Genomic DNA, 57671 nt, shown 5'->3' with positions numbered 1-57671 from the left:
TGGCGAAGTACTCAGCCCGGAGCAACAACTCAATCTGCGACATTTTTCGCAAAAAATTGATGATTTAAGTGCTAAATTCATTAGCAAAGTCGCCAACCACTATAAAACAGCACAGCTTACCCCTAAAGTTGCACCTGATCCATTTATCGGTATGAGTACTGAAGATCGTTCACCAAAAATTTCTAAAGCAGAAAAACCTCAGGCCCCAGGAAAATCCAGTTCGTCTGCAAATGTGCTGACCTTAATTGTGATTACCGTGATTATCTGTCTGATTGGCTACTATTTCGGCCTTTAACATTTTACCAGAAAAGATTGAACATCCCGGGCAGAATTCAATGGAGATGTTGATACTCAGGAGCAGACATCAGCTTGAAGTAATACTGACGATTTTTGTGATGAGTTTTGATCATACAACCTATTATAAAATTGAGGTGAAGCATCTGCCTGAAAATTTCAGCATTGTTTGAATAAGCCAAAGCTGTTATTTGCTGATCGCCCGGAAATGCTCTCTTGATTGACCGATGGATATATTGAGATAAAAGGATAAATCTAGCCAGATCACGGTATCAATCTCCGCCCATTTGACCGGAATGCTACGCGTATAATTACCATCGATCACATAACTGGATTTCACCCTGCCCTATATTTTTGTCACTGATGTTAGCTCGAGCACTAAATTATTTTCCATGATCCGGATGGATTAAAAGTTAGAGATTCCATTGATAATATAAGTCTTTAAGATTTTCGCCCAGATCACTGGCATCTCCTTCACTGACAAAATAGGCGCCGGTCTTTTCATAAAAATAACGACTGGAATTCAGGTTCAATACGCTGCATTGCATATGCTGGTAGGATTTTTCTCGACTTAAGCCTAAACCCAATTGAACCAAATCACGTCCAATGCCGCGACCTTGAATATTTTGAAGCAAATAAAGTGCTCTCAATTCACTGGTTGGCGCATCTACCGGAAAATTGAAAGCAGCAAATCCGAGCACCTGAGCATCTTCTTCATAGACAAATACCCGTCGATTTTCCTGTTCAAGCACAGAACGCCACAAAGTGGCTCTTTGTTCTACACTCAACTCATCGAGAATTTCTGGTTTGATGATGTTTTTATAGCTTTCACGCCAGCTTTGTACGTGCACTTGGGCAATCGGCAGGACATCCTGTTGAGTGGCAAGTCGAATCATTATTTTTAAGCCTTATTTTTAATTATTCAATTTCACAATAACTAAAAAATATAAGATTTACAATACTGATTTTTAAATAATATTTAAAATGATTACTTTTATTTAAGCATAAAAAAAAGACCACCAAATGGCGGTCTTTTTTCAAGTCATAAAGACTTATGCAGCCAATGCATCTTTAGCTTTAGAAGCTAAAGCAGCAAACGCAACTGCGTCATGCATAGCGATGTCAGCAAGTACGCGACGGTCGATAATCACTTGAGCTTTTTTCAAGCCAGCGATCATACGGCTGTACGACAAACCATTTTGACGAGCACCAGCATTGATACGTGCAATCCACAAAGCGCGGAATTGACGTTTCTTCTGACGACGGTCACGGTAAGCATATTGACCAGCTTTGATTACCGCCTGGAACGCTACGCGGTAAACGCGTGAACGAGCACCATAGTAACCTTTAGCGCGAGCAAGAATTTTTTTGTGACGGCGATGAGCCTGTACACCACGTTTTACACGAGCCATTTATAATCTCCTTAGATGTACGGGCACATACGACGAACTGAAGCAACGTCACTTACGTGAACCATTACACAGCCGCGCAATTGACGAATACGCTTAGCAGATTTTTTGGTCAAAATGTGGCGTTTGAACGCTTGTTTACGCTTAAAACCGTTAGCAGTCGCTTTAAAGCGTTTAGCTGCACCACGGCGAGTTTTCATCTTAGGCATAACAACCTCTTTTGAACACCTGTTCGGCTCGTTTGCACCATTACAAAACGACCTGCAGGTAAGGGAGCGAGTATTCTAAAGCATCTTTGTTTAAAACAAAAGTATCTTCACCCAATAAGCGAATTTAAAGAATGATTTTAGGATTTCAGTCTGGAAAAATATCCAAGACTGAATCAGGAAAATTATTTTCAAGTTTAGAACATGGCAAAGGCCGCATAGACAAACAGATAACGTCCAATTTTAGCGATGCTGACCATCAGCAGAAAACGGACGAGGTTTTCTTTTAATAGTCCCGCAATCAGGGTAATCGGATCACCAATGATAGGCACCCAGCTCAGCAGTAAAGACCAGTAACCATATTTCTGATAGGTCTTTTGCGCCTTGAGCATCTTATCTGCTGAAACCGGGAACCACTTTTTATTTTTATAATGTTCAATCTTGAGACCCAGATACCAGTTCACACAAGACCCCAGAATATTGCCCAGACTGGCCACGGCAATTAACAGCACTGCATGCTGCTTGTTCTGCACTAAAAGCCCCAGCAAAACCGCTTCAGACTGTAAAGGTAGTAAGGTCGCTGCACCAAAGGCCGACAGAAACAGTAAAAATAGGCTCATTACAGCATTAATGGCTTAAGCCCATTTTTTTCTTGGCTTTACTGTATTCCCAACTGGACCAAACGACTGCCGTCACCATCGCCATGATCCGCGCCCACTTATACTGCTCATTGAGCGGTGCAATTGCAGCACGGAGAATCTGCTGATCTTTGGTATTTAGGGCAGCAATCACCTGATCGATATGCACAATTTCAGCAACATACAGCACTAAACATGCAGCAATGCCGAAAAGAATGCTCCAGTAAATTCGGGTATTACTTTCAACAATCTTGGTAAAGTTCAGAAGAAAATCGTTCATATATCCATCCAATAAAAAACCACCGTAAGGGTGGCTTTATTTGCTTAAGGCTATTTTAACATAAAGGCAGACGCTTAACTGACCTGTATTGCCAACGCTTTCTGAACCGCAGGACGAGCATTCAAACGATCGATATATTTGGAAACTTCAGGATAGTCTTCCAGAGTGATCTGCTGCCAGTCATGCCGTAATAACCAAGGGAAAATGGCCATATCTGCAATCGAGTATTCGCCAGCCACATACTCCTGCCCGACCAGCTGTTTATTCAACACCCCATATAAACGCTTGCTTTCATTGACATAGCGCTCTGTGGCATAAGCAATCCGCTCAGGTGCAAAACGGCTAAAGTGATGATTTTGCCCGAGCATCGGCCCCAAACCGCCCATTTGCCACATCAGCCACTGTTCGACCTGAATACGCTTCACTTCATCGGCTGGATAAAACAGACTTGTTTTGCGACCCAGATATTGCAAGATCGCACCTGACTCAAAAATTGAAATGGCGCGGCCATGTGGCCCATCCTGATCAACAATTGCCGGGATTTTATTATTGGGAGAAATAGCCAGAAAATCGGACTGGAACTGGTCATTTTCCAGAATATTGATGGGAATAATTTGATATTCCAGCCCCATTTCTTCTAGAGCAATACTAATTTTATGGCCGTTGGGGGTGCCCCAATAATATAAATCGATCATTTTCTTCTAATACTCCCTGCACTTTTACTATGCGACGATGTACTCAACATAGAGGATTTAGAAAGAAACAACAAGTCTGCATTTTAAAATTATTTTTCAATAAATATCAAAATCTTATTAAAAATTTATATATTTTTTTCTTTTTGATCTTGAAAATTTCAGCTCCAAACACATATTTATTTCTGCATAAGGATTGCGTCAATCTTATGCGCTGTTGATGTCTGACATGACAGATCTTATTTTCTTGTTTTTATAACTTTGCTTTAGTGAGAAGGTTCTAATCATGAGTAACTTAAATCTTCATCCATTATTTCGTCGTAGTATTGGCTTTGATCGCTTGAATGACTTTATTGACTATGCCATGCAAAGCGATGCACCGAATTACCCACCGTATAATATCGAAAAGCGTGGTGAGAATAATTACCGCATCGTGGTGGCAACTGCGGGTTTTCGTCAGGAAGAACTCGACATTCGTCTGGAAAATAAGTTGCTGACTATTTTAGGCAAGCCTGAAAACCAGAGCAATGACACTATCGAATTCCTGCATAAAGGCATTGCACGACGTGCATTTAAATTGTCTTTACGTCTGGATGAATATATTGAGGTACAGCAGGCAGACTATGAAAATGGTTTATTGATCATCGACTTGCAGCGCATTATTCCAGAAGAAAAATTGCCGCGTCAAATCCCGATTGGCAATAAACTGCTCATTGCAAACGATGAAAAATCAGTGGAATAAGCTTGATTAAGTACGCAAAGGAAGGTCCGAAAGGGCCTTTCTTTTTGGCTAGAGATTACCTAAGCTCATGGAGGCAATACGCTTTCTGATCATAAAAATAAACCATGAATGCGCCAGAAAATACCCTGTTTCATCAAGCTAGTCCGATCATGCGCACTACGGGATATTTGCTGTTTTGTTATCCGGTCGGAATATTCAGCATTTTTTATTTCAGCAGTGTGCGTAGCAATTCCAGTTTTTCCCAAGGACTATTATTTTTATGGCAGGAGTCTCCTGACTTTTATATTTATATTGGCGGCTTTCTTGGTCTTTCGCTGCTTATGCTGGGAACCAAACTCAAAATAACCTCACAAGCCATTTATTATACTTTGGCCGGTTTCCGCATCAGCCTGTGCTTAAAACGACATTCCGTACAGTATAGTTTTCTGAATCCGCGCTATGATTCTCTCAAAGCGCACCTCAAACGCTGGCTCTATAACATGCCAGCGCATGTGATTAGTCAACGTGATGGCACTTTGGATTTTAAATTGCATCAATCCGGTCTAATAAATCAAATTTGTCTTGGATTTTTCCGGATTCAGCTGTCGATGTTTTCCCGCCCGCAAGCTCAACAGATTATGCAGGCCATACAAAGTGCCTGGAACTTTAGAGCATAAAAAAAGCCCTGCATATGCAGGGCTTTTTTCGCTTAATGAGTGCTTACTTTTTCTTTTTAGGACCAAGTAGCATACCCATTTGACGGCCTTCCATTTTCGGCATCTGCTCAACAGTACCGAATTCAGCCACGTCAGCTTCAATTTTTTGCAATTGAGCTAGACCCAACTGTTGGTGCGCCATTTCACGACCACGGAAACGAAGCGTGATTTTCACCTTGTTACCTTCTTCAAGGAACTTGATGATTGCACGTAGTTTTACGTTGTAATCACCAACATCAGTACCCGGGCGTAGCTTGATTTCTTTCACCTGGACTTGATGTTGTTTTTTCTTCGCTTCTTTCTGCTTTTGCTTAAGATCAAACAAATGCTTGTTGAAGTCCATGATCTTACATACTGGTGGCTCAGCGTTTGCTACGATCTCAACAAGATCAAGTTCAACACTTTCTGCTGCGCGTAGGGCGTCAGCTAAGCTTACAATCCCTTTCTGCTCACCATTTTCGTCTACAAGACGGACTTCTTTCGCACGAATTTCATCATTCAAGGCAGGACGGTTTGATTTGTTACCGCCCTGTTGATTACGGTCAGGCTGTTTAATCGCTGTTACTCCACAATGTACCGGCCGCGTTCGGCTACGGCTGCTTTTACTAGGTCAACGAAAGCATCGATTGACATAGTACCCAAATTTGTTCCTGAGCGGGTACGCACGTTTACGGTACCTTCCTCTACTTCACGGTCCCCAAGTACCAGTAAGTAAGGAATACGCTCTAATGTACGTTCACGAATCTTAAAGCCGATTTTCTCATTTCTCAAGTCAGAAATTGCACGGATACCGTTTTCTTTAAGTTTTGCGACGACTGACTCACATGCCTCAGCTTGAGAATCGGTAATGTTCATTACACATGCTTGCATTGGTGCCAACCAAGGTGGCATGAAGCCTGCGTAGTGTTCGATCAGTATACCAATAAAACGCTCGAAACTGCCAAGAATTGCACGATGTAACATTACTGGCTGATCGCGGTCATTATCTTCAGTGACATAAGACGCATCTAAACGTTCTGGCAAGTTAAAGTCACACTGAATGGTACCACACTGCCAGACACGACCTAAGCAGTCTTTCAGAGAGAATTCAATCTTCGGACCGTAGAATGCGCCCTCACCTGGTTGAAGCTCCCACTCAAGACCCGCAGCATCTAAAGCATCTGCCAAAGATTTTTCTGCCATATCCCAAAGCTTGTCATCACCCACACGTTTTTCAGGACGCGTCGACAACTTCATTTGTACTTCTTCAAAGCCAAAATCTTTGTATACATCCAGTGTCAATTTGATAAAGTCTGCAACTTCAGGACCAATCTGCTCTTTGGTACAGAAAATATGCGCGTCATCTTGGGTAAAGCCACGTACACGCATAATGCCGTGTAAAGAACCTGATGGTTCGTTACGGTGACATGAACCGAATTCTGCTAAACGTACAGGAAGATCACGGTATGACTTCAAGCCTTGATTGAACACTTGTACGTGACAAGGACAGTTCATTGGCTTCACCGCATAGTTACGGTTTTCAGAATGCGTGGTGAACATATTGTCTGCATAGTTAGCAGCATGTCCTGATTTTTCCCAGAGCGTGAAATCAACCACTTGCGGTGTACGGATTTCTTCATAACCGTTGTCTTGCTGAACTTTACGCATGTACTGTTCAAGAACCTGGTAAATGGTCCAGCCGTTCGGATGCCAGAACACCATACCTGGTGCTTCTTCTTGCATATGGAACAAGTCTAGCGCTTTACCGATTTTACGGTGATCGCGTTTTTCAGCTTCTTCAATACGTTTTACATAGGCAGCAAGCTGTTTTTTGTCTGCCCACGCTGTACCGTAAATACGTTGTAGCTGTTCGTTTTTCGCGTCACCGCGCCAGTAAGCACCAGAGATTTTAGTCAACTTGAACGATTTGAGGAATTTGGTATTTGGTACATGCGGACCACGGCACATATCCAAATAATCCTGATGGTAGTACAAGCCCATTTGTGTTTCTTCAGGCATGTCTGCGATCAGGCGCAATTTGTATTCTTCGCCACGCGCAGTGAATTCAGCAATGACTTCATCACGCGGCGTCATTTTTTTCACAACATCATAGTCTTGATCGATGAGCTTTTTCATACGCTCTTCAATCGCTGCCATGTCGTCTAAGGTAAACGGACGTGGCATCCAGATGTCATAGTAGAAACCTTCCTCAATGACCGGACCAATGACCATCTTTGCTTCTGGGAACAGTTGCTTAACCGCATGACCGACCAAATGCGCACAAGAATGGCGAATGATCTCGACACCGGCTTCGTCTTTAGGCGTGATGATTTGTAGTGTTGCATCTTCAGTGATGAGATCAGACGCATCAACCAAACGATCGTTGACACGACCAGCAACTGTATTTTTTGCAAGACCAGGACCAATGCTAAGTGCAACGTCCATCACAGATACGGCGTGATCAAACTGTTTTTGATCGCCATTCGGCAAAGTGATAATTGGCATAAGAAATCCTTAAGGAGTGATGCCCCGTACCATGGAGCATATCACCGCGAGATTATGATCGAGGCACAGCCTCAAAAGATAAAAACGGTGGATAAATAAAATCGATTCGAATTTTACACGGCTTGGCCGCATGATTAAACCTTTTCCCAATAAAAATAAGATTTACCGCCAAATCTGTGCCTGATCGTTAAAGGCTTAGGCTCATTTTTCATTTCAGAATGTAGTTATTCCCGGAACGTCTGCCACTGGAGAAACTTTCCCTCTACATAAACATACAGCTGGTCGAATTGCGGGATCAGCGCTTCACTTTGTGTCGGTCTTAAAAACACATAATCATCGACATGAATATCGCACTGCATGGGCACCTGAAGCATTTCCTGATTACTGCTGCGGCCATACAACACATGCGGCCGGCTTTTTTCAGGATAAATATAATCCGCTCGCCAATAGCCGCCATAAATAAATACGGCTTTATATTGATGAGGAAGATAATTCAGCAGCTCCAGACCGGGAATCTGACTACAAGGCAACACTTTTAAAATGGGTGCGGCAATCCATAAAGCACAGCTTAAAGCGGACAAATTTTCCAGATCAAAATCACTCGGCTTAAGCAGCATCGAGCCAAAGGCCAGATCATTACAGACACTTTGCTGGCAATGCTGCATAAAGGTTGGACTTCCCCCACCGTTAAAACACAAACCTTCATGCCATAAATCCGGGAATTTTCGCTGAAGAATACTTTTGTATTGTTGATACATCTGCTGCGATTGCTGATAACTTTTGTCGGGACTTTTCAAAATTTTTGGCAGTTTGGCGACATGTGCATCATAGCCCATTAGACCCGAAAGTTTGAGATAAGCCGTGTTGTGCTGAATCAGCTTCATTAAGGCTATAAATTGCTGCTGCGTTTGTACGCCGCCACGATGCAGCCCTACATCAATTTCAATATTGACATTCAGGCAGGTATTCAAGCTTTGCGCGAGTTGCAGATATTGTTTTAATCGTTCCACATCATCAATTAGCCATTGAATAATTACTTGATCATTGGCTTTATTTTGATCAGACAAAGTTTGATAAAAATGTTTGACTGCCTGAATCGGCATCGGTTTACCCAACAAGATATCGGCTTGCTGAAATGTCCCTATAATCTCCAGCAGATGCGGCAGATGAAAGACAATAAAGCGCTGGGTATTTAGTTTTTCACTGGCCAGTTTGAGTAGCTGAATGCTGGCTAAAGACTTCACTACCAGACGTGGTTTTAACTTCGCAGGCAATTTTGACTGTACATAGTCCAAATTACGTTGATAGGTTTTTAAATCTAAAATCAGTTGCGGTGTGACAGTGCCCTGCCGTTTTAATTCCTGCGTCAGTTGCTGAAAATAATTTGATTGCATCGCCCTCTCCTCATTTCCCAGATAAAAACAATTCTTTTAAATATGGATTCAGCCATTTTTGCTGTGGATCCAATTGCTGACGTAGCACCATGAAATTATCCCATTTCGGGTAGAGTTCGCGCAGCGAGGCTGCGCTCATACTATGTAACTTGCCCCAATGCGGTCGTCCCTGATATTTCTGTAAAATCGGCTCGACCAGATCAAAGATCGCGTGGTAATCCTGTTTATAAAATTGATGAATCGAAATGGAGACCAAATCACGCTGATAAAAAGGACTTAGCCAGATCTCATCGCCTTTGACATAACGAAACTCGATCGGGAAAAACATCGGCACCTGATGTTTACGTAAAATATGCAGAATCTCGTCCAGACACTGCAAGCCTGAATCAACCGGAATCTGATATTCCATTTCATTAAATTTGGTCTGGCGCGGGGTCGGAAAAATCCGGGATGACCAATCTACATAGCAAGTCGATTTAACAAACACACTCAGCAGTTTTTGCAGATAGGGATTTGTCTTTGGGAAAAGTCGCGTCAATTCCGAACATACGGTTAATAAAGTATCTTCCGAAGGCCAGCTTTCCTGTCTCGGCTGAATGTCATCCTCCGTGTCATCCAGGGTTTTCAGTATCACCTGATCGGCATGCAGAAAAGCCCAAAACTCAATATGTCGGTGCTGATGTTTCCATTGACCAATATGGGTAAATATGTCTTTTAATGAACAGAGCTGGATCTGTTCTTTTAGTTTATATCGTGGTCGATTTTGCAGGGTGATTTGGGTCAATATGCCTAAGCTGCCCAATGCCACCCGTCCAGCCTGAAATATCTCAGCATTCTGCTCACGATGACATTGCAACAGCTCTCCATCCGCGGTCAGTAATTCAAAGCCTTCCACGAAAGCAGAGATGCAAGGTAAATCGATGCCCGTGCCATGCGTTCCGGTAGAAATCGCTCCGGCCAGACTTTGCTGGTCTATATCGCCCTGATTGATTAAGGCCTGATTGATCGGTACCAGATCTTTCCCCAAATCATATAAACGCGTCCCGGCCTGCACGGTGCATTGTGTTTTCTCTTGATTAAAAGCAACGATACCTTTGAACTGATCGAGATTAAGCAAGATTTTATCCGTTTTAGCGAGTGGACTGAAGGAATGTCCTGCACCCACTGCACGAATGTTTGCCTGCGACTTCAACAGATCTTGTAATTCATTGATATGTCTTGGTTTAAATATCTGAGCTGCACTGGACTGGCTGCCTGACCAGTTTCGCCAGATCTCATCCGCCTGTTGTATTTTCATTATTCTTCCTTGGCTGATATTATTTTAATCGCTCAATTAGAGTAAAATACCTAAAAAATCAAATATGGGAACCCATGCGTTCAAAACATTTAAGTGTCGTTAAATATTTTCATTAATATTCAATCACTTAAAATTTGTAAAATCGTACTCGACTAAAGCATAAATGCAACACTCATGAGAAATACATATCTTTTCAACAGGATATGAAAATAAATATAGAATGGAGTTTTCCAATGGTTAGCGCATATGATGAATTACCGCGTACCTCTGCAAATTTTGTAGCCTTATCACCTTTACGCTATCTTGATCGTGCAGCTTATATCTATCCCAATCAGAATGCGATTATTCACGGTAAACGCCGGATCACCTGGCGTGAGAAATACAATCGTTGTCGTCAGTTTGCCAACCAACTCCAAAAACTAGGTATCGGTAAAAATGATACCGTGTCTGTCCTGCTGCCTAACGTCCCTGCCATGATCGAAGCACATTTTGCTGTACCGATGGCAGGTGCAGTCCTGAATACTTTAAATACCCGTCTCGATGCCAAAACACTGGCTTTTATGCTGGAACACGCTGAAAGCAAAGTGCTCTTGGTCGATCCTGAATTTACCGCACTTGCGACTGAAGCACTTGCCTTGGTGTCACAGGATATTTATGTCATTGATGTGGCCGATGCAGAGTTTGAAGGTGAAGATAAGCGTATTGGTCAAATCGAATATGAAGACTGGATTGCGCAAGGCGACGCAAACTTTGAATGGCATTTGCCTCAAGATGAATGGGATGCTATCAGCTTAAGTTATACCTCCGGTACCACCGGCAATCCGAAAGGCGTGGTCTATCATCATCGCGGTGCCTACATTAACGCAGCCAGTAATATTATCGCCTGTGGCATGACACCACGCGCTACCTATTTATGGACACTTCCGCTGTTCCACTGTAATGGCTGGTGCTTTGCCTGGACCATGGCGGCCAACGGTGGAACCAACGTTTGCTTGCGTAAAGTTGATGCTGAACTGATCTTTAAACTGATTGCCGAACATAAAGTCGATTACTTCTGCGGTGCACCAATTGTCTTGTCAATGCTGATTAACGCACCTGAAGAGAAAAAGACCAAAATTGATCATCGTGTCGAAGTGATGGTGGCGGGTGCCGCACCTCCAGCAGCAATTATTGAAGGCATGCGCAATATCGGTATTAACGTAACGCATGTTTACGGCCTGACAGAAACCTACGGTCCTTCTGCACTGTGCGCATCCCAAGCCGGGTGGAGTGATTTATCTATTCAGGAACAAGCACAGTTGCACTCCCGCCAAGGCGTACCTTATCCATTGCAAGATGGCATGAAAGTGCTTGATCCGGATACCATGCAGGAAGTGCCACATGATGGTCAGACCATGGGTGAAATCATGTTCCGTGGCAATATCGTGATGAAAGGTTATCTGAAAAATCCTGAGGCGACCGCTGAAGCCTTTGCCGGTGGCTGGTTCCATACAGGAGATCTGGCAGTTTGCCAACCGGATGGCTATGCCAAAATTACCGACCGCTCTAAAGACGTGATTATTTCCGGCGGAGAAAATATTTCTTCACTTGAAGTGGAGGAAGTGCTGTATCAGCATCCGGCGGTGCTGACTGCGGCGGTAGTCGCCAAGCCTGATCCACGCTGGCAGGAAGTTCCTTGTGCCTTTATCGAACTCAAAGAAGGAATAACAGCTTCGGAAGAAGAAATTATGGAATTCTGCCGTGAGCATCTGGCCCGTTTTAAAGTGCCTAAGGATGTGGTGATTACCGAAATTCCAAAAACTTCGACCGGAAAATTGCAGAAATTTGTTTTACGTGAGTGGGCCAAAGAGCGTGCGCAAGGTGAGTTCTCTTAACGCCATCCAGGCATATTTTTTCAAAATCTACTCAATAAAAAATCGTGCTAAGAAAACTTAGCACGATTTTTTAACTTACCCTCTCCCAAACCCTCTCCTATAAGGAGAGGACTTTAAGGAACTTACATCTCAACCATTTCTACGCCATCAATGCGTGCCACAGTCATCAAATCTTTATCACCACGACCTGAAACCGTCGCAATAATAATTTGATCTTTATCCATGGTCGGTGCAAGTTTAGTGACATAAGCCATAGCATGTGCGCTTTCTAACGCCGGAATAATGCCTTCAATCTTGGTCAAGTCGCGGAAACCCTGTAAAGCTTCCTGGTCATTGATCGGTACGTATTTCACGCGATACATATCTTTCAGGAAACTATGTTCCGGACCCACACCCGGATAATCCAGACCTGCAGAAATTGAATGCGTTTCGATGATCTGGCCTTGTGCATCCGACATCAGGTAAGTTCGGTTACCATGCAGGACACCGACATGACCGGCATTCAACGGCGCAGAGTGCTTGCCTGATTCAATCCCATGACCTGCTGCTTCAACGCCGTACATTTTCACGTCTTGATCGTTCAGGAATGGATAGAACAAGCCCATTGCATTGGATCCACCACCGACACATGCTACCAGTGCATCTGGCAGACGGCCAGCCTGTTCCAGAATCTGACGGCGTGCTTCACGACCAATGATCGACTGGAAATCACGAACCAACTGTGGATATGGGTGTGGACCTGCCACAGTACCAATCACATAATAGGTTGAATCAACATTGGTCACCCAATCACGCATGGCTTCATTCATGGCATCTTTTAAGGTTTTAGAGCCACTTTCTACCGGCACAACCGTCGCACCTAATAAACGCATACGGTAGACGTTCATCGCCTGACGTTTTACATCGTCTGCGCCCATAAATACTACGCATTCAAGACCTAAACGTGCTGCAATCGTTGCCGTTGCTACACCGTGCTGGCCTGCCCCTGTTTCGGCAATAATACGTTTCTTGCCGGAAAGCTTCGCCAGCAAAGCCTGACCGATTGTATTATTTACTTTGTGCGAACCGGTATGGTTCAGGTCTTCACGTTTCAGGTAAATCTGTGCGCCACCCAACTCTTTCGACCATCGTTCAGCATGATATAAAGGACTCGGACGACCGACGTAAAACGCCATGTCACGGTCAAATTCTGCCAAAAACTGCGCATCATCTTTCATACGGAAATAGAGCTTTTCCAAGTCTTCTAAAGCCGCCATGAGTGTTTCTGACACAAAACGTCCGCCATGAATACCGAAATGCCCGCGTTCATCCGGGAATTGGGTATAGTCAACTGCCTGACTGTTCTGGCTAGTACTTTGCTGATCCACGATGGACTCCTTGCATAAAGCGTTCTATGAGTTGTTGGTCTTTAATACCTTTTGCGGACTCGACACCGCCACTCACATCGACGGCATACGCCTGTGTGGTGAGAATTGCCTGTTCAATATTGTCAGGATTTAAACCGCCTGCCAAGATCAAGGGAATATTGAGTTTGGGAAATGTGTCCCAATCGAAGCTGTGCCCTGTGCCACCTTTCAGATCAGGATGCCATGCATCTAATAGCACTGCGCTTGCGCCTGCATCTTGATAACCTTGAATTTCTGCGACTGCATCCAGATCAGGTTTTACCTGAATGGCTTTATACCAACGGCGTCCGACCTGCTGGGCGATAGCCTGACACTGTTCAGGTGTTTCATCGCCATGAAATTGTAAAATATCCAGCGGTATTTTATTTAAAATCGCCTGGATTTCATCTGCGTGACTATTCACAAATAAACCCACCGCCTGTACATAAGCTGGAACCGACTGAATCAGGATTTCAGCCTGCTCTAAAGTGACATGCCGCGGACTCGGTGGATAAAATACAAATCCTATCGCGTCACAGCCAGCATTGGCTACGGCATGTACATCTTCAACTCGGGTGATTCCACAAATTTTGGCACGGGTTCGCATATTATGTTGGCTCTAGATCTACCAATGTATTGAACAATCTGTAAGATTGGGGCAAATCATTGTAATGCAATTTTTCTGACTTGCGTAAAAGTTCATCCGGATTATTCTCTATGCAGATTGTATATAACTCATACTGACTTTATACTGCGCTCACTTTGCAGCAAGTCCAAGCCTTCAGGCTTTAGGGAAGCTGGTGTAAATCCAGCACTGCCCCCGCAACGGTAAAAAATGAAACGTCTATCAATTTAAACTCTTCGGTTTACACCACTGCATCTTGATGTGGGAAGGTGGATATACAGCAAAGTCGCTGCTTTGCACATTTAAGTCCGGAAACCTGCTTGTTGTGTTCTATAACTCAATCATTCACGGGGAAGTGAATGTAGGGAGCTTTAACATGTCACTTCATTGTCAACCTACTGCCTTGGTAGGTGCGATCGCACTTGCGTTGGGTACCACTTCATCTGTTTTTGCTAACGAGCAAGAAGTTGCGAAAGCATCTTTAGATACCATTGTGGTCACGGCATCACGCAGCGAACAAAATATTGAAAATGTGCCGATGCGTCTAAATGTGCTTGATGAAAAAACGATTCAACAATCTCCTATTGCTGACTTACCTTCTTTATTAACGAAAGAAGCAGCGCTATCAGTCAAACAAGTGGGTGGCTATGGTCAACCAGCTTCAATTTTCTTACGTGGCAGCAATGCCGCACATACCTTAATTTTACAAGATGGTATGCGCTCCAATACCGCAACTGTTGCAGGTACAAATTTACATTTAATTGATACGACAGACATTAAGCAAATTGAAATTCTAAAAGGCCCTGCATCGGTACAATACGGTACTGATGCAATTGGAGGTGTAATTCAACTCATTTCCAAAACACCGACAGAAAATAGTGCGTTTACAACGGTCGAAGTCGGTGAAAAAAATACCTACAAATCACTTGTCGGTATTGATGCTGCTGAAAATGGCTATTACGCCCAAATTCGTGGGCAACGCCTAGAAACAGATGGTGACCAAATTATTAGCAATCAATCTAAAAAAGCAGGTTTCGATCAAAAAGGCTATTCAGCGAAATTAGGCGTTGATCAAGACAACTTTGGATTGTCAGCGGAATTTAAAGAAAATGAAGGTCACGGCGACTACTTCTCTTATGGTGCACCAGAAGCTTATGATTTCACCAATCGCCTTTATAATATTAAAGGTTATTTTAAGCTTAATCCAAATTTAGTGTGGGAAACTCGCCTATCAGAATTTGAAGATGAATACGTAATTGTACAAAGCGCTTATCCATCGACTGTAATCACTGAACAACAAGAAATAGATTCCAATATTCAATGGCAAATCAACGCCGAGCATAAACTTCTTGCGGGTGTACATTACAATAAGACAGAAGCTGAAAGTTTAAACACCTTTAAAGATGAAAATGATAGCACTGGCTATTATTTACAGCACCAATATCAAAATGATGTCATCAGCACCCAAGCGGGTATTCGAGTTGAAGACAATCAGCAATTTGGTACACATAGTGTAGGACAACTCGCTGTTCGACATACCCTAAGCCATACATCAAGTATTTATGCCAATGTCGGAACAGCATTTCGTGCCCCAGTTGTCGGGCAAATTATTAGTGAACCCGCTTGGTGGGGCGGTAATCCTGACCTACAACCAGAAGAAAGTGTATCTTATGAAATTGGTTTTGATCATCTAATCACCCCATCAATGACATTATACGGTTCTGCTTTTCAAACCCAAGTCGACAATATTATGGTCTCTAACGGAGATACCAACTGGGTATTTGAAAATATGGACAGCGCCACCTTTAATGGTGCTGAATTGGGTTTAAAATTGACACAAGATGACTTCTATGCCAATGCTGAATATGCGTATATTCAAGCTAAGAACGATGATAAAGATAAAGATTTGCCAAATCGCCCACGCCAAAACTTCAACCTAACCTTGGGTTGGGATAATGGTCAGTATGGTGCGTCCACGTCTTTAGTAGCTAAAGGTAAATCTAAGGAGGATAAAGGCCTTATTCCAGGCTATGCAGTCATTGATATGAATGCCTATTGGCAAGTGAATCCTCACTTAAAAACCTTTGTGAATATTCGTAACCTAGGTGATACCAATTACAAAACAGCATTTAATGATGCCACATCTTATTACATTGCCAGTGACCGCCTCGCTTCTATTGGAATCACTTTTAAATACTAAGCTCTAAACAGCAAAAAACTTTAAAACAGCGCAGTTTATGGATAATGTTATGACCGACATTATCCTTTTTTATTATCTTCATTAAAAATTCAAGGAACACATATGGGCCACCGTTTAAGTAAAATCTACACGCGCACAGGCGATTCGGGTACTACAGGGCTTGGTGATGGCTCACGCGTTGCCAAAGATGACTTGCGTATTACCGCGCTGGGTGATGTCGATGAACTGAATGCCGTGATTGGCGTATTACGTGCACAAATTTCAGCAAGTAACATTGAAGATCAAGCCGCTTGGGATAAATCTTTAAGCCTGATCCAACACTGGTTATTCGATCTTGGTGGTGAAGTCTGTATTCCAGGTTTTAATCTGGTGCAACCGGTATCAATTGAGTTTTTAGAAAATGATATCGACCGCATGAATGAAGCGTTGCCGATGTTAAAAGACTTTATTCTGCCTGCCGGAACGCTGGTGTGCAGCTTTGCCCATCAGGCGCGTGCAGTCTGCCGTCGTGCAGAACGCAGCGTAATGTCGGTACATCACCGTGACCAAAATATTCAGGCAGCGTCACTGCAACTACTTAACCGTTTATCGGACTGGTTATTTGTAGCATCACGCACCCTGCAACGCGCTGAAAGCGGTTCCGAAGTGCTGTGGCAAAAAAATATCAATGACAGCATCGAAAAGTAAAATTATGTTTCAAGTTAGCATCTAAAAATACACGTCAGATGTCTCTTGATTTTACAGAGCATCTGACGAAAATAGAAAGTGTCATCCTTCTGTCACGTAGCCCTCGCAAAATGAACTTAACTTTCCCACTCATGAGCATCTTATGCGCATAATTGGTCATCGTGGTGCACGTGGTGAAGCCCCTGAAAATACCTTGGGCGGTTTTCAATATATTCAGGAGATCGGCATTCGCGCCGTTGAGTTTGATGTTCGTCAGCTCAAAGACAATGCCTTAATCATCATGCATGATGATGACTTTGTGCGTACCACCGGTTTGCAGAAGCATCTATACGAGTGTAACCGTCAAGATCTTACCCAATATAATCACGCAGTGGCCTGGTCAGAATGGAATAAAATCGAAGCGACCCCACTGCTCGATCAAACCTTAAATGTCATTCGAAATTTCGAGCATATTGAAGTCGAAATTAAAAGCGTAACATCTGAAGCAGCAGCTGAGAAAATCGCGTTTGAAGTCGAACAGCAATTACAAGGCTATGAGCAGGCAGCCATTATTACCAGCTTTGATGCCAAAATTCTGGATGCATTTAAACAGCAAAACTCACGTTTAAAACGCGGTTTATTGATTGAAACCGATGTCAAACATCAGGCCATTGATCAGGCGCTGGAACTTGGATGCTGTCATATTGGCTGGATGGATGAACTGGCCAGTAAAGACCTGATTCAGGCCACTCAGGCTGCCGAGTTGAATATCAGTGTCTGGACGGTCAATGATGTCACCCGTGCCAAACAACTGCGAGACTGGGGGTTCAGGGGCTGATTACCGATTATCCAAAATTGATGCTACAACAACTCTAAATAATCTCTCTTAGCCTTGATTGATCTAGGTATTTCTTGATCCAGTTCATTTCGATAATGCAATAATGAAAGTGTGAATCTTCCTTAATCAGATTTTATTTGAAAGTGAAATGAAGTTGTCCAACCTCTATATTCTGCAAATTCCCTAATCATATTGTAGAAATTATGAACAACGATTTTCATCTGATTCATTCGGTTTCCATTTTCTGAAAGAGTGATAATCCTCAGTCACTTAGTCGGAAATCAGAACCCGTCTACGCTCGCAAAATGGTCACTTCTGCCCTACTTATTCTGTTACCGACAAGTACAATACAACCGTACAATAATGCTAGTGATGCCTTAGGGCACATGCTAATATGGACAAGATAGGCTGCTGTTAAAACCAACAGTAGTTTCTGCTTTTTGTTATACCTTCCGAGGTTCTAGGAGTGCTGTTGGAGATGAATGCTCCCTTACCCAAAGCCCCCATCAACTGGATTGCTGTGTTTGCATTGGTATTTTTACCGATTGTAGCCCTGATCGCGATTCCGTTGTATGCGTATCACCATGATTTTAGCGCTGCCGCTTGGATCAGTATGTTTGTTTTACTGGGCGTAAGCAGCCTCGGCATTACAGCAGGATACCATCGCCTGTGGGCACATCGTGCTTATGAAGCCACTTTACCATTGAAAATCATCTTGATGATTATGGGTACATTTGCTGTACAGAATAGTATTTTATTCTGGGCATCTGGTCACCGTACCCATCACCGTCATGTCGATGATGTTGATCAAGATCCGTACTCGATCAATAGAGGTTTCTGGTATGCACATATTGGCTGGATGTTACGTGATTATCCATCAGGTGCAGCCAACTATAAAAATGCGCCAGATCTGTTAAAAGACAAAGTGGTGATGTTTCAGGACAAATACTACGTTCCTTTAGTGATTGCTGTTCATGCCACGATTTTATTGCCAATTGGCTGGGCAGTCGGCGATGTCTGGGGCGTATTGCTGTTGGGTGGATTAATGCGTTTAATCCTGAGCCATCATGTGACCTTCTTCATTAACTCATTGTGCCACATGTGGGGAAATCGTCCTTATACCGACGAAAATACTGCACGTGACAACTTCGTACTCGCGGTTGCAACTTGGGGTGAGGGTTATCATAACTATCACCACATTTTCCAATACGATTACCGTAACGGCGTGAAATGGTGGCAATACGATCCAACCAAATGGTTGATCTGGACTTGTTCTAAGCTTGGTTTAGCTAAAAACTTGCGCCGTATTCCTAGCTTTAATATCAAAAAAGCGGAATTGGCAATGAAGTTTAAATATGCTGAGCAGGATCTTGCGGTGTATGGTCATGATGTTTCTGAAGACATCTCGGCGGTAAAAACCAAGATTGCACAGGAATATGATGCATTTACCCAAACTTTAAATGACTGGGCAAAGCTGAAAGAACAGGAAATTCAGGTCAAGAAAGCATCGATGGCTGAAAAAATCCATCAGATGGATGACAAGCTGAAAGTTGAATTCCAGCTGGTTGAACAGCGTCTTTCCCATCATCGTCAAACCTTGAATCTACTGGTTCGTAATCTGAAAAAATCTGCAGTTTCTCAATAAAAGCTGTTGAACATTAAAGCTCCGATTGGGGCTTTTTTTATGCCCGAAAGATAACGTGAACTCTCGCTTATACAACAGTTTTATACATCTATCTTTGTTATAGTTCATGTATTCCAATCCTGTACCGATGCCATGTATTTTAACTCTCGCTATCAAACACTACCTGCTCGCCTCTATCACCATCAAATTCCGCTTCCATTAAAAGGTGCAAAAGCCGGACATTTTAATGCAGCATTGGCAGAACAGCTGCAATGGTCGGACGAAGACAAGGCGCAATGGGTCGAGATTTGTAGCGGTCAGAAAGTCTTTGCTGAGTTTGAACCTTTAGCTATGGCCTATGCAGGTCATCAGTTTGGGCAATGGGCAGGACAATTGGGAGATGGTCGCGGGTTATTGATTGCACAGATTCTAAATCAGGATCAGCAGACCATTGACCTGCATTTAAAAGGTGCTGGTTCAACGCCTTATTCACGCATGGGCGATGGTCGTGCCGTACTGCGTTCAGTTATTCGTGAGTATCTGGCGGGCCATGCCTTAAATGCCTTGGGTGTGGCATCCAGTAATGCAGTCGGTTTTACTTCATCAATGCAAGGTATTCAGCGTGAGAAGCTAGAGCCGGGCGCGATGATGCTGCGTACTTCTGACTGTCATATCCGTTTCGGGCATTTTGAATGGATCAATCAGTATCAGCCAGATCTGCTGGCTGAATTTACCCAGAAATGTATCGAATGGCATTATCCGGAATGTCTGCAAGCCGAACAGCCGATTCTGAGCTTTGCCACCAAAGTTATTCAGCGCACTGCGGTGATGATTGCCAAATGGCAACTGGTCGGTTTTGCACATGGCGTGATGAATACCGACAACCTGAATATTACCGGTTCAACTTTGGACTTTGGTCCTTATGGCTTTATGGAGCGCTTCCGTCCGAATTGGATCAATAACCACTCGGATTATCAAGGTCGTTATACCTATCAGCAGCAGCCGAGTATTGGGCATTGGAATTTGTGGCAATGGTTAAACAATCTGGTCCCGCTCTGCCCTACAGATTATGACAAAGAACAATGGAAACAGGATTTAGCTGCATGTCTGGAGCATTATGAACCAACATTCTTGGAACATTATAAACATGGTTTAAACCAGAAAATGGGCTTGCCAAGTTTCCATAAAGACAGTTTTGACTGCGCTATGGCCTTTCTGCGAATTTTGCAAAGTGAGCAACTAGACTATACCCAGAGTTTTATCGGGTTGCAAAATAAAGACTATGAAGCCCTTAAAGATGATTGTCTGGACCGACGCCAGTTTGAAGCATTCCTGGCGCAATATGGATCTATCCGTGAACACCAGGATATAGAAGAATTGGATGCCGCCATGCAACTGGCCAATCCGCATTATATTCTGCGGAATCATATGGCACAGAAAGCCATTGAACTGGCAGAGCGGGATGATTTTTCTGAAGTAGACCGTCTGTTTAAATTACTCAGTCAGCCTTACCTGAAACAGCCCGATTTGGAACAGCCTGAAGATTTAGCGCCATTGCCAAGTGATGTGCCTGAAGTGATGGTGAGTTGTTCGTCTTAATAAATAGACTCAAAAAACATGCAAAAAATTGATCAAACTAAATTGACACATGAAATTATTGAAACAGCATATAAGCTGCTTACTCACAAACTCGCATTTGGAGGATTAATTACACATAACGAAAGTGCTTTCCAATTAGAATTAGGACATATTTTAAAAACACTTGGGCAGTTGTATGAGTTTAGGTTAAGCGACAAATTCCATTTAGAGTTTGAAACATTTTTACCTTTAAAAACAACGAGTATTAAGAGTCAATCTGAGCGAGCAAGAATTGATATTTTAATTCGTTATCAAGATGGTGATCATCAAACTTGTGCTGCTATAGAACTAAAATTCTTTAAGAAAAGTAACCATCGGGAACCTAACAACCGTTACGATGTCTTTAAAGATCTTTCAAATTTAGAACTTTACAAGAGAAATGGAATCGACATTTGTTATTTCATTCTCGCAACTGATCATGCCCACTATTGCAACCAAATAAAATATTCGGATGATACCCGTGATTTTGATTTCAGGCATAAAAGTACGTACAAAGAAGGAACGTTATTAAGTTATAGAACTCCTAAGCCTTACGGAAACGATATTACACTCATGCAAGACTATGAGTTTTTATGGGACCAGATTAACGATTTATATTTTCTGAAAGTACAAGTTTAAATAAATGTGGATGGTTAATAATAACATCCACATTTATTTTTTAATCAATCTTCAGGATATTCAAAACGGTAGCCCACACCATACACCGCCTGAATCCACTCATGACGGTTACCGGTTTCAGCCGCATCTGAAATCTTACGGCGTAAATTCTTGATATGACTGTCAATGACACGGTCAGCCACATCAAAACTGTCCGGATTAATATGATCCAGCAATTGCGCACGTGAATATACCTGTCCGACATGTTCCAGGAATAACTCCAGTAAACGGAATTCGGTCGGCGTTAAATTCAAGGCTTTTTGTTGATACCAGATGCGCTGTTGTGATTTGTCCATACGGAATAAATCATTGCTTTCCGGTTCTGATTTACGATCCAGACGACGTAACACGGCCTGTACACGCGCGACCAGTTCTTTCGGACTAAATGGTTTACAGAGATAATCATCTGCACCCATATTCAGACCCAACACACGGTCAATTTCTTCAGTACGTGCAGTCACCATAATAATCGGTAAATCTGACTGTTCACGTACCTTACGGCAAATGGTCAGGCCGTCCATACGCGGCACCATCAAGTCCAGAATCATCAGACTCGGTTTACGCTGGGTAAAACTGTTATATGCTTCCTGCCCATCATGAAACATACTGACCTCAAAACCAGCAGCTTCCAGATAGTCTCGCACCAACTGTGCAAGTTCGATTTCATCTTCAACCAGCATGACATGTTTCATCAATCTATTCCCTTCATGGTTTCATTTGTTTAGGAAAGCTCAGCTTGCATCGTAAACCACCCAGTGGTGAATGTGCAAAGCTTAAGCTGCCGCCCAGCGCCTGCGTAATTTTACATGATAATGCCAAACCCAGTCCGGTTCCGCCAGTCGCTCGGGTACGCGAATCATCGACACGGTAGAAACGCTCACCAATACGCGCCAGTTGTTCATCAGTCAGACCAAACGGACTATCATCGATATATAAGGTCCATTCTTTATCATCTTGTGTCGTATGAATATGCACCTGCCCGCCTGCTTCAGTATAGCGAATACTGTTACTGAGCAAGTTCGCCACAATCTGTTTAAAACGATCCAGATCCAGATTTAACTCAGTCCCCTCACCGTCTGCATTGACCGTCAATTCAGCCTGCTCAAAATTCGGCTGGAAGTTGATGAGTTCCTGCTGCACCACCTCCCACGGATTCACCGTCGAAAAATAGAATTGTAATTGCTGGGCATCGACCTGTGCCAGCGCGGCCAGATCTTGGGTCAGTTTTTTCAGGCTATTCACCTGAGCCAACATGGAAGCAAAATGTTCAGGCGTTGGTTTACGGATTCCGTCCTGCATCGCTTCAATCTGTGCTTGCAACACTGCCAATGGGGTTTTTAACTCATGCGAAGTATCTGCCACCCACTGACGGCGTGAGGTTTCATGCTGATCCAGAATCACCGCCAATGCATTTAATTCATTGGATAAATCACCTAATTCATCATTCCGGTTCACTTTAACCTGATATTGATAATTTCCTTGGGTCAAGGCACGTGTGCCATTGAGCAGCCGTTGAATCGGCTTTTTGAAATAAGTCGCCAATAACAGGGACGCAATCAGACTCGCCAAAATACTGAGTGCATAAACCAGAAATAAATAACGCTTCTGGTTACTAAAGAAATTGATACTTAAGGCATCATCCTGATCCAGAACCGGTTTTAAGCCCAAATAGCCGACAATCTGGTTATTCACCATAATTGGGCGATAAGAGACCTGCTCATCCGAAGCCTCACCGACCACAAAACGACGCTTGGCATCATATAGAGAAAGACGTGAACTGAGACCAAGACGGTCCGGCATCTGGATAAACTGTTTTTTGCCAGTCGGTTGCTGTGCTGGCTGTTCACCATTCTTGCGATCGGTTCTGAACAGATTCTGATTGGAACTGAGCGGGAATTTTAAGCCTTCAAAGGGCTGAAACTGGGACGGCAAATTAGATGCCAGCACCCGTAACTCTTCTTCATTGACCTGACGTTGTGGTAACTCTGGATCCACCATACTCGGTGCCACTTGAGCCAGGGTCTGTTCCTGAAAATAACGCTGCTGCAAGGCAATATCATACTGACGGCGCAGCCACCAGCGTGATAATCGGTCATAATCATCTGGTGCGGCTTCACCTTCCATCTGGAGAATCTGTGCCTGAATCGCGTTGCCCCAGTCCTGATAGACCGCATAGACATCTGCCAGATTTTCAATCACATAATCCAGCTTCTGCATTTCGACATCGGCGACATAACGGGCGAAATTACGCTGCATATTCAGATGCAATACACCCAGGCTCACTGTGGTAATGACCAACGTGGTCAACAGCACGGTCAAAAATAGACGTAATGCAATGGGAATACGGCGAATGTTCAAAACTAAAATCTCAATTTTTCTTCTATATTCATTATTGTAGCGAACACCGCAGCAAAAAACTCTTCATTGTTTCTTCATCTTTATTGTTTAATCTTTATCTGACATAGAATCAGCTTCTTGACGGGGATAAATACAATGCAAACCATGACAAAAATAGCTTTAATCAGTGCAAGTGTTTTATCAATGGGTGCGTTGACTGCCTGTCAATCCACCAGCAATGTGCCAAGCAATGATCATCCCCACATGATGAAACATCATGAAGGCAAAAAACAGCATCTAACTCCCGAACAGCGTGAGCAGTTTAAGGCAAAGCGTGCAGAACGCATGCAGTTTGCCAAACAGCTTCAACAGGCCTGCGACAATAAAGCTGTGGGCTCGGCCGTTCAAATCAAGACTGGCGATAAAACCATAGACGGCACCTGCAAGATGGTCTTTAAAGCAGATCGTAAAGAGATGAAAAGCCATCGCGACATGAAAGCTGAGCATCGTCCAATGCGTGCTGATATGCGTAGAGGCATGATGCACGGTGAAGTCTTGACGGATGCCAAACGTGCAGAATTGACTAAACAGTTTGATCAGCGCCTCGCTCAACATCAGGCACATCAACGAGCCATGCTGCAAGCCTGTCAAGGCAAAAAAGACGGGACTGCTGCACAGATCAAGATGAGCGAACAAACTATCAATGGCAAATGTCATGTCCGTTTCCAGCCCACAGCCTCTACCTATTAATGCATAGGAATCAAGGCTTCACGACTAGCACCTTCGGGTGCTTTTTTATTGCGTGCTCTTTCATGCATACAGTTGACTATTCGTTTCCTGCAGAATATGGCTAAAGTCTTTATACTCAAGACCTTTAATGCGTCATGCAGATTAATCTTTGACTTTACAGTCACCAAGAAAACACCCCGAAAAGCTTGTACCGCAGGGGAAGTTGTTGCACGATTAGATCATTCCAAACCGTGTCAGTGAAGACAGGTTTTAGTTCATCTAAGATTATAACGCTGGTTCAACCAGTATTGAGGAAACCGATATGCCACAATACAAAGCGCCTTTACGTGATATGCAATTTGTGTTGCATGAATTATTAAATGCTGAACAACACTATGCAAATCTCCCTGCATTCCAAGAAAACGTAAGCCGTGAGCTGGTAGATCAGTACTTAGAAGCTGCGGCTGACTTCTGTGAAAACGAATTGTCTCCGATCAACCAGACCGGTGACCGTGAAGGCTGTACCTGGAATGACGGCGTTGTTACGACTCCGACTGGCTTTAAAGAAGCGTACCAAAAATACATCGAGCTTGGCTTCCCTTCTCTTTCTGCTGAAGAACAATACGGCGGTCAAGGCTTACCGAACTCTTTAGGTATCGCGATTTCTGAAATGGTGGGTACTGCGAACTGGGCATGGGGCATGTACCCTGGCCTGTCTCACGGTGCGGTTCGTACTTTAGAACATCATGGTTCAGCTGAACAAAAAGACGCTTACCTGCCTAAACTGGTTTCAGGTGAATGGACGGGTACCATGTGCTTAACTGAATCTCATGCGGGTTCTGACTTGGGTATTATCCGTACTAAAGCTGAACCACAAGCGGACGGTAGCTACGCAATCTCTGGCGAGAAGATCTTTATCTCTGCTGGTGAACACGACATGGCAGAGAACATTATCCATATCGTACTTGCTCGTCTGCCAGGTGCACCGAAAGGTACCAAAGGTATCTCATTATTCATCGTGCCAAAATTCAACCTGAATGCTGACGGTTCTATTGGCGAGCGTAACGGCGTACGTTGTGGTTCGATCGAACACAAGATGGGTATCCATGGTAACGCGACTTGTGTCATCAACTTTGACAATGCTAAAGGCTTCCTGATTGGACCTGAAAACCGCGGCTTGAACTGCATGTTCACGTTCATGAACACAGCACGTATCGGTACAGCAGTTCAAGGTCTTGCAGCATCTGAAGGTTCATTCCAAGGCGCGCTTGCATACGCAAAAGATCGTCTGGCAATGCGCTCTCTTTCTGGTCCTAAAGCACCTGAAAAAGAAGCAGATCCAATCATTGTGCATCCTGCGGTACGTAACATGCTTTTAACTCAAAAAGCATATGCAGAAGGTGGTCGTGCACTGGTTTACCTGTTAGCACAATATGCTGACGTGGTTGAACATGCTGCAGAAGAAGCAGACCGTAAATTTGCAGACAACATCCTGTCATTGCTAACACCAATCGCAAAAGCATTCCTGACTGAAACCGGTTCTGAAGCTGCGAAACACGGTGTTCAGGTATTCGGTGGTCATGGCTTTATTTCTGAGCACGGTATGGAGCAGATCGTACGTGATACACGTATTGCTTGCCTGTACGAAGGTACCACTGAAATTCAGGCACTAGACTTGTTAGGCCGTAAAGTATTGGGTACGCAAGGTGCAATGTTGAAAGACTTCACCAAGATCATCCATAAATTTGCTGAAGCGCACAAAGACAATGCTGCAATGAAAGAATTCGTTGAACCATTGGCTGCCTTGAACAAAGAATGGGGCGATCTGACCATGCAGATTGGTATGCGCGCGATGCAAAACCCTGAAGAAGTGGGTGCGGCTGCAGTCGATTACCTCTACTTCTCTGGTTATGTCACTCTAGCTTACCTATGGGCACGTATGGCATTGGTTGCTCAGGAGCAACTGGCTGCGGGCACCACTGAGGTTGATTTCTACAATGCCAAAGTGACGACAGCACGCTTCTACTTCAAGAAAATCCTGCCACGCGTTCGTTCACACGTTGAAGTGATTGCGACAGGTGTAGAGCCATTGATGAACCTGGATGCGGAACACTTTGCATTCTAAGTTAGTCTGAGACTAGCTACATTTCAGAAAAAGGACGGTCAATCAACAGGCAGTCCTTTTTCTTTATAAAGAGTTACAGAATTAACCTTTAGTCGTCTAACATTCAGATTTTGAGTGTTTTAGACTGATTAAAACTCATTTAATCAAACAATAAACAGGTGACACACCATGCCAATTTATAACGCGCCACTTGCCGATATGAAATTCATCCTGAACGATGTCTTCAATGCAGAACAATTCTGGCAGGCCAATGAAAATCTAGCGCATCTGGATGCTGCGACAGCAGAAGCGATTCTTGAAGAAATGGCAAAATTTTCGCAAAACGTCATGCTTCCACTGAACCGTACAGGTGATGAAGAAGGCGCAAAAATTGAAAATGGCAATGTGACCACACCTGCTGGCTTTAAAGAAGCGTTCAAACAATATGCAGAAGGCGGCTGGATTGGTTTGGGCGCAGATATGGAATGGGGCGGCCAGGAAATGCCGAAAATGCTAACGGTACTTTCTGATGAAATGCTGTTTGCGACCAACCCGTCTTTCATGCTGTATCCACTGCTTTCTGTTGGTGCGGGCATGGCGCTGAACAGCTACGCTTCACAAGCACAAAAAGAAACCTATTTACCTAAAATTTATTCGGGCGAATGGTCAGGCACCATGTGCTTAACTGAACCACACGCCGGTACTGATCTGGGTATTATCAAGACCAAAGCTGAACGTAATGAAGACGGCACTTATAGCATCAGCGGCACCAAGATTTTCATCACGGGTGGTGATCATGATCTGGCTGAAAACATTATTCACCTCGTTCTAGCGAAAACCCCAGATGCGCCTGCTGGCTCTCGTGGTATTTCCCTATTCATCGTACCTAAATTCCTGGTCAATGAAGATGGCTCTATCGGCGAACGCAATCCGGTCGGCCCAGGTTCAATCGAACACAAGATGGGCATCAAGGCATCTGCGACTTGTGTGATGAACTTTGACGGTGCGAAAGGTTATCTGGTTGGTAAAGAAAACGAGGGTCTGGCTGCGATGTTCGTGATGATGAACTACGAACGTCTATCGATGGGTATTCAAGGCCTAGGCGCTTCTGAGTTTGCTTACCAAAATGCTGCGCAATATGCGACAGACCGTTTACAGGGTCGTAGTGCGGCTGGCGTTCAATCACCAAACAAACCTGCAGACAGTATTCTGGTACATGGTGATGTACGCCGTATGCTGCTGAATGTGCGTGCCAACAATGAAGCTTCGCGTGCCTTTGCAGTTTATGTAGGTCAGCAACTGGATATCACCAAATTCTCTACTGATCCTGAAGCGGTGAAAAAAGCCAATGACCGCGTTGCGCTATTAACACCAATCGCGAAAGCGTATCTGACCGATACCGCATTCCAGGCAACCTTAGATGCACAAATGGTCTTCGGTGGTCATGGCTATATCCGTGAATGGGGCTTGGAGCAATGTATCCGTGACCTGCGTATTTCCCAGATCTATGAAGGCACCAACGGCGTACAGTCACAAGATTTGATCGGCCGTAAAACCATTAAATGTGGCGGCGAATATATCTCTGAATATATCTCTGAAATCCGTGACTTTGCCAATAGTCTGGATGCAGACCTGAACTTCATTAAAGATGCCACACTGGATGCAGCGACTGAAGTTGAATCAGTGACTCAGTATATTCTGGAAGCAGCAAGAGAAAGTCATGACTTTTCGAATGCGACCGCAGTCGACTATCTGCACGCTGTAGGTCTGTTGAGTTTCTCTTATATGTTTGCGCGCATTGCCAATGCAGCGAAAAATAAAGAAGGTGAGTTCTATCAAAATAAACTCGCTCTGGCACGTTATTTTGTACAACGCATTCTGCCTGAACTGGCATTACGCATTACTAAAGTGAAATCAGGTTCTGACGTCATCATGAACTTCTCTGAAGATTATTTCACGACTCAAGCTTAAGCTGAAAATCTGCAATAAAAAACGCCTGCATCAGCAGGCGTTTATTTATGAAAATGCAACAATTAAACTTTTTGAATCAGTAAGGTATCCGGCTGATTATTGCTCTTCGGATTCAGATGTTTATTCACAATTTTGATATTCCCCTCTGACTCTAAAGACTCGCAGAGTTCCACCACCTTTTGCATATCTTCAGCCTTAATACCTACGCCGAGGATTAATTTTTTTCCGGCTTCTAATTGGCTAATTTTTGTTTGAATTTTATCTAACACTTTTTTCTCCTATTTATTCAATGTTACCACCCATACAATATAGCAATTTAGTCTAAAAAAAGCGCAAAAGTTCAAATAATTTAATCTTTATTTTTCATTCAATCATTCTGTGCATGATCTTTGCACGTTATTCTGCAACTATCTTTATTTCACATGAAAAATCAGGAGGATAATATGTCTAAATCACGTCCGAAAATTGAAAAATTTGAAGCCCTCCTCGACCGTCTTGGCAATCTTGCTGTAGAAAGCTTTCATTATATTGCGCTGTTTATTATTGGCTGTATGGTGATCTGGTCCGCTGGCCATACCGTCATTGACATTCTGACCGTCAAACAGTTCGCCACCATTGACGACATTCTTCTGTTGTTTATTTATCTGGAACTTGGTGCCATGGTCGGCATCTATTTCAAAACCAACCATATGCCAGTACGTTTCCTGATTTATATTGCCATTACTGCACTGACCCGTTTGCTGATTGCAGATATTCAACACACGCATAAAGCCAGCATGGATCTGGTGATTATTACCGGTTCGATTCTGATTCTGGCCTTTGCGATATTAGTGGTGCGCTATGCCTCATGGACTTATCCATCCGTGATTCGTGACAAACATAGTGAAAAGCCATTACCCCTTGGCAAAACACCGCGTCCAGAAGATGATGAATTGGCATAGTCTTTTAAGCCCTCTTTTTTTTGCACTTCAGCTTAAAGTAATACTTAAGCCTCGTTTAGGGTTTTGGGAGATTTATTTCAAAACCTGATTGACTACCAAGACGGTATCTCATCTCCTCACAGGAGAGGGAACTATTTTGGTCTTTTTGAGTTATTGACGTTTATAACTGAATTATCCGTTCAGAGTTTAGAGCAGTTTAACGATTCGGCACCAGCACATAGCGTCCGTTTTCATAAATCCAGTAGCTGCCACGCGGTGGTGCTGGTAACCCTAAACGCTGCCAATCGGTAATTACCGTATATCTCGAACTTTCAATCCGGGCAACATTCGGATCACCATTGACCCAGCTATAACTATTCGAATTTTGATAAATAGTGGTCGGTGCCTGATACTGAATGTTTAATCCACTTTGACTCTGTGCAGGTGGATAGCCCCAATATGGTGGTCGTTGCGGGTAATGTGGTCTTGGTGGCAGCGGACGTTGCGGATAATGCTGCCGTGGTGGATCATAAGATCGTGGAGCGCTGCGATAATTCGGTGTGGATCGATCTACACCACCATAACCCACCCAAGCATTGCCAGCCATACTTTGTGCAGAAGCTCCTAATAGCAATGCAGCCAATATTGCACTCGATAGTACGATTCTCATTTGAGCTTCCTCCGAATAATCTGCTTATATTTTAAACAAAATAGATGCAGAAAATATGGATAAGCTCGCTGGAGCTGCAATTTTTTGTAATGCGCTCGCCTATTTTCAATCTGACAGGCGCGTCGGCAGGCTGCTGCTTTATGCTAAAATTGCTTTTTTAATGTTTCGAGTTGAATACTGTGTCTGATTTAAATTTCGATCGTTTACATGAATATTTTTCTAAAGTGCCGAGTGTTCAGAAAGAACGGATTGATAGCTATGGTTCAGATGGCAAACAGGCATGGTGGTTTAAGTTTCAGATCAATGTAGATCATCCGCTGGCTTGGCAAACTGTGCAAGAACTAGGTCATGTCCTGAACTATATTTCTAAAAATGAACGTCTTCCAACTCAGTTCCTTCCAGTTTCTCCACCGCCATATATGAATGGTATAGCCAAAGATTTCCTGTCTTGGGTGATCCAGTGTAATCACGCAGATTTCCCGCCAGATGTGGTTTGTGACTGGTTAGAAGCGCGTTTGCCAAATCCGGTCGATGATGAAGCGCAATGGAAAATTAAAACCGATATTTCTGAGCTGGATCAATTAACGGATAAAGAGCTGGATCAGCTGGTTCCGCCAAATCCAGAATCAAAAAGCTGATAATAAAAAATCTCCCTAAATCCCTCTTTTTCAAAGAGGGACTTTCCTCCCTTTTAAAAAAGGGAGGTCAGGAGGGATTTAAAATCAAAACGTCGACCAGCCGCTCCATTCCATAAAACGATACAGCCAATATTTAAAGAACGAGTTTTCTGCATATTGCGTGTAGTCCACACTCATAGAGCGGCCATTTAGATTTGACCATGCACCCTCAAAATATTGCTGGGCATCCCGGAAGACTTCGGCCTGAGGCTGGCCTAGTACACGCATATTGGTTTCCAGATTATAGTTTTTCAAATTGCGCACCGTAAAATTAGCCGAACCTAAAATCATTTCAGCTTGCTGAGTATTGCGCTTCATTAGTATTTTGCTATGACATTGCTCACCCTGAGTATGACACCAACGTACATTTATACCCGCCTCGTACAATTCTGAAGCCACCTGCCGGTTTGGAATTCCATTCTTTTCACGGCCAAAGGCATCTTTATTTGGGTCGAGTAAAATCCGGACTTTGACACCGCGTTCATGGGCTGCAATTAGACTTTTGATAATCTTGCGCTCAGACAGATAAAACATTGCCAGATCAATCTGCTCATTGGCTTTCGCCGTCTGAATCAGATTCAGAATTGCATCATAAATGGCTTTTTCAGTCAGCACCTGAGCTTGTGGCTGTCTGCTGTCTGCCTGAAAATCCCCAGCGACAATGGCTGGCATATTCGCTTGTGACATCATGCCCACAGACAGTTCTGTTTTCAGAATATCCACAGCTGTACTGCCCCAAACCAATAAGCCAATATTGGAATGCCGCGAACTGCCATCATGCGGGTTCATGGACGTGACCAGTGCTTTCCAGCCTTGATCGGTATCCACCACCATGGTTTTGCGATGATTGGCTTTAAAGTTAAACAAATCAAAATAACTACGCAGGGTAATTTTTTCTGGGCCAAACGGATTCGGCAACCAGCCTGTTTCCGGATTATTGCCAATGCCCTGGCAACAGATATACCAGAAGCCGGACCAGCTTGGATTGGAGGCTCGCAATGGCGTCAGATTGGTTTCAATCACATCAATGCCATGCTGACGTAATGCCCGATACTGCTCGGATCTAATCCCGCCATAAACTGAATTGATCGGATCGGTAATAAACTTGATTTCCACCTCAGGCTGCAGCAGGCGCTTACTGATTAAAGCATCACTCAGCTGTTGACTCAGTGCCTGATGCTGCTGCATAGATGCACCGGTTTGCTGATTAAATAAAAACATATCCAGCACAATCAGCGATTTGGCCTCTTCAATCATTTTCAGCATTTCATTAAAAATGCGATGATCTAAATGCTGTTTTCCTTCTGCATCCAGATAAGTCTGATCGGCCAGAAATTTGACTTCGGCATGACGCAGTTTGCCTGTGTAATTCAGACCTTCCGGCAAAGGCTTATACGTGTGGTAGATCGCCGAAGCCAGATAACCCACGGCCAGCATACTAATGATCAAAGCCACATAATGGCGATTCGACCAGTTTAATTTATTGTGAATTTGTTGAAAGATACGCATAAGAAAAAACCTAACCCAATATACTCAGGCTAGGTTTTATCTTATGATTTTTCAAGTAGCTTTCAGTGAGATCTAGATGATTTAGTCGATTATTTCAGTAGACCTGTTAGAAATCATACTGTACGCCGACGGTAAAGTTGCGACCCACCTGCGGAATATTCGACAGGAAGGAAGTATGTGAATACACCTGATCATCAAGCAGGTTATTGGCCTTGAAATAAACCCGATAAGCATTGTTATCTGCAAGGCTATTGGCATAGCTTAAGCCAACATTCACCATATTGTAGCCTTGGGTTTCATCTTCATAGCTGGCGATCTTGTCCTGATTAAAGACATGATAATACTCAGCCAAACCTGACCAGCCATCGGCAAAGTCTGCTTCTACTTTGGTGCCTAAGCGACCTGCAGGTACACGTGGTGCATTCTCAGCTTCAATCTTGCCACGCACATAGTCCCCAAAGACGCTGACTTTATACATATCATTGATCTGATAACCGGCTTGTGCTTCTGTACCATAAAATCTAGCTTTGTCTTGGGTATATTGCACGCCACGTAAATTACCTTTCTGCGCTACCGTTTCGCCATAGATATAATCATCAAACCAGTTGTGATAGACATGCACATGGTAATCCAGTTTATCCCCTTCATAATGCAGACCTAATTCGAGATTATTTGAGGTTTCTTTATCGAGATCAGGATTACCGAGTTCATAGGTATTGGTCGCAAAATGCAAACCATCAGCATACAGCTCTTGCGCTAGAGGCAAACGCTGTTGATGTGATCCGACTACAGACAGTTTGTAACTCGGTGCAAACTCCCAATTCGCAGCCGCAGATGCGGAAAGACCCGTACCGGAATAATCTTTCTGTTCCGAGTCTACTGTTACTTTTTGATGATCGACACGTGCTCCAAGTTCCACATGTACATCACCGATCTGTTTATGTTCCAAAGCAAATAAGCTGTATTTCTGGGTTTTGGTGTCTGCCATCAGCACATCATGATTATGACTCGCATGCTCACCATGATCATGCTCATGTCCTTCATGATCGTGCTCTGCATGACCATGTGCTTCTGGAGCGGATAAATTAATTTTTTGCTGTGAAAGCTGGGTTCCAATCACCCCCTCCCAACCTGCGACAGGAACATGCACCAGTTCTAAACGTGCATCATAGCCCTTGCTTTTAAAGTTACTGATGACTGCATTTTCTTCCAGTTCATCATGTTCATAATCGGTAAAGCTGGCATGCGCACGTAACTTTTCAAAACCGGCAAAAGGCTGTTCAAGTTCGGTACGGACATCATAACGCTCAGACTTTAAATCTACCCAAGGACCCGCGGTTTCTTCATGATCGTGCTCATCTTCACCCGGTTTTGGACAGTGAAAATGATCGCCATGAATTTCACAGCCATGATATTCATGACTATGACCTGGCAAACCATACTGATCCTGACGGTTACTATAAGACAAACCAACAAAACCACGATCATGAATCCATGATCCGCCAATATTGACCGTTTGCCCTTCAGCAAAAGTATTGCCCACACGACGTTCTTTTTCTAATTCGTCATCATGCTCATGAAAATAATCAGGTGCAATATAATCATTGGCGTTACGCTTTGAGCCTTCTACACGCAAAGCAAAGTTTTCACCAATACCTGCTGTTACACCAGCACTTGCCAGTTTTTCATCACTGCCGCTGTTATAACGCAGGCCGACTGTACCTTCCAAACCATCTTCAGGCATTTGAGTTGGGATTTTTTGATCAGTGACATTCACCAACCCACCAACTGTACCGGCACCATAAAGCAAGGTCGATGGACCGCGAATCACTTCGACCTGTTTCGCCAGAATCGGATCAACGGTGACAGCATGGTCAGGAGACAAAGTGGACACATCCGCTGTTTCAGACGCATGCTGCAACACTTTCACACGTGGACCATCTTGACCCCGAATCACCGGACGGCTTGAGCCTGAACCATATTGATTAGAATAAACACCAAGCTCATCTGCCAAGGCATCACCAATGGTGGGGGCGCGTTCAGACAGTGCTTTCTGATCCACGAAATGATCTGCAACTGCAAAATCTGCTGCAGTCTGCACCAATGGATGAGCTTGCACCTGAATCGTGTCCATGGTCTGAACAGGGATAGAAGATGGGGATTGCTCTGCAAATACTGTAGGCGCAACTACAGCAAAAATTGACAATGTTATTAGATTCTTAGGGGAGGACATGACCGAAGCTCAAATTCAGTAATCTGGATGAATGTTATAATATAACATTTCATTATTTTTGCAATCCTTTACGATACTCAGTGCTATATTTTATTAGAATGTTCTTTGAATATTTTTGATTACATTAAAACATTATCTTTATGCCCTTTACCTTATCGCATGCTGTGCTTGCTCCACCTATTTCATATTTAACTGGGCATAGACTCCCTGTTGCTGCGCTAGCCATTGGCAGCATGGTTCCCGATCTGTATCGTCTTTTTACCCACAAAAATTCTAATATTACCCATTTATGGTCTTCGCTGATTCATCCGGATCTCTGGATTGGTCTGGCTTTTTGCGCCGTCTGGTACCTGATTTACCGGCCCGTGATTTACCGTTTCATCGGTATTCAGCATGATTTAAAGATTCACAATATCCTTTCAGCACTAAAATTCATCCTGATGATGTGTCTGGCACTCATCATTGGTACAGCCACCCATTTAATCTGGGATGGACTAACCCACGTCGATTTTCGAACTTTTGCCTTTCATGAAGTCTTAGCCCAACATTTTCAGTTGTTTGGACAAAGTTATCCGCTGCACCGGATTTTACAGATTGGCACCTCAGTGATTGTCTTGCCTCTTATCCTGTGGATGAGCCTGCATTACTATAAAACTCATCAGCAATATCTTGCAGTCAGTGTGAAAATCAAATCCTTTGCCTGGGGCTTATTGCTCTTTTCTATATTTACCGGCCTATTTTCGGTCTGGGATTATGCACGCTATATCTCTACAGAAGTCTGGCAATCGGACCTCTATTATTTTACTGGTCGCTCTATTAATGAATTTAGCCAAGGCTTTCTGATCACCTTTAGTCTGGGCTGTTTATTGTTTTTATTTTTAGATAGATATCGCAGGATGGGTTAAACAAAGCACTGGCTTTGCCCCTATTCACTTTAAAATGATATTGTTTTTGACCCAAGTTCTTGTGACAACATGCCCAAAGAGGCATAATCCTACCTTTACTCAAAGCGGTACGCTGTTTACGTATTCGCTGACCTTAACCCATATAGTTGGATTTCTAACGCTATGATGCGAACTCATTACTGCGGTTCTTTAACCGAAGCTCAAATTGACCAAACCGTAACATTATGCGGTTGGGTACACCGTCGCCGTGACCACGGGGGTGTAATCTTCCTTGACATGCGTGACCGTGATGGTCTTGTTCAAGTGGTTATTGACCCAGATACTCCTGAAGCATTCGCAACTGCTGATAAAGTACGTTCAGAATTTGTATTAAAAATTACAGGCCGTGTGCGTCGCCGTTATGAAGGCACAGAAAATGCCAATATGGTGAGCGGTCAAATCGAAGTTCTTGGTAAAGAAATTGAAGTTCTTGCTCAGTCTGAAACTCCGCCATTCCCTTTAAATGACGAAAACACCAATATTTCTGAAGAAATTCGTTTGAAATATCGTTTCCTGGACATCCGTCGTCCAGAAATGCTAGATCGTTTACGTTTCCGTTCTAAATTGACCAACCTGATTCGTAACTACTTCGAAGACAATGGTTTCCTAGACGTTGAAACACCAATTTTGACACGTGCAACACCTGAAGGCGCGCGTGACTATTTAGTGCCTAGCCGTGTATCTAACGGTAGCTTCTACGCACTTCCACAGTCTCCACAGCTGTTCAAACAGTTGTTGATGGTGGGTGGTATCGATCGTTACTACCAAATCGCGAAATGTTTCCGTGATGAAGACTTGCGTGCGGATCGTCAGCCAGAATTCACCCAAATCGACGTTGAAACATCGTTCATGAGTGACGATGACATCATGGATTTAATGGAAACTTTAACCGTGAAGATGTTCAAAGAACTTCTAAACGTAGAGTTTGATAAATTCCCACGCATGACATACAACGATGCAATGCGTGACTATGCGTCTGACAAACCAGATATGCGTATTCCGTTGAAACTGGTTGACGTTGCAGACTTGATGCAAGACGTTGAGTTCAAAGTATTCGCAGGTCCTGCAAAAGATCCTAAAGGCCGTATCGTTGCGCTTCGCGTACCGGGTGCGGGTTCACTTCCACGTAGCGCGATTGATGAATACACCAAATTTGTAGGCATCTACGGTGCACGCGGTTTGGCTTACATCAAAGTCAACGAACTTGAAAAAGGTATCGAAGGTCTTCAATCTCCAATCGTGAAATTCATCGAGCCAATCGTGCTTGATCTATTGAAACGTGTTGGCGCTGAAAATGGCGACATCGTATTCTTCGGTGCAGACAAAGCGAAAGTTGTTAACGATGCCATGGGCGCGCTTCGTGTGAAGATCGGTCATGACCTTAAATTATCAACTTGTGAGTGGGCGCCACTTTGGGTTGTTGATTTCCCAATGTTCGAAGAAACTGATGATGGCAAATGGACCTCTGTTCACCACCCATTCACGCTACCAAAATCAAGCGTTGAAGAAGTGAAGAACAACCCAGGTGCAGCATTATCTGTTGCTTACGATATGGTATTGAACGGTACTGAAATCGGTGGTGGTTCACTGCGTATTCATAACCTTGAAATGCAAAAAGCGATCTTTGAAGCATTAGGTATTGGCGAAGAAGAAGCAGAAGAGAAATTCAGCTTCTTATTAAATGCATTACGTTACGGTGCTCCTCCGCATGGTGGTTTGGCATTTGGTCTTGACCGTCTGGTGATGCTCATGACTGGTGGTGCTTCTATTCGTGACGTCATTGCATTCCCGAAAACCAAGACTGCTGAATGTCCATTAACGCAAGCACCTGCTCCAGTTGAATCAAATCAACTGCGTGACCTTGGTATTCGCTTACGTGAAAAACCAAAAGCTGAATCTCAAGAATAATTCTTGAAGTATTAAGTGAAAAAGCTCTGCCTCGTGCGGGGCTTTTTTTGTAAGATTGAGTCGTATCTGGAACAGTGGCATAATAGCCACAGTTTTTAATCTAAGGTAATTAGCAATGGCTATGCGTCCTGCAGTTCGTAATCGCAGCATTATGCTTATTGTATTTTCAGTGGTTCAATGGCTGTTCATGCGCTATATCCTTGCCAACAATCTGTTCAACCTCGATACCAATGATCGTATTGTGTATTTTTGCCTGAGCAGTATTTTAGGTGCCCTGCTGATTTTTGTAGGTTTGATTTATATGGTGCTGAAGGGCAATCCGGACAAAGACCTATAATCTGACCATCTGGATACCATGTACACCCTACTCAAAAATTTCTCCAAGCTTCCACTAAGATTCATTCAAAATCTTGCGCAACTGGCTGGATCTCTTTTGTATCTCAGCCATTCTTCTGCACGCCGAGTGACCGAGATTAACTTGGCCTCTGCCTATCCTGAACTTTCGGAAGCTGAACGGGCTGATTTGACCAAAAGCAGCCTGAAAAGTCAGTGCATGACGTATGCAGAATCAGTCAAGATTTGGGGATCATCACCAGACTATGCGCTGTCTTTGATTCAAGATGTGCAGGGCGAAGATATTTTCCTGAAAGCTTTGCAAAATCCTCATGGCTGCTTGGCAGTGGTGCCTCATTTTGGTACGTGGGAGCTTTTAAATGTCTGGGTAAATCAGCACACCTCCCCTGTAATTATGTACAAGCCCAGTAAGAATCAGGATATTGACCGTTTTATGCTTGAAGCTCGGCAACGCCTGAATGCCACACTGGTTCCTACAGATGATTCTGGTGTACGTGCTTTATTTAAGCATTTAAAACAGGGTGGTTTTTCTGCAATATTGCCGGATCATGTACCTAAAGAAAGTGGTGGTATCTACTCACTTTTCTACAATCAAAATGCGCTATCTTCTACCTTACTTTCCAAACTGGCAGCCAAAACACAATGTTCAGTAGTTGGGCTTAGTTGTTTAAGACGTGAAGATTTTTCCGGCTATGATATTTACGTGACTAAATTATCAAATGATATTTTATCTAAAGATTTACAATTGTCGGTTGATACCTTAAATAAAGAAATGGAGCGCATGATTAATGTCGCTCCGGAACAGTATTTGTGGGGGTATAAAAGGTTTAGGAAAATAATTGATGAAAGTAATATTTATCAATAAATTTTAATTATTCAATTAAATCACTTAAAGTTAACTTAATATCAATTCCTAACTTTGTTGTTCGTGCATTAACTTCATTATGTCGTTTAACAATCTTTTTAGTACTTTTTGACAGTAGAGAAGAACGCATTATCCATTGATAAATTGAATTTCTTTGCTCATATTTCTGTATCCAACGCTTATCTCTACTTGCTTGTAATTGTTCAATACTAGGTTGAATCTTATCCCCATATAAATTACGAGATGTATCAAAAATAAATGTATAGTTTGGTGGTAGCTTTTTTAATGTAATAAGGCCTGCATCATGCCACTCATCAACCAAGTTTTGTAAAATAATCTGATCCCAAATAGTTGGATTTTGCAACATACGCTTCTCCCATTCATCCATCAGAGAATGTGCATTTTTAGTGTCATTTATAAAAATAGTACTACTAATTAAACGCTTATTATCTATGTAATGTACTGCAATATCTTCTTCAATTGCATTGAAGTATGGCCGGATATCCTCAAGAATTATAGCATCAGCATCAACAAATAAAAGTGGGCCATGAGTTTCACGACGCATTTGCGAAATAAACACAGGCTTAAATGCAATAATGGTTTGCCAGTCATCTTTTGAAAATTGCTTTAATAGAATATGAATATTAAATTTTTTTGCTGATTCAGCTAAAATTTGAGCATGCTTCGTATATAGTTTATCATCTGTATGAAAACCAAAAACTGTCAACATTAAGAATCCTTTTAATTTTCTACCAATTTAAGTTTAAAATCATAGATAAAAGTGTGATAAAAAACTATAATTTTAAATTTTTTCGTAATTATATAACAATATAATACACATAAGTTATTGTAATTTATTTAAAAACCAAAGAAGTCATTGAAATAAATTCGATTATTTTATTTAAGTTTTAATTATAATAGAATAAATAAAAAAACATAGTAAATCTTATGTAGTCTTTGTTTTTATATAGTCTTTGTTTTAATATACATTATCATATCACAAAATAATTGATAAAAATGAGTCTCAAAACAATCAAAATTTTTATAGGCTGTGACCCAAACAACTGTGATTTAGAACAAATGATGGTTTTAGACTACAGCATTAAAAAACATACCCAGCAGCCTGTAGAAATTATTTGGATGCAACTTTCGCGTGATCCTTCTAGCTATTGGTATTCTGATCCGAAATCGAATCAAGGATGGAGAACAGAAAACTGGGCGACACCTTTTTCCGGATTTCGGTGGGCTATTCCAGAGTATTGTCAATTTCAAGGTAAAGCCATTTACATGGATACAGATGTCATTGTACTCGATGATCTTGCACTACTCTGGGAACATCCTATTGAAGCCAATGCTATTGTGGCAGCCAAGGGGGGGGAAGCTCAGCCCGTTTATGCACTTGTGTCTGGGATTGTGAAAAGGCCAAACATTTTCTTCCTAGAATTGAGGAATTAAAAAGTAACCCTGCCAGTCATCAAAGTCTGATGAGACAAATTCAAAAAGAACCGTCATTGGTTCAAGCTTATAATGATCATTTTAATTGCATCGATGGTGAAAATCTAAGTATCAACGAGATTAAAATTTTGCATTATTCCGATATGGGCACCCAGTTTAGTCACAAATATTCAATTCCTCGTCTTCAACACAATAATTCAACACATTGGTTTGATGGCGAAATTATTCCTCACCCCCGAGCGGACCTGACAACACTTTTTGACCAATACTATCACGAAGCCCTTTCTGCCGGATACCAACTTGAGGACTATACAATTACACCCTACGGAAAATTTCACAAAGCATCTCAAAAAAAATACTCGGGCAATAACATTACTCGGTCAGAAACATCCCAGCCTTGGTTTAAGAGGCTCCTGAGCAAGTTTAAAACCAAGCGTGATTCATTTAATTTAGATCATTAACCCTCTAAGCAACTGAATCATCTTATCAATTAGATTATTCTCAAATAAACTTGATATAACTCATAGAAATAAGCTATGAAAGAGACAAGAATATGTGTGGTTTAATTTTCAACCATTTCGTTCGAAATTTGACAAAATATACCTATAAACTTTTAAAACCGAGTACTTACAAACACAACAGACGCTATTGGCCTTTTTACCGTGTGGTTCGTAATGCATCGGGTCAAATTGATCAAGTTTTTTTTAGGAATACCTTAATTGCAGACCATACGCTTAACTTAAAGAATAAACATTCAAAATGTATGCTGATCGCAACAGGACCATCGATTAAAAAGATTCCTGATAAATTTTTTAAATATGAGAAACTGGACTATATTGGCGTCAATGGAGCAATCGCTTTGAATGAGGTCACTTTTCAACACTATGTCATTATTGATCATGATTTTGTACAAAATCGTTTTGATCTCGTTGAGCGGGTTTTAGACACAGCATGCAATTTTTTCACCACCGCACGTTGCTTAGACTATATTCTAAGAAAAGTAAAAATCGAACAGATTCGTTGCCAATTTAAAATTATTGAAATCACGAGTAACTGTAAAAATGAACTTTTTATGGGAAACACTATTCATGTTGATGAAAAAGTTAAGAGTAATTACTTCTACAATGGTTTTGGCTTTTCTACACACATGTATGACACAGTATTTGACTACTATACCGTGGCTTATACCGCATTACAGATTATGTCAGGATTAAATTACCAACATATCTATATTGCAGGTGTGGATATGAATAACTTCGACCTACCACGATTTTATGAAACTTTAGATGCAAAACAACCTACCTTATTAAACCAGCACACCCAATCAATCATAGCGGCATTTGAAACAGCAGCCTATTTCTTTGAAAGTCAAAAAGTGTCTGTTTATAATCTTTCACCCCATAGTCTTATCAAATCATTTAATAAATTAACGCTCGAACAAGACACCATCCTCTAAGTGGTTCAGATCATCCAACCTGATAGAGCGTTAAGATAAGGTTTTACTCTGATCATCATGGAAATCTAGCAGTGAATCTTGAAAATACATTCCTTTTTCATAAAATTCGCCTATATGTTTACGCTCTTTACCGGCAAATTTAATCAATTTAGGGTATTCACCTGAATGATGATTGATTGCCATTTCAATTAATGTTTTTTCTTTGACCCATTTATTTTTACCTGATAGTAAAAGGCATTTTGATCACAATCAATTAAAGTAATACTAGGCAATGCTTTCAGCATAATCACCTGACACACCACATAGGAAATCAGGTACTCTAAATTACTAATCTTTTGAAATATTCTCTCATAATTTGGCACAGTACGTTTAATTTCATTGATATATGTTTTAGGGCCAACCTGCATGGCGTTCACCAACTCATCAAACCAATCTTTAAAAAACCTATTGTTAGGAGCCGTTGCTAAAAGCCAATTCTCGATGACTGGAGAATCAATATTGGTAGTGTTTTTTTTACGATAATAGGCAAAACTTTCGGTCTGATTTTGAGAAACCAACTCTTGAATCCAATCTAAATTTCATAAACGATAATACTTGCATCTAACCAGATTCCTCCATAAACATAAAGTAATTTAAATCTGATTAAATCAGCTTTATGCTGAGGTAGATGAATATTTAAAGAATCAAAATCTATCTGTATAAATTGATCAACAGTTGTTGGTGTTAAAAAATGAACCTCATAATTTGCATTTATTAGCTTTATATTTTCTATGCATTTTTCCACAAATAATGGTACATCCCCCTCCCAATACAGCCAAATCAGCTTAGGTATTTTAACTTCTTCTGGCTTTGGATTAAGCGTAATCATATTTGCGTAATTATGAATTTTTAAATTCGTGCCTCTAATCTTGTAAAAATACATGATATAAAACTTAAGCATATAATAAGTTTTTTAAATATTTTCATCTAAATTATTTCCAACATGCTCATTGATTTATTCCTTTAATGATAAATATTCAATTATTAAGATATTCGATGAATTTTAAGAATTTAGCAGATATTTTAGTGCATGATAACGATCACGCCACATACGCTTCTGCTTTTTAAAGCCATAGGAGCTGCTTCTATTTTCAAGTGCTTTACGAGAAATCCCCTGAGTAGCAACCGTTCCCAAAATATCACTATCGACCCCTGCTGGCTTCACTAGTGGTGGCCAAATCCCTAAACCTTTGCCATTTTGACTTAACCAAGACTGGAAGAAGATATCAACCGGCATATTTATAGTTTTGCCTACCTCAACAAAAGACTGTGCTCCCTGCCGCGACCAGATTAACCCTAAGCCACGAATTGGGAAATAAAAAGCATGCCATAGACTTATATCCCCTATTTGCGTAATATCTTTTGCTAGTTTTTTCTTTTTTGCAGCAATATTAATAAGATACCAGTTTAAATCTTGATGTTGGTGCAAATATTCAATGATGCTGTCAATTTTAATCTTAAAGTCACTATTAATTTTAAGGTCATCTTCCAGAACCACTAAATAATCTGCATCAGTGGCTAAAAATTTTTCAGCGCATCCATAATGACTTAAATAACAACCTAACTCGGAATTCATTAAACTACGACCTAATACCTTATTAGTTTGATCGTCATTATAATTTATGAATTCAGAGAGTGCTTTACCCCGACCATCATAAGCAGCAAAACGTTCAAACCTCCAGCTCACACTATTAAGCTGCTGAGTTGCTGCAGCTAGACGCTCATCACTTCCGTCTAAATTAATTAAATAAGTTACAACTTTCATGATTAACTCTTAATGCTGAATAGATAGAGGTAAATAGTTTTTAAATTTAGCAATTAAAGCAAAAGATACCTTTTCTGCTTCTTTTGGATCAAATTGATCCAAACTTTGAATACAACCAAATTTAATAGTGGTATTATTTAAGTTTTCTAAAAATAAAGATAGCAATGCTTCATTTTTTAAATAAGCAATATTAATATCATCGTATAGAACTGCTTCATTAGCCTGAATTTTTAAATGATTATTAAGTCCTACGGGTAAAAACTGAAAAGCACTTCTAAAACGATGCCTAATCTGTTGAGCTAATGTTGTAGGGTATTTTTGAAAATAATTTTGTAGTACATCACGATCCAATATATGGGGACGATGATGAATTTCATAATATTTATTAAATCCACATAATTCAGCACTAAGCATTTGAGCAATTGTATATTTAGGCTGTAAAGGTTTACCAAAATATTTATTAAGACCTTTACGTAGATTAAATTTTGCTTTAATTAAGGAGTTATTTTCCCAATGTCCATAGACTTTTATCTGGTCACCAACTAAAAAATCATCTAATTCAGATGAGGCATTAAAGAAGAAATCATCATTCAAATAAATAAAATACTTTGATAACCCTGGAATATTCCAAAGCATAGTTTCAATACTTAAAGAATTAAATGTAGGCAAGTATTGCTCATGACCAGCAAATATTGTTCTATGATCAATTATTTTTATCTGCTCAGGAGCACATAATCCCTGTTCGAAAAAATCATGAATATGTGCAGGCTGCTGTTCATCCGTAATAATATAAATTGTTCCAAAATAGGGAACATATTTAAGAATTGAAGCAATTGAAAAATAGATTTCATCATTACTAGCAAATCGAGTTTCTTCTGCTGAACCTTTTACGATATTAGTAGATTGAAACTGTTGCCTTTTAAGTCGATGCTTTACATCATTGCCATCGACCCACGCAATAACAAAATCTATTTTTTCCATAATACTTCTAATCAACAATTAGCTTGAATAAACTCTATAACTTACTGCCAAGCGTCCTTAATCCACTGCGATGGCAACACATAACGATACCATTTACCACCACCACCATTCACTGCATCTGGCGGATTAATCTCGCCATGAAAAACAATGATTTTGGCACCTTCAGGCTTCACAGGCGGCTTAAAATAAGCCATCGGAATTTTTTGCAGGCAGTGATATTTATAGCTCTTGCACCAGCTTTCTGGCCAATACGTCTGTTTACCTTCACGGTCTACATACCAAGACAAATAGGCTTGCTCATTACGGAATTTTTGACGAATTTCATCAAAATGTTCACGGAAATAAGGTAACAGACCTGGGAAAGCACCCAGTTTAAACCGATAAACCGAACTGTTACCGGTAATACGCCAAGGACGTTTCCAGTCATGAATAATCAGGAAGTCACCCGGATAGGTAAAGAACTCATCGATATTATCGACAATCACCACGTCAAGATCGAGGAAGAGTGCATTGCCTTCCAAACCATACAGATCAGGCTCAAAAGTGGACAGCTTGTTCCAGCCACGCTCAGGCGCACCTTCAGGCAATGCCAGAGGTGGAATAGGGAAACATTGTACTGCAGGATCAATGCCTTCAGTACGATCCGTCAGACAGACCATTTTAAAGTCGACTGTCGTATGTCGTTTAACCATATTGTATAAACGATTGACGTATTCCGAACCGTATTTGGTTCCCCATTTCATACAAATAACGATGTTACTCATTGCGTATGCCTAAGCTCATCTTAAAATCTTCTTGATGGTGAATATGATGACATAAGTTCGGCAGAATAAGTACATCAGTTAAAAAAAACCTCTCAAATGAGAGGTTTTTTCAATCAGTAAATTCTTAATTACTTCACATACGTTAACCAGTGTGCATATTTCGGGTCTTTGCCCTGAACTGCATCAAAATATGCTTTCTGGATTTGAGTGGTGATTGGACCACGTACACCCTCACCAATCTGACGATCATCGTATTCACGGATTGGTGTTACTTCTGCAGCAGTGCCGGTAAAGAATGCTTCATCTGCGATGTAGAACTCATCACGGGTAATACGGCGTTCAATTACGTCATAACCCAAGTCTTTAGCAATCGTAATAATCGTTTGACGGGTAATACCATCCAGCGCACCACCTGCGATATCAGGCGTATGAATCACGCCATCACGCACCAGGAATACGTTTTCGCCTGAACCTTGGCATACATAGCCTTGTGGGTCGAGCAGCATTGCTTCATCATAACCTGAATGCGCCACTTCCTGATGCGCAAGAATCGACAAGGTGTAGTTACCTGATGCTTTAGCCTTACACATGGTCACGTTCGGATGATGGTGGGTAAATGAAGACGTTTTTACGCGAATTCCCTTCGCCATCGCCTCTTCACCGAGGTAAGCACCCCAGCTCCATGCCGCAACTACGGCATGAATGGTATTGTCAGTTGCAGCGATACCGAGTTTTTCAGAACCAATAAAAATAATTGGACGTAAATAGCAAGACGCTAATTTGTTTTCACGAACAACATCAATTTGAGCCTGTTCTAATGCTGCTTGATCAAATGGAACTTTCATTTGATAAATTTTTGCAGAATTCAACAAGCGCTTCGTATGTTCTTTAAGACGGAAAATAGCCGTTCCATTCGGGGTTTCATAAGCTCGGACGCCTTCAAACACACCCATGCTGTAATGCAAAGTATGTGTTAATACGTGAGTTTTTGCCTCACGCCAGTCAACTAGTTGTCCATCTTGCCAAATGAAACCATCACGATCAGCCAAATTCATGCCACAAACTCCAATTTCTCACAATTATTCACTATCCAGTGCAAAGTCTGCACTTGGATCAATCAGTCTTTGCCATAACTTGCAAACGGTCATTCGGGTATCGTGCCAGTCGCTTGCAGACACTTGCATGGATTGATTTGCAAGGGCTAAGCGATGGCTCTCGGCGCGTTCACGGAGATAAGCTTGAATCAGAGCAGTCGCATCGTCGCTGGATAAGCAACCTGATTTTGCGGCATCCTCAAGAATTCGTACATTGTCGGAGAAATGGGCGAGATCTTTATTCGTCCCACTCCAAGCCAACACCGCATACTGTGCCATAAATTCGATGTCTACGATACCACCTGCATCTTGTTTTAAATGAAAAATACCATCTTTTTTTTGATCGGCGGAAGAACCGAGATGCTCCTTCATTTTCTGACGCATTTTCAGTACTTCTGCCCGTACATAATTTTCATCACGGGGCTGAATCAAAATATCCCGGCGCAAGACTTCAAACTTTTTCCGTAAGCTCATTTCACCCGCAATCGGGCGGGCTCGTACCAAGGCCTGATGCTCCCATAGCCAGGCACTCTTGAACTGATACTGTTCAAAGGCTTTTAAACTGGTGACCAAAAGCCCAGCTTCGCCCGATGGACGCAATCGGGTATCGACTTCATATACACGTCCATCCAAGGTTTGCGTGGTCATGAGGGACATAAACTTTTGTGCAACCCGCATGGCAAATTCAAAGCCACTGATCGGCTTAAGTCCATCGGTATCGGCCTGTTCACCCATATAGTGAATAAACACCAGATCCAGATCCGAGCCATAACCCAATTCAATTCCACCGACTTTACCATAACCAATGACTGCAAAAGCCGTATGCTCGACTGAACAGCGCTGCCCTTCTGCATCCAGTGGAAAACCATGCTTTTTTGCCACAATCTGATAGGCCAGATGCAGCGCTGCATTCACCGATACTTCAGCAATATCGGTCAAGGCATCGGAAACTTTCATTAAAGGACTTTCAGCCAGCACATCACTGGCGGCAACGGCCAGAACATTAGATTTTTTAAACAGGCGCAAGACCCGCATCTGGTCTTCGACCTGATCAATTTCAATCCGTAAAAGTTGCTGACGTAAAGAGTCTTCCAGATCCTGACGTTTTGGCAATTCAAAATCCATCGACAGGAATTCATCCAGTAGCACCGGATAATGGGTCAGTTCTTCACAAATCCAGGGGCTGACCGTGGCCATCTTCACCAGTCGCTGCAACGCCCCTTTACTCTCGATTAACATCACCAGATATACCGTACGGCGCATCACTGATTCGACTAAGGGCATCAAGCGCACCAATGCCACCTGAGGATCATCTGACTGTAAAACGGCTTCAATTAAATGCGGCCAGAAGGTTTTTAAACGTTGTACCGCCTTTGCCGGTAATTTTTTTAAGGCATGCCCATTCCAAAACTCATAGACAAGATTCTTTGCATTATCATCCAACACTTCTTTGAGTTTCTTTTCCAACTGGGAAAAACTTTCAACCAAGGTGTCAGGGCCATTTTCCTTGATTAGATGATCAAACTGATACATCACTTTGTCACGCTTTTCATTGAGATATGCCATAAAGCTGTCCCAATCCGCAAAACCAAGTGTGTCCGTTATACGCGCCCTTAACTCTGGCTCTGTCGGTAGTGATTGCGTTTGCTGATCATTCAGTGCCTGAATCGCGTGCTCAACCCGGCGCAGGAATAAATAGGCATTTTCCAGATCCTGCACCGCCTGTTCATCCAGCAACTCGGCATCATCCAGATGATTTAGATTCACCAGACACTGCCGATCCTGCAATTCAAGTTTGGCCCCGCCATAAATCAGCTGAAACACCTGCACGATAAATTCGACTTCGCGAATGCCACCGGCTCCGAGCTTGATATCATCTTCAATATTACGGCGCTGTACTTCGCGCTCGATCATGGCTTTCATTTCGCGCATGGCTTCAAAAGCGCTGTAATCGACGTACTTGCGAAATACAAATGGACGGGTCATCTCCAGCAGCTCGTCGCCTTCTGGACTTGGATTGACAATACGCGCTTTAATCCAGGCATAACGCTCCCATTCACGCCCATGCTGGCTCAGATATTTTTCCAAGGCTGCATGACTAATGGCTAGTGCTGAACCATCGCCCCAGGGACGCAGGCGCATGTCGACGCGGAATACAAAGCCATCCGCCGTGATCTGATCCAGCAAATGAATGAGTTTTTGTCCCCACAGGATGCAAAACTGCTGCACATCAATACATTTACGCCCATCAGTTTCACCCTGCTCATCGAAGGCAAAAATCAGGTCGATATCACTGGAAAGATTGAGTTCTTGGGCGCCGAGTTTCCCCATGGCAATGACAATCAGATCTTGGACTTTTCCGTTATAGCCGATTGGCTGGCCATACTTGGCAACGACCGGAATACGGGCAAAATCTTTCGCCGCACAGATGCACGCATCGGCAAAATCGGAGAGTTCTTGGGTGAGGGTAATGACATCGGTGAGTTGATTGGCATCCTGCCAGATCCAACGAAACATCAATCGAGCCCGCAAAATACGCATTGCGCGCATCCACGTTGCTTCATCGCTTATATTTAGGATGCAGTGCTGCACCAGCTGATCAATATATTCCCGACTGAGTGAGCCTTGAAACTGATCAATTGCATAATCCTGTTCCAGTAAACTCTGGTGATTGGCCAATACCTGTTCGGTATATTGGCTAGCTCTTAAGGTTTTCTGCAATTGTGCCGCATTCATCACTCAACTCTTCCCCTGAAACATTCTGCTTAGTTTTGACATACTCCCACCACTTTCACGATGTTCAAGTGGGGGATTCTAAAAGTAAAAGCTCTTAGGTGACTTCCTCACGGATTTCACTTGCTTTCTGCTTCGCAAGGCGACCTTTACCGCATCCACCCTCCACAGACAAAACGGTATGTCCTACCGCCAAAATATTGCGAGAAGCATTAATATCTGCATTCTCGCCAAAGCTACACTCGACACAACTAAAGTTTGCTTGAGTAAGCCTATTTTCTTTTGCAACGTGACCACATGAACTACAAGTCTGACTTGTATATTTAGGGTCAACTTTAACGAGTAAACCACCTCGCCATTGCTGTTTGTACACCAACATATTAACAAGCATTGACCAACCTTGATCCAGGATTGATTTATTTAAGCCGGACTTGGCTTTAACATTCTTTCCTTTTTTCTCGATTGAGCCTTTCGCTGACTTCGACATATTGGCTACTTTTAAGTCCTCAACTACGATCATTGCGTGGTTTTTGCTGAGCGTTGTGGTGACTTTGTGCAAGTAGTCATGCCGAATATTGGCAATATGATGGTGTAATGTATTGATCTTGAGATTCAGCTTTTTCCAATTTTGACTGAACTTGTTTTTCTTTCTCAGCTTGCGCTGAAGCCTAGCCAACTTTACTTGATTGGCCTTGAAACTATTGATCGGGTCGAATACTTGACCACTAGACGTTGTAATTAACTTTTTAACACCTAAATCAATGCCAACGGCTGATTTTGATGGGTGGACTGGTGCTTCTACTGTGTTTTCAGCACCAAATGACACATACCATTTCCCGACATGCTTTGAGATTGTGACGTTCTTAATCTCACCCACAATATTTTGTGATTTTCTGAATTTCACAACGCCAATGTCATTAGGTAACTTAACTTGGTTGCCTTTAACCCAACAATATCTGCCAAATTGAACAATACGAATGGAATCATAACCATCAGATTTCTTTTTGAATCGTGGCATAAGTGGTCTAAGTTGAACTTCACCACCATCGGATAATTTAAAAAATCGTGGCTTCTTAGCTCTAAATGGTTTTTGCTTTAACTTAGCTTGTTCCTTTTTGTTAAAAAACTTCCCCCAAGCATCACCAAGATCACGAACTTTTTGTTGGAGTGAAACGCCATTTGAGCTGTTTTCTAGAAAAGCACATTCAGGTTTTTTGCGTAATTCAGGAATTTTATTGACTAAATTAACTTTGTTGATTCGCTCATTATTAGCAAGCATCTCGAACGAAACAGCTAAAATTTGATTCCAAACAAAACGTGCAGAGCCAAGCAACTTGTTTAAAACAAGCTCCTGTTCCGCATTAGACTCAAGCCTAAATTTGTACGCTTTGTTGATCTTCATTTCGCCTTAAATCTATTTAGATACAGAAACTTAATGCAAATTATTCTATCATATTGCACTAAAAAAAGTCGTGAAATTCACCTCCACCCTAATGTTGGGTGGAGTCCTCTTTCACACTAAAGATAGCAGGAGTTTTGTCTCAGTGGGAATGTTTTAGTTTGAAATTTACCTTTTAAGATTGCTCGGCATGTACATCTTCAAGCACTAGCGCCTGATGATCATTGGTAACCATCGGCAAATGCACAGTAAAGGTCGTACCACGGCCCTCTTTGGAATCTACAGCAATTTGACCATGGTTCAGGTCAATAAAGCGCTTGCAGAGTACCAGACCCAAACCTACCCCTTTCTCTTCAGCTGTGCCTCTGACACTCACACCCAAAGTCGGTTTAAACAGATTCTGCATCTGTTCTTCGGTCATGCCCAGGCCAGTATCCTGAATCGTAATCTTGACCTGCTCGCCTTCCATCTCTACAGCTAAAATCACTTTACCGCCTTGATTCACCGGGGTAAATTTAAGCGCATTCGACACCAGGTTTTGCAAGACAGAGGTAATCATGTTGATATCCGCATGTACCTTGATGTCTTCAGGAATATTATCGACCAGTTCGATCTTTTTATTTAAGGCCAAACTTTTCAGAACACCACATACAATCTTGCTGGACTGTTTCAATTCATAATTGATCGGATGATAAACAAAGCGCCCACCCTCTGCCATCGCCCAAGTCAGCAGGCTTTCCAGCAGGTTATAGGTCGATTGTGCATTATCATATAAATAATCCGCAATACTCTGAATACTGGATTCATCCAGTGTGTCACGTTCCTGTGCCAGTACTTCGGAAAAGCCGAGCAAGCCGTGAAACGGTGCACGCAGATCATGCGCAATAATCTGGAAAAATTTAGTTTTACTGAAATTTTGTGCGCATTGCTGCTCGTATAATTCTTTCAACTCAGTATGTTCTTGATTGAGCTGAATTCGAATCACTAAACTTTCAGCAAATTGTTTGATGGTGGCAATATCGTCCTGATCGAACAGTTCAGTCTGATCATCAAAGAAAATGACCTGTCCAAAAGACACACCGCTACTTGATTTTAAATTAAAGGCGACTAATCTCTGATGCGCTACACCGAGATCTTTCACATAATTTGACAATTCTGTATAAGCAGGATGCGTCTGGTCAATGACATCTGACTGTTGCAGATACGCAGGCAGATTCACTTCCTGTGGGGCGTGCAAGGCCCGAAAACCGCGCGGACAGCTGTACCAGATATAGGGTTCCGTGTGGAAGCCGATAATACTGGTTTTAACGTTTAAAACTTTACGGGCGATCTTACAAAAGGTGTCTAATAGGTTGTTGGAGGTATAGACACCTAAAATGAGAGATATACGGCACGAGCTTAATTGCTCCGTATTCTGACCGACCTCTAGCAGTTTTAGTTCCATGTCTGCCTCTCTGAATGTTTATGGAATATAGAAAACACTGCCGACCAAATTCATACAATCAATAACAAAGATTCTATATTTACTCAACGATGAAAACTCACCTATAGGTTAAAGGATTTGTTAACCTGTTTCTATCCAGATACATTCTTAACCGCAAAGCACTGATATTTAATTGATTAAGAATAACTTGAAAATTTACTATTCGAAAAAAACCTACATAAGTATTTGAAATTAATATATCTCACCTAAAATAAGCATGTTTATTTGTATTTACTGTAACACACTATTGACTAAAAAATACCCACTATAGCTTTTTACTCTATTTGGAGTAAAAGCTAATGATTTTTCAATTATATAACTTGACCTTATGATTAAAAAGAAATTTTATATCAGGTCTCATCTATCTAATAACACTCAGAATTATTTTTTAATTTTTAAAACTATCTTAACAATTCCAGTCTACGAAATATTTAAATATCAGGATATTGACTAAAAACAGGCCAAAAAAGCCACTGAGAATTGTAAAGATTTTACATTCATTAACAAATTAATTGCAGAAATTTTGTATTTTTTATCATCAATGCAGTTTTAGAAGCTGGAATAGTAATATTAAGATAGACCACTTATAGACTATGCATGTCCAAGTCAAACCAATCAGTTCAAAACAGCTATAAAAAAGCGGCCTAAAAAAGACCGCCTTTTTACATGGCTGCTTAATTGTCAGAAATCAACGCCACTTGCTGTACATAGTTAAACAGCTTTAATTTAGAAGCATTCACTTCTTCTTCAGGTGCTTGATTCTTTAAATCACGGTGTACCCGAAGATAATGTTGACGTAAGGTATGACGCTCTGTCGCATTATAGGTTTTGGTAAATTCATTGATGGCTGGATCACCATCTTTGACAATTCGATCCACCCAACGCTGTAATTGAGCTGTCTTTTTAAGACCTTGTTTAGGTGTTAAATAAGATAAAATTACCGTTTCATTTTCATTGCGTAATAATTTACCAATCCGTGAAAATTGACGGCGACGTGCTTCATGCGAACTAATTGCCTGCACATCAAGTAAGGCGTCAATCAAACGCTCATCTACGGGTAGGTTTTTAATTTGTTTAGCGCTCAGCTCTGCAAGCTGCGCACCTAAAGCAGCCATACGCTGGACTGCTTTTTTCTGTTCGGTCTTACTTGCGCGTCCCTCTAAAGAATCAAAATCTTCTTCAGTTAAACTGTTCGGTCGACGTGCCACGATTAATCTGCCTCATAAAATTTTGCTGCAAATAGTGCCTGAATTTCAGATAAGGCTTTGTCCTCGTCTGCTCCTTCAATCACTAAGCGTAAAGTTGTTCCTTTGCCTGCACCAAGCATGAGCAATGACATGATATTTTTGGCATCTACCAATTTGTCAGCCTTGCCAATCCGAATACTGGAACGAAATTTGGTGGTAACTTCTATCAGTTTACCAGATGCGCGTGCATGTAAACCCAATTTATTAATTACGTCAACTGTCGTATCAATCATGACCAGTGCTTCATTTCTCGATGGAGGACTTGAATAGACCATTTTGCCTCAAGGGCTTTTTTTAGTCTATCCACAATATAAACAGAACGATGCTGACCACCGGTACAACCTATCGACACGGTCATATAATGACGATGCCCTTCGGCAAAGGTCGGCAACCACTTGTCCAGAAAATGATACAGATCATTGAACATGTCCTCGACCTGATCGCTCTTTTGTAAAAACGCCTGCACCGGCTGATCTAGCCCTGAAAATTTGCGCAGTTCCAGTTCCCAATGCGGATTTGGCAAATGCCGGACATCAAAGACATAATCGGCATCCAGTGGAATGCCATGCTTATAACCAAAGGATTGCAGAATCAGGATCAGGTTATCGGCCTGTCCCAGCTTGGACAATAAGGTATGTTTCAGGTCATGTACGCTTTTATCGGTAGTATCGATATGAACTGTAGAACGCAACTGAATCGGCATCAACAGGATTTTTTCTTCCTGAATGCATTGATTCAGACTTTTAAAGCGTGACGCCAGAGGATGCGGCCGACGCGAAGCACTAAAGCGGGCAATCAGCTCCTGATCCTGCGTGGTCAGATAGATAATATCGACCGAACCATGCTGTTGCAGCTGCTCAAATACATGATCAAATTCTTGTAAATCTGCCCGGGTACTGCGCACATCGACGCCCAGCGCCAACTGTTCCAGATTATTTTCACTGTCCAGTTTGGCCACGATTTCGGGAAGCAATGCCAAAGGCAGATTATCAATACAGTAATAACCCAGATCTTCAAGCACCTGTAATGCAGATGATTTCCCCGAACCAGATTGTCCCGTGACGATTAAAATGCGCTTCATGCATGCTACCCTTTCATCTTAGCCGGCAGTGTATTTAACCTGCAGGTTATCGATCAGACGTGTATTCCCCAACTTTGCAGCTATAAATAACACAAGATCTTGATTAAACGTATGAATTTTTTGTAATTCTGGAGTTCTGGCTTCAATATAATCCACTACAAATCCAGCATCGGTTAAAGTCTGGCGAAGCTCCGCCAATACCGTATCCAGTTCCACGCCTGCCTGTAATTGCTGTTCAGCCTTTTGCAAGCTTTGATAAATGACCGGTGCGATTGCACGATGCTCTTCGCTTAAATAACCATTGCGCGAACTTAAAGCCAGGCCATCTTCTGCACGGGCAATCGGCACACCAATTACTTCCAGTGGAATATTCAGATCTTGTACAAACTGACGAATGACCGCCAATTGCTGATAATCTTTCTGGCCAAAGAAGGCGTAATTCGGCTGTACGATGTTAAACAATTTAGTCACCACCACCGCCACACCATCAAAATGACCGGGACGCTGTAAACCGCATAAATCATTGGTAATGTCAGAAACACTGATATTGGTCAGACGCGGTTTTTTACCATACATTTGCTCAACCGTCGGCGCAAAAACGATGTCACAACCGACCTCTGCCAAAAGCTGCTGGTCCTGCTCAAGCGTGCGCGGATAGCTATCAAAATCTTCATTGGGTCCAAACTGGATCGGATTGACAAAGATACTGACCACCACTACATCACACAACTTACGCGCTTCACGCACCAGGTTTAAATGCCCCTGATGCAGATTGCCCATGGTCGGTACAAAACCGATAATCTTGCGACTGGTACGCGCCGGATTTAAGGATGCCGCTAAGCCCTGAATAGTGGTTTCTGTTTTCATCTTACAATTCAACCTGAAAAGTTTGTTCTGGTGCCGGGAAAGATCCATCTAAAACTGCAGCATGGTAGGCTTTAAAAGCATCTAGAATGGCGGTCGCACCCGATTGTTCTTGCATAAAATTACGTACAAATTTTGCAGTGTGGCCAAAGGTCAGGCCCAACATATCCTGAACCACCAATACTTGTCCGTCAGTGGCTGCACCCGCGCCAATGCCAATCACCGGAATCTGCGGAAACAGTTCGGTGATTTCCTGGCCAAGCTGTGCCGGTACGCATTCGAGTAACAATAGTGCAGCACCCGCCTCTACTACTGCTTTACAGTCCGCAATGAGCTGATCGGCCGCTTCACGAGTACGAGCTTGCAGCTTATAACCGCCAAACACATGTACCGACTGCGGAGTAAGACCCAAATGCACACACACCGGAATGCCGTTACGTGTCAGCACTTGCACGGTTTCTGCCAACCATGCGCCGCCTTCCATCTTGACCATTTGCGCGCCGGCCTGCATCACGGTTTTCGAGCTTTGCAAGGCATCATTCAAGGTGGCATAGCTCATAAATGGCAAGTCAGTCATGATAAAGGCATGCTGGTTACCACGGCGTACCGCAGCCGTATGATAAGCCATATCTGCAACCGTAACCGGCAAAGTCGAATCACGACCCTGAATTGACATTCCCAGAGAATCGCCAATTAAAATGCTGTCCACTTCGGCAATTTCCATGGCTTTGGCCATACTGGCATCATAGCAAGTCAGACATGAAAATTTGCGTCCATCTGCTTTAAAGCGTCTTAAATCACTCAGACTGACCATGAAAATGTTCCTCTATGCTTGAAAGTTCTGTCGAAACTACCATCACTTAAAAATTAAATATTTGCCCAGTTGCTGTCATCGAGTACCGCAAGGGTCGACTGTTTGACGATGTCCAGGTCTTTTAATCTGTGTCCATGAACCTGTATTTCAGGATCAATATCCAGAAGTGGAATCAGGACAAAATCACGCTCTAACACCCCGACATGCGGCACGGTAAGACGATCATTTTGAATGTGCTCATTGCCGTAGATTAGTAAGTCCAGATCCAGTGTACGTTCGCCCCAATGACGTAAACGTACCCGACCTGCGTCCTGCTCAAAGGCTTGCAAACGATCCAGCAAGCTTAAAGCGGCCAGATCGGTATTTAACTGCACCACTGCATTCAGATAGTTCGGCTGATCCTGTGGTCCCATCGGTGGACTTTGATACAGATTCGAAGTTTTCACCTGCCCCAAGGTCGCCAGTTTCTGTACAGCTTCTGCCAGAATCTGGCGTGAATCACCCAGGTTACTGCCCAGGCCAATATACGTCACGATCATTGTGTTGGCCCAAATACCACCTGACTCAGATCACGTTTCACCCGCTTACGTTTCATAATCGGATGATCTAGGCCAATTTCACCACTGGCACTGGCTGCTACATGCGACAGAGGTTTCACCTTGTCTTCAAACTTGGCTTTGCGCACTCGACGATTGCGTGGTTCAGGTTCATTTACCAACGGTTCAATCTCGGTGAGATCTTGCTGCTGGGTCAATTTCTGTTCCAGATGTTCTTCTTGACTCGCCTTGCGACGGCTCTTGGCACGCTGACGGTTATACTGGCTAATGGCCCGTTCTTTCTCGTCACCGCTCATTTGCTGGTAAGCATCCCACCAGCTGCCCATGCCTTGTGCAGTTGCATCGCCTGATTTTTCACGCAGCAGCAAAAAGTCAAAGCCGGCACGGAAACGCGCATGGCTGGACAAGGCCTCGATTTGCTGTGGTTTTGGATTCAACAAACGAGTCTGCATTTCCCAGACTTCACGAATAAAGGTTTCCGCAAAACGTGGAATAATGGTACGAGTCGCCTGACGTTTTAACACGTCCAGACCAGCTTGGGCACGAGCTTCGGCGGCTACCACGCCTTTATTTAGATAGAATTCACAACGCTCGAGGAATGGCTGCCACAACAATACCGCATAGAAAAAGGCCGGGTTGATGGTCTTGCCGATAGAAATACGCTGATCGGTATTTTTCGCAGCGCGTTCCATAAATGGCGTAATTTCAGGCTTGATATCTGCAAATAACTGCTGCCAGATCCCAAAATCGATCAGCATTGGCAAGACACGATTCAGGTGTCCCATGGTAAACAGTTTCTGTGATTCATCATAAAGTCGATGTGGAGAAACATCACGCAGCAACTGGGTCATTTCCGGCGTAAAGACATCCAGAATCGCTTCATCAATATTAAAGTTCAGCTTGGCGGCAAAACGTAGGGTTCGCAGCATCCGCACTGGATCTTCTTCAAATCTTAAAGTCGGATCGCCGAGTAAGCGTAAGGTTTTGCTGTGAATATCATCCACTGCATTGCAGAAATCCAGCACAATACCTTTACGCGGCTGGTAGTACATTGCATTGATGGAGAAATCACGACGGGCA

General features: G+C 42.5%; 52 protein-coding genes, 3 pseudogenes and 1 riboswitch (2 of these 56 running past the window's edge). Of the genes and pseudogenes, 21 read left to right on the top strand and 34 right to left on the bottom strand.

Annotated features, from left to right (window positions below):
* Nucleotides 1–295 carry the end of a hypothetical protein gene (locus tag HGD77_RS03235; RefSeq protein ID WP_138743243.1) on the top strand. Its footprint begins 731 nt before the window's first position, so 295 of the gene's 1026 nt are visible here — the last part of the coding sequence; the start codon falls outside the window, past its left edge; its stop codon occupies nt 293–295.
* A 412-nt stretch (nt 296–707) separates the two neighbouring features.
* Here HGD77_RS03235 and HGD77_RS03230 read toward each other — a convergent pair whose 3' ends face one another.
* The 6 genes from HGD77_RS03230 to HGD77_RS03205 all read right to left on the bottom strand — a co-directional run bounded on the left by HGD77_RS03230 (nt 708) and on the right by HGD77_RS03205 (nt 3522).
* Complete coding sequence (locus HGD77_RS03230) at nt 708–1190, bottom strand: GNAT family N-acetyltransferase (protein WP_138743244.1); 483 nt, start codon at nt 1188–1190, stop codon at nt 708–710.
* Between the two features lie 156 nt (nt 1191–1346).
* Nucleotides 1347–1706, bottom strand: a complete 360-nt coding sequence (gene rplT / locus HGD77_RS03225) for a 50S ribosomal protein L20 (protein ID WP_004647525.1) — start codon at nt 1704–1706, stop codon at nt 1347–1349.
* A gap of 11 nt (nt 1707–1717) precedes the next feature.
* Nucleotides 1718–1912, bottom strand: a complete 195-nt coding sequence (rpmI, locus tag HGD77_RS03220) for a 50S ribosomal protein L35 (protein ID WP_004278281.1) — start codon at nt 1910–1912, stop codon at nt 1718–1720.
* A 194-nt stretch (nt 1913–2106) separates the two neighbouring features.
* Nucleotides 2107–2529 carry a YqaA family protein gene (locus tag HGD77_RS03215; protein WP_004732949.1) on the bottom strand — a complete coding sequence of 141 codons (423 nt, stop codon included), beginning with the start codon at nt 2527–2529 and terminating at the stop codon, nt 2107–2109.
* Nucleotides 2530–2536: 7 nt separating this feature from the next.
* Nucleotides 2537–2827: a hypothetical protein gene (locus HGD77_RS03210; protein WP_004732951.1), complete on the bottom strand. Its 291-nt coding sequence runs from the start codon at nt 2825–2827 to the stop codon at nt 2537–2539.
* 74 nt (nt 2828–2901) lie between these two features.
* Nucleotides 2902–3522, bottom strand: coding sequence for a glutathione S-transferase family protein (locus HGD77_RS03205; protein WP_004732952.1), 621 nt, complete (start codon nt 3520–3522; stop codon nt 2902–2904).
* Nucleotides 3523–3805: 283 nt separating this feature from the next.
* Between HGD77_RS03205 and HGD77_RS03200 the strand changes: the two genes are divergently transcribed.
* Together HGD77_RS03200 and HGD77_RS03195 are read left to right on the top strand one after the other, a co-directional pair.
* Nucleotides 3806–4261, top strand: a complete 456-nt coding sequence (locus tag HGD77_RS03200; RefSeq protein WP_138743246.1) for an Hsp20 family protein — start codon at nt 3806–3808, stop codon at nt 4259–4261.
* Between the two features lie 104 nt (nt 4262–4365).
* Entirely contained in the window at nt 4366–4917 is a 552-nt protein-coding gene (locus HGD77_RS03195) for a hypothetical protein (protein ID WP_138743247.1), read from the top strand.
* A gap of 43 nt (nt 4918–4960) precedes the next feature.
* Here the strand turns inward: HGD77_RS03195 and infC are convergent, their stop codons facing one another.
* From infC to HGD77_RS03175, 4 genes are all read right to left on the bottom strand, one after another.
* Nucleotides 4961–5512 carry a translation initiation factor IF-3 gene (gene infC / locus HGD77_RS03190; protein WP_071850398.1) on the bottom strand — a complete coding sequence of 184 codons (552 nt, stop codon included), beginning with the start codon at nt 5510–5512 and terminating at the stop codon, nt 4961–4963.
* Between the two features lie 5 nt (nt 5513–5517).
* Entirely contained in the window at nt 5518–7440 is a 1923-nt protein-coding gene (gene thrS, locus HGD77_RS03185; RefSeq protein ID WP_004278291.1) for a threonine--tRNA ligase, read from the bottom strand.
* A 224-nt stretch (nt 7441–7664) separates the two neighbouring features.
* On the bottom strand, nt 7665–8834 hold the full coding sequence (locus HGD77_RS03180) for an alanine racemase (protein ID WP_168730674.1): 1170 nt from the start codon (nt 8832–8834) through the stop codon (nt 7665–7667).
* Nucleotides 8835–8844: 10 nt separating this feature from the next.
* Nucleotides 8845–10131: a D-arabinono-1,4-lactone oxidase gene (locus tag HGD77_RS03175; RefSeq protein ID WP_168730673.1), complete on the bottom strand. Its 1287-nt coding sequence runs from the start codon at nt 10129–10131 to the stop codon at nt 8845–8847.
* Nucleotides 10132–10364: 233 nt separating this feature from the next.
* Here HGD77_RS03175 and HGD77_RS03170 point away from each other — a divergent pair, with 233 nt between their 5' ends.
* Nucleotides 10365–12005, top strand: a complete 1641-nt coding sequence (locus tag HGD77_RS03170) for an acyl-CoA synthetase (RefSeq protein ID WP_138743250.1) — start codon at nt 10365–10367, stop codon at nt 12003–12005.
* A 122-nt stretch (nt 12006–12127) separates the two neighbouring features.
* On the opposite strand, the gene trpB is transcribed toward HGD77_RS03170, so the two are convergent.
* Both trpB and HGD77_RS03160 read right to left on the bottom strand, forming a co-directional pair.
* Nucleotides 12128–13372 carry a tryptophan synthase subunit beta gene (gene trpB, locus HGD77_RS03165; RefSeq protein WP_138743083.1) on the bottom strand — a complete coding sequence of 415 codons (1245 nt, stop codon included), beginning with the start codon at nt 13370–13372 and terminating at the stop codon, nt 12128–12130.
* On the bottom strand, nt 13353–13997 hold the full coding sequence (locus HGD77_RS03160; RefSeq protein ID WP_005103301.1) for a phosphoribosylanthranilate isomerase: 645 nt from the start codon (nt 13995–13997) through the stop codon (nt 13353–13355). Before HGD77_RS03160 ends, trpB begins: the two co-directional genes overlap by 20 nt.
* Before the next feature lie 145 nt (nt 13998–14142).
* Nucleotides 14143–14354: riboswitch (cobalamin riboswitch) on the top strand.
* A gap of 37 nt (nt 14355–14391) precedes the next feature.
* On the opposite strand from HGD77_RS03160, the gene HGD77_RS03155 reads away from it, so the two are divergent.
* The 6 genes and pseudogenes from HGD77_RS03155 (at nt 14392) to HGD77_RS03130 (ending at nt 21599) form a co-directional block, all read left to right on the top strand.
* A complete protein-coding gene (locus tag HGD77_RS03155) occupies nt 14392–16215 on the top strand; it encodes a TonB-dependent receptor plug domain-containing protein (protein ID WP_138743082.1) in 1824 nt (607 codons plus the stop codon).
* 102 nt (nt 16216–16317) lie between these two features.
* On the top strand, nt 16318–16902 hold the full coding sequence (locus HGD77_RS03150; protein ID WP_005107832.1) for a cob(I)yrinic acid a,c-diamide adenosyltransferase: 585 nt from the start codon (nt 16318–16320) through the stop codon (nt 16900–16902).
* 142 nt (nt 16903–17044) lie between these two features.
* Nucleotides 17045–17757, top strand: a pseudogene (locus HGD77_RS03145) (glycerophosphodiester phosphodiesterase).
* Between the two features lie 440 nt (nt 17758–18197).
* Nucleotides 18198–19364 carry an acyl-CoA desaturase gene (locus HGD77_RS03140; protein ID WP_168730672.1) on the top strand — a complete coding sequence of 389 codons (1167 nt, stop codon included), beginning with the start codon at nt 18198–18200 and terminating at the stop codon, nt 19362–19364.
* Between the two features lie 132 nt (nt 19365–19496).
* Nucleotides 19497–20942, top strand: coding sequence for a protein adenylyltransferase SelO (locus HGD77_RS03135; RefSeq protein ID WP_168730671.1), 1446 nt, complete (start codon nt 19497–19499; stop codon nt 20940–20942).
* Nucleotides 20943–20960: 18 nt separating this feature from the next.
* Nucleotides 20961–21599, top strand: a complete 639-nt coding sequence (locus HGD77_RS03130; protein WP_168730670.1) for a hypothetical protein — start codon at nt 20961–20963, stop codon at nt 21597–21599.
* A gap of 44 nt (nt 21600–21643) precedes the next feature.
* On the opposite strand, the gene HGD77_RS03125 is transcribed toward HGD77_RS03130, so the two are convergent.
* Both HGD77_RS03125 and baeS read right to left on the bottom strand, forming a co-directional pair.
* On the bottom strand, nt 21644–22330 hold the full coding sequence (locus HGD77_RS03125; protein WP_004278304.1) for a response regulator: 687 nt from the start codon (nt 22328–22330) through the stop codon (nt 21644–21646).
* A 13-nt stretch (nt 22331–22343) separates the two neighbouring features.
* Nucleotides 22344–23996 (bottom strand): sensor histidine kinase efflux regulator BaeS, encoded by a 1653-nt coding sequence (baeS, locus tag HGD77_RS03120; RefSeq protein WP_168730669.1) that lies wholly within the window; start codon nt 23994–23996, stop codon nt 22344–22346.
* A 135-nt stretch (nt 23997–24131) separates the two neighbouring features.
* On the opposite strand from baeS, the gene HGD77_RS03115 reads away from it, so the two are divergent.
* From HGD77_RS03115 to HGD77_RS03105, 3 genes are all read left to right on the top strand, one after another.
* Nucleotides 24132–24725, top strand: a complete 594-nt coding sequence (locus tag HGD77_RS03115) for a hypothetical protein (RefSeq protein WP_138743080.1) — start codon at nt 24132–24134, stop codon at nt 24723–24725.
* A 301-nt stretch (nt 24726–25026) separates the two neighbouring features.
* Entirely contained in the window at nt 25027–26829 is a 1803-nt protein-coding gene (locus tag HGD77_RS03110; RefSeq protein ID WP_004278309.1) for an acyl-CoA dehydrogenase C-terminal domain-containing protein, read from the top strand.
* Between the two features lie 168 nt (nt 26830–26997).
* Entirely contained in the window at nt 26998–28779 is a 1782-nt protein-coding gene (locus HGD77_RS03105; RefSeq protein WP_168730668.1) for an acyl-CoA dehydrogenase C-terminal domain-containing protein, read from the top strand.
* 62 nt (nt 28780–28841) lie between these two features.
* Here the strand turns inward: HGD77_RS03105 and HGD77_RS03100 are convergent, their stop codons facing one another.
* Nucleotides 28842–29048 carry a hypothetical protein gene (locus HGD77_RS03100; protein ID WP_004278311.1) on the bottom strand — a complete coding sequence of 69 codons (207 nt, stop codon included), beginning with the start codon at nt 29046–29048 and terminating at the stop codon, nt 28842–28844.
* Nucleotides 29049–29222: 174 nt separating this feature from the next.
* On the opposite strand from HGD77_RS03100, the gene HGD77_RS03095 reads away from it, so the two are divergent.
* Complete coding sequence (locus tag HGD77_RS03095) at nt 29223–29720, top strand: phosphate-starvation-inducible protein PsiE (protein WP_004647497.1); 498 nt, start codon at nt 29223–29225, stop codon at nt 29718–29720.
* A 196-nt stretch (nt 29721–29916) separates the two neighbouring features.
* Here the strand turns inward: HGD77_RS03095 and HGD77_RS03090 are convergent, their stop codons facing one another.
* On the bottom strand, nt 29917–30369 hold the full coding sequence (locus tag HGD77_RS03090) for an RcnB family protein (protein WP_005103287.1): 453 nt from the start codon (nt 30367–30369) through the stop codon (nt 29917–29919).
* 179 nt (nt 30370–30548) lie between these two features.
* Between HGD77_RS03090 and HGD77_RS03085 the strand changes: the two genes are divergently transcribed.
* Complete coding sequence (locus tag HGD77_RS03085; protein ID WP_004732999.1) at nt 30549–31007, top strand: hypothetical protein; 459 nt, start codon at nt 30549–30551, stop codon at nt 31005–31007.
* 84 nt (nt 31008–31091) lie between these two features.
* Here the strand turns inward: HGD77_RS03085 and HGD77_RS03080 are convergent, their stop codons facing one another.
* Both HGD77_RS03080 and znuD read right to left on the bottom strand, forming a co-directional pair.
* Entirely contained in the window at nt 31092–32555 is a 1464-nt protein-coding gene (locus HGD77_RS03080) for a phospholipase D-like domain-containing protein (protein WP_168730667.1), read from the bottom strand.
* A gap of 106 nt (nt 32556–32661) precedes the next feature.
* Nucleotides 32662–34788, bottom strand: a complete 2127-nt coding sequence (gene znuD / locus HGD77_RS03075; protein ID WP_168730666.1) for a zinc piracy TonB-dependent receptor ZnuD — start codon at nt 34786–34788, stop codon at nt 32662–32664.
* A gap of 140 nt (nt 34789–34928) precedes the next feature.
* Between znuD and HGD77_RS03070 the strand changes: the two genes are divergently transcribed.
* The 4 genes from HGD77_RS03070 to HGD77_RS03055 all read left to right on the top strand — a co-directional run bounded on the left by HGD77_RS03070 (nt 34929) and on the right by HGD77_RS03055 (nt 38859).
* Entirely contained in the window at nt 34929–35693 is a 765-nt protein-coding gene (locus HGD77_RS03070) for a DUF4184 family protein (protein WP_168730665.1), read from the top strand.
* Nucleotides 35694–35855: 162 nt separating this feature from the next.
* Nucleotides 35856–37640: an aspartate--tRNA ligase gene (aspS, locus tag HGD77_RS03065; protein WP_005103279.1), complete on the top strand. Its 1785-nt coding sequence runs from the start codon at nt 35856–35858 to the stop codon at nt 37638–37640.
* A gap of 115 nt (nt 37641–37755) precedes the next feature.
* A complete protein-coding gene (locus HGD77_RS03060; RefSeq protein WP_004278319.1) occupies nt 37756–37977 on the top strand; it encodes a hypothetical protein in 222 nt (73 codons plus the stop codon).
* Nucleotides 37978–37995: 18 nt separating this feature from the next.
* Complete coding sequence (locus tag HGD77_RS03055) at nt 37996–38859, top strand: lysophospholipid acyltransferase family protein (protein WP_004782143.1); 864 nt, start codon at nt 37996–37998, stop codon at nt 38857–38859.
* A 7-nt stretch (nt 38860–38866) separates the two neighbouring features.
* On the opposite strand, the gene HGD77_RS03050 is transcribed toward HGD77_RS03055, so the two are convergent.
* The gene (locus HGD77_RS03050; RefSeq protein ID WP_004278321.1) at nt 38867–39589 is read right to left on the bottom strand and encodes a putative nucleotide-diphospho-sugar transferase; all 723 of its coding nucleotides are present in this window, start codon (nt 39587–39589) and stop codon (nt 38867–38869) included.
* Between the two features lie 287 nt (nt 39590–39876).
* On the opposite strand from HGD77_RS03050, the pseudogene HGD77_RS03045 reads away from it, so the two are divergent.
* A pseudogene (locus tag HGD77_RS03045) lies at nt 39877–40775 on the top strand (glycosyltransferase).
* Nucleotides 40776–40867: 92 nt separating this feature from the next.
* Nucleotides 40868–41770, top strand: coding sequence for a hypothetical protein (locus tag HGD77_RS03040; protein WP_004782138.1), 903 nt, complete (start codon nt 40868–40870; stop codon nt 41768–41770).
* Between the two features lie 30 nt (nt 41771–41800).
* Here HGD77_RS03040 and HGD77_RS03035 read toward each other — a convergent pair.
* The 15 genes and pseudogenes from HGD77_RS03035 to pcnB form a co-directional block, all read right to left on the bottom strand.
* A pseudogene (locus HGD77_RS03035) lies at nt 41801–42736 on the bottom strand (glycosyltransferase family 32 protein).
* A 76-nt stretch (nt 42737–42812) separates the two neighbouring features.
* Nucleotides 42813–43574, bottom strand: coding sequence for a glycosyltransferase family 25 protein (locus tag HGD77_RS03030; RefSeq protein ID WP_004278326.1), 762 nt, complete (start codon nt 43572–43574; stop codon nt 42813–42815).
* Between the two features lie 9 nt (nt 43575–43583).
* Nucleotides 43584–44555 carry a Stealth CR1 domain-containing protein gene (locus tag HGD77_RS03025; RefSeq protein ID WP_004278327.1) on the bottom strand — a complete coding sequence of 324 codons (972 nt, stop codon included), beginning with the start codon at nt 44553–44555 and terminating at the stop codon, nt 43584–43586.
* A gap of 41 nt (nt 44556–44596) precedes the next feature.
* The gene (locus HGD77_RS03020) at nt 44597–45319 is read right to left on the bottom strand and encodes a glycosyl transferase (protein WP_004278328.1); all 723 of its coding nucleotides are present in this window, start codon (nt 45317–45319) and stop codon (nt 44597–44599) included.
* 128 nt (nt 45320–45447) lie between these two features.
* Nucleotides 45448–46374: a branched-chain amino acid transaminase gene (locus HGD77_RS03015; protein ID WP_004278329.1), complete on the bottom strand. Its 927-nt coding sequence runs from the start codon at nt 46372–46374 to the stop codon at nt 45448–45450.
* A 24-nt stretch (nt 46375–46398) separates the two neighbouring features.
* Nucleotides 46399–49149: a bifunctional [glutamate--ammonia ligase]-adenylyl-L-tyrosine phosphorylase/[glutamate--ammonia-ligase] adenylyltransferase gene (glnE, locus tag HGD77_RS03010; protein WP_005103272.1), complete on the bottom strand. Its 2751-nt coding sequence runs from the start codon at nt 49147–49149 to the stop codon at nt 46399–46401.
* 94 nt (nt 49150–49243) lie between these two features.
* Nucleotides 49244–50548: an RNA-guided endonuclease InsQ/TnpB family protein gene (locus tag HGD77_RS03005; protein WP_168730664.1), complete on the bottom strand. Its 1305-nt coding sequence runs from the start codon at nt 50546–50548 to the stop codon at nt 49244–49246.
* A gap of 172 nt (nt 50549–50720) precedes the next feature.
* Nucleotides 50721–51989: a sensor histidine kinase gene (locus HGD77_RS03000; protein ID WP_004733022.1), complete on the bottom strand. Its 1269-nt coding sequence runs from the start codon at nt 51987–51989 to the stop codon at nt 50721–50723.
* A gap of 713 nt (nt 51990–52702) precedes the next feature.
* Nucleotides 52703–53236 (bottom strand): ribosome biogenesis factor YjgA, encoded by a 534-nt coding sequence (gene yjgA / locus HGD77_RS02995; protein WP_004278333.1) that lies wholly within the window; start codon nt 53234–53236, stop codon nt 52703–52705.
* 2 nt (nt 53237–53238) lie between these two features.
* Nucleotides 53239–53508 (bottom strand): HPr family phosphocarrier protein, encoded by a 270-nt coding sequence (locus HGD77_RS02990; protein ID WP_016806787.1) that lies wholly within the window; start codon nt 53506–53508, stop codon nt 53239–53241.
* The gene (gene rapZ / locus HGD77_RS02985; RefSeq protein WP_004278335.1) at nt 53505–54356 is read right to left on the bottom strand and encodes an RNase adapter RapZ; all 852 of its coding nucleotides are present in this window, start codon (nt 54354–54356) and stop codon (nt 53505–53507) included. Before rapZ ends, HGD77_RS02990 begins: the two co-directional genes overlap by 4 nt.
* 18 nt (nt 54357–54374) lie before the next feature.
* Nucleotides 54375–55223: a pantoate--beta-alanine ligase gene (gene panC / locus HGD77_RS02980; protein ID WP_004647479.1), complete on the bottom strand. Its 849-nt coding sequence runs from the start codon at nt 55221–55223 to the stop codon at nt 54375–54377.
* 1 nt (nt 55224) lies between these two features.
* Complete coding sequence (gene panB, locus HGD77_RS02975; RefSeq protein WP_004278337.1) at nt 55225–56034, bottom strand: 3-methyl-2-oxobutanoate hydroxymethyltransferase; 810 nt, start codon at nt 56032–56034, stop codon at nt 55225–55227.
* A 53-nt stretch (nt 56035–56087) separates the two neighbouring features.
* Entirely contained in the window at nt 56088–56573 is a 486-nt protein-coding gene (gene folK / locus HGD77_RS02970) for a 2-amino-4-hydroxy-6-hydroxymethyldihydropteridine diphosphokinase (RefSeq protein ID WP_005103266.1), read from the bottom strand.
* On the bottom strand, nt 56570–57671 hold the 3' portion of the coding sequence (pcnB, locus tag HGD77_RS02965) for a polynucleotide adenylyltransferase PcnB (RefSeq protein ID WP_004647477.1). It continues 371 nt past the right edge of the window; the window shows 1102 of its 1473 coding nt (coding positions 372–1473); the start codon falls outside the window, past its right edge; it ends in the stop codon at nt 56570–56572. Before pcnB ends, folK begins: the two co-directional genes overlap by 4 nt.

The sequence above is a fragment of the Acinetobacter sp. NEB149 genome, assembly GCF_012516415.1.
GTDB classification, from domain to species: domain Bacteria; phylum Pseudomonadota; class Gammaproteobacteria; order Pseudomonadales; family Moraxellaceae; genus Acinetobacter; species Acinetobacter lwoffii_V.
This window is presented reverse-complemented; position numbering and strand designations above follow the sequence as displayed.

Excerpts from the sequence above, each read along its gene's own strand:
- panC (WP_004647479.1), bottom strand. The coding sequence starts at position 55,223 with ATGAAAACAGAAACCACTATTCAGGGCTTAGCGGCATCCTTAAATCCG.
- HGD77_RS03195 (WP_138743247.1), top strand. The coding sequence starts at position 4,366 with ATGAATGCGCCAGAAAATACCCTGTTTCATCAAGCTAGTCCGATCATG.
- HGD77_RS03125 (WP_004278304.1), bottom strand. The coding sequence starts at position 22,330 with ATGAAACATGTCATGCTGGTTGAAGATGAAATCGAACTTGCACAGTTG.
- HGD77_RS03160 (WP_005103301.1), bottom strand. The coding sequence starts at position 13,997 with ATGCGAACCCGTGCCAAAATTTGTGGAATCACCCGAGTTGAAGATGTA.
- HGD77_RS03095 (WP_004647497.1), top strand. The coding sequence starts at position 29,223 with ATGTCTAAATCACGTCCGAAAATTGAAAAATTTGAAGCCCTCCTCGAC.
- panB (WP_004278337.1), bottom strand. The coding sequence starts at position 56,034 with ATGGTCAGTCTGAGTGATTTAAGACGCTTTAAAGCAGATGGACGCAAA.
- HGD77_RS03025 (WP_004278327.1), bottom strand. The coding sequence starts at position 44,555 with ATGGAAAAAATAGATTTTGTTATTGCGTGGGTCGATGGCAATGATGTA.
- HGD77_RS03155 (WP_138743082.1), top strand. The coding sequence starts at position 14,392 with ATGTCACTTCATTGTCAACCTACTGCCTTGGTAGGTGCGATCGCACTT.
- HGD77_RS03080 (WP_168730667.1), bottom strand. The coding sequence starts at position 32,555 with ATGCGTATCTTTCAACAAATTCACAATAAATTAAACTGGTCGAATCGC.
- HGD77_RS03150 (WP_005107832.1), top strand. The coding sequence starts at position 16,318 with ATGGGCCACCGTTTAAGTAAAATCTACACGCGCACAGGCGATTCGGGT.
- HGD77_RS03090 (WP_005103287.1), bottom strand. The coding sequence starts at position 30,369 with ATGAGAATCGTACTATCGAGTGCAATATTGGCTGCATTGCTATTAGGA.
- HGD77_RS03105 (WP_168730668.1), top strand. The coding sequence starts at position 26,998 with ATGCCAATTTATAACGCGCCACTTGCCGATATGAAATTCATCCTGAAC.
- HGD77_RS03110 (WP_004278309.1), top strand. The coding sequence starts at position 25,027 with ATGCCACAATACAAAGCGCCTTTACGTGATATGCAATTTGTGTTGCAT.
- HGD77_RS03070 (WP_168730665.1), top strand. The coding sequence starts at position 34,929 with ATGCCCTTTACCTTATCGCATGCTGTGCTTGCTCCACCTATTTCATAT.
- HGD77_RS03130 (WP_168730670.1), top strand. The coding sequence starts at position 20,961 with ATGCAAAAAATTGATCAAACTAAATTGACACATGAAATTATTGAAACA.
- HGD77_RS03055 (WP_004782143.1), top strand. The coding sequence starts at position 37,996 with ATGTACACCCTACTCAAAAATTTCTCCAAGCTTCCACTAAGATTCATT.
- HGD77_RS03020 (WP_004278328.1), bottom strand. The coding sequence starts at position 45,319 with ATGAGTAACATCGTTATTTGTATGAAATGGGGAACCAAATACGGTTCG.
- folK (WP_005103266.1), bottom strand. The coding sequence starts at position 56,573 with ATGATCGTGACGTATATTGGCCTGGGCAGTAACCTGGGTGATTCACGC.
- HGD77_RS03180 (WP_168730674.1), bottom strand. The coding sequence starts at position 8,834 with ATGCAATCAAATTATTTTCAGCAACTGACGCAGGAATTAAAACGGCAG.
- HGD77_RS03170 (WP_138743250.1), top strand. The coding sequence starts at position 10,365 with ATGGTTAGCGCATATGATGAATTACCGCGTACCTCTGCAAATTTTGTA.
- rapZ (WP_004278335.1), bottom strand. The coding sequence starts at position 54,356 with ATGAAGCGCATTTTAATCGTCACGGGACAATCTGGTTCGGGGAAATCA.
- aspS (WP_005103279.1), top strand. The coding sequence starts at position 35,856 with ATGATGCGAACTCATTACTGCGGTTCTTTAACCGAAGCTCAAATTGAC.
- HGD77_RS03015 (WP_004278329.1), bottom strand. The coding sequence starts at position 46,374 with ATGAATTTGGCTGATCGTGATGGTTTCATTTGGCAAGATGGACAACTA.
- HGD77_RS03115 (WP_138743080.1), top strand. The coding sequence starts at position 24,132 with ATGCAAACCATGACAAAAATAGCTTTAATCAGTGCAAGTGTTTTATCA.
- HGD77_RS03140 (WP_168730672.1), top strand. The coding sequence starts at position 18,198 with ATGAATGCTCCCTTACCCAAAGCCCCCATCAACTGGATTGCTGTGTTT.
- HGD77_RS03215 (WP_004732949.1), bottom strand. The coding sequence starts at position 2,529 with ATGAGCCTATTTTTACTGTTTCTGTCGGCCTTTGGTGCAGCGACCTTA.
- HGD77_RS03210 (WP_004732951.1), bottom strand. The coding sequence starts at position 2,827 with ATGAACGATTTTCTTCTGAACTTTACCAAGATTGTTGAAAGTAATACC.
- HGD77_RS03135 (WP_168730671.1), top strand. The coding sequence starts at position 19,497 with ATGTATTTTAACTCTCGCTATCAAACACTACCTGCTCGCCTCTATCAC.
- HGD77_RS02990 (WP_016806787.1), bottom strand. The coding sequence starts at position 53,508 with ATGATTGATACGACAGTTGACGTAATTAATAAATTGGGTTTACATGCA.
- HGD77_RS03030 (WP_004278326.1), bottom strand. The coding sequence starts at position 43,574 with ATGAAAGTTGTAACTTATTTAATTAATTTAGACGGAAGTGATGAGCGT.
- glnE (WP_005103272.1), bottom strand. The coding sequence starts at position 49,149 with ATGAATGCGGCACAATTGCAGAAAACCTTAAGAGCTAGCCAATATACC.
- thrS (WP_004278291.1), bottom strand. The coding sequence starts at position 7,440 with ATGCCAATTATCACTTTGCCGAATGGCGATCAAAAACAGTTTGATCAC.
- HGD77_RS03005 (WP_168730664.1), bottom strand. The coding sequence starts at position 50,548 with ATGAAGATCAACAAAGCGTACAAATTTAGGCTTGAGTCTAATGCGGAA.
- rpmI (WP_004278281.1), bottom strand. The coding sequence starts at position 1,912 with ATGCCTAAGATGAAAACTCGCCGTGGTGCAGCTAAACGCTTTAAAGCG.
- rplT (WP_004647525.1), bottom strand. The coding sequence starts at position 1,706 with ATGGCTCGTGTAAAACGTGGTGTACAGGCTCATCGCCGTCACAAAAAA.
- HGD77_RS03060 (WP_004278319.1), top strand. The coding sequence starts at position 37,756 with ATGGCTATGCGTCCTGCAGTTCGTAATCGCAGCATTATGCTTATTGTA.
- HGD77_RS03050 (WP_004278321.1), bottom strand. The coding sequence starts at position 39,589 with ATGTTGACAGTTTTTGGTTTTCATACAGATGATAAACTATATACGAAG.
- HGD77_RS03040 (WP_004782138.1), top strand. The coding sequence starts at position 40,868 with ATGTGTGGTTTAATTTTCAACCATTTCGTTCGAAATTTGACAAAATAT.
- HGD77_RS03200 (WP_138743246.1), top strand. The coding sequence starts at position 3,806 with ATGAGTAACTTAAATCTTCATCCATTATTTCGTCGTAGTATTGGCTTT.
- znuD (WP_168730666.1), bottom strand. The coding sequence starts at position 34,788 with ATGTCCTCCCCTAAGAATCTAATAACATTGTCAATTTTTGCTGTAGTT.
- HGD77_RS03205 (WP_004732952.1), bottom strand. The coding sequence starts at position 3,522 with ATGATCGATTTATATTATTGGGGCACCCCCAACGGCCATAAAATTAGT.
- HGD77_RS03000 (WP_004733022.1), bottom strand. The coding sequence starts at position 51,989 with ATGGAACTAAAACTGCTAGAGGTCGGTCAGAATACGGAGCAATTAAGC.
- HGD77_RS03175 (WP_168730673.1), bottom strand. The coding sequence starts at position 10,131 with ATGAAAATACAACAGGCGGATGAGATCTGGCGAAACTGGTCAGGCAGC.
- HGD77_RS03230 (WP_138743244.1), bottom strand. The coding sequence starts at position 1,190 with ATGATTCGACTTGCCACTCAACAGGATGTCCTGCCGATTGCCCAAGTG.